This is a genomic window from Lentzea kristufekii (assembly GCF_033949925.1).
In the GTDB taxonomy this organism is placed as follows: domain Bacteria; phylum Actinomycetota; class Actinomycetes; order Mycobacteriales; family Pseudonocardiaceae; genus Lentzea; species Lentzea kristufekii.
The window spans coordinates 391020-446828 of record NZ_JAXAVV010000005.1 but is presented as its reverse complement, the minus strand read 5'-3'; the positions used below and the strand labels follow the sequence as shown (position 1 = coordinate 446828).

The following is a 55809-nucleotide window of genomic DNA, read 5'->3' as shown; positions in this document are numbered from 1 at the left end:
TTGCCGAGCGCGACACCGGTCCAGTGCAGGTTGGGTGCCTCGTGGACGTGCCCGTCGGCGCGTCGCACGACACCGGGCACCGAGACGCCCACCCCGACCGCGGTGGCGTCGAGGTCGTCGGCCATGAGGCGCGCCGACTCGACGATGTGCGTGATGACCTCCCCCGGATCACGCGTCCGGTGCAGGTTCCAGCTGTCCCGCCCGAGGATCTCCCCGCCGAGGCCGACGAACCCCATCGCCACGTGCTCGACGCGCACGTCGATCGCGATGACGACGGCGGCGTTCGGCTGGGGCAGCACGAGCAGCGACGGGCGGCCCGCTCCGCTGCGCAGAGCGGGCACGCGTTCGGCGACGACACCGGCTTCGGCGAGGCCGTCCACCAGGGCCTTGATCGTGCTGCGGTTGAGGCCGAGCTCAGCCGCGAGCGACGCCCTGGTGGACGGTCCGTCGATGTGCAGGCGGCGCAGCAGCGCCGTCCTGTTGTGCCTGCGGATCTCGTCGGGACGGGTGCCGGACGTGGGACCGGTCACCGCGTCATCGAGCCGCGGTGGCCGCCCGGCGGCGGGACAACGCGTCGACGCTCGCGGCGAGCAGCAGGACCAGACCGGTCACGATGAACACGACAGCGGCGGGCTGCTTGAGCAGGCCCATGCCGTTCTGGATGATCGCGAGCACCGCGCCACCGATGACCGCGTCGCGCAGCCGGCCCTTGCCGCCGAACAGCGACGTGCCACCGATGACGGCCGCACCGACCGACAGCAGCAGCGTGTTGCCGCCACCGGCGTTCGGGTCGACGGAGCCGACCTTCGACGAGTACACGATCGCGCCGATCGCGGCCGCCGACGAAGCGATCACGAACACGCTCATCCGGATGCGCTCGACGTTGATACCGGCGCGGCGGGCGGCTTCCTTGTTGCCACCGACGGCGTACACGTGGCGTCCGTAGCTGGTGCGGTCGAGCACGAACGTGCCGATCACGAGCAGCACCAGGACCAGCGGCACCACGTACGGCACGCCCTCGATGATCACGAGGTTGCTCGGCGCCCGGTTCAGCGAGAGCGCGTAGGTGATGACGGCGGCCAGCACCGCGAGGGCCCCGATCTTGGCCAGCACCAGCGACGTCGGCTGGGCCACGAGTCCCTTGCGCAGCCGCGAGAAGTGCCGCGTCAGCACGACCGCCGCGTAGCCGCCGACGGCGACGACGAACAGCACCCAGGAACCGACGAAGTTCAGGTTGCCGTTGGCGACGTTGAAGATCGTGTCGTCGCGCAGGCCGAGCGTGCCGCCGTCACCGATGAACTGCAGCACGACACCGCCCCAGACGAGGAACAGCGCCAGGGTCACGACGAACGACGGGATGCCGACCTTCGCGACCAGGAAGCCCGTGATGGAACCGATGGCCGCGCCGACGCAGACCGCGAGCAGCATCTCCAGCCAGGCGTTCGCGGGGATGCCGACGGCGGCGATGACCAGGGCGATGGCCGACAGCACGGCACCCGCCCAAATTTTCATGATCACCGCGAGCACGATCGCGAGCACCAGCAGGCCGCAGAACACGTAGAACACCGTGTCGCCCATGCCGCCGAGCAGGTTGCCGTTGTTGATGAGGTGCAGTGCCATCACCGCTGCCGTCACACCGGACGCGGTACCGGCGGACAGGTCGATCTCGCCGAGCAGCAGCACGAACACCAGGCCCATCGCGATGATGGTGATGCTGGCGCCCTGCTGGAGCAGGTTGGCGAGGTTGCCGAGGGTGAAGAACGTGGGGGACAACGCGCTGAACACGATGAGCAGCACGACGAGCCCGAGCAGCGCGGGCAGCGAGCCGAGCTCGCCACCGCGGACCCTGGCCCAGTAGTCGCGCACCGCTTCGCCCGTGGACTGGGACGTCGTGTCGATGCCGAAGTCCGAGATGGCGCCCTGCGGGGGCGTCTCGTGGTCGTGCTCGTGCGTTTCGGTGGTGTCGGTCATGCTCGCCTCTTCGGAACTCATCAGATCGTCGCCGCCTCGGGGCGGGCGATGCCCAGGTCACCGGAACGACCGGCGGTGATCAGCTCGACGACCTGGCCGTGCGTGACGTCCTTCGACCCCACGACGGCGGCCATGCGGCCGAGGTAGAGGCACGCGATCTTGTCGGCGACCTCGAACACGTCGTTCATGTTGTGGCTGATCAGGACGACGCCCAGACCCTGCTCCGCCAGCCGGCGGACCAGGTCGAGGACCTGCCGCGTCTGGGCGACGCCGAGCGCGGCGGTGGGCTCGTCGAGCAGCACGACCTTGCTGTTCCACAGCACGGCCTTGGCGATCGCCACGGTCTGGCGCTGACCACCGGACAGCGACGAGACCTGCGTGCGCACCGACTTGACCGTGCGCACCGACAGCGACGCCAGCGTCTTGCGTGCCGCCTGTTCCATGTCGGTCTCGTCGAGCAGACCATTCTTGGTGCGCTCGCGGCCGAGGAACATGTTCTGGACGATGTCGAGGTTGTCGGCCAGCGCGAGGTCCTGGTAGACGACCTCGATCCCGAGATCCGCGGCGTCGCGCGGGCCCTTGATGTGCACCGGCTCGCCGTTGAACAGGACCTCACCCGAGTCGGTGGGGTGGATGCCCGCGATGCACTTGACCAGCGTCGACTTGCCCGCGCCGTTGTCGCCGACGAGGGCGGTGACCTCGCCGGGGTTGACGTCGAGGTCGATGTCGTGCAGGACGTGCACGGGACCGAAGCTCTTGTTGATGCCGCGCAGCTCGAGAATCGGCTCGCTCACTGGGTTTTCCTCCGGGGTTACACGTGACGAGAGGCGGGGTGCGGCAAAGCGCACCCCGCCCTCGTCGCGAGCGGTCTTACTTGATGCCGAGCTCGGTGCAGGCGGCCTGGGTGTCGGCCACGCAGATCTCCGACGCCTTGACGAAGCCGGCGTCCACGACGGACTTGACCTTGTCCTTCGTGATCAGCTGGGCGGACAGCAGGACGGACTTGACCTTGCGGTTGCCCTTGCTGTCGTCCGTCGAGGCGGACGCGAGCGCGTCGGCGGCGGCGGTGTCGCCCTTGGCGAGAGCACCGGCCAGCTTGGCGGCGGCCTCGGCCTCGTCCTTGATGGGCTTGAAGACGGTCATGTACTGGTCACCGCGGAGCACGGCCTGCAGGCCGTCCGGGGTGGCGTCCTGACCGGTGACCGGGACCTTGCCGTTGAGGCCGACCTTCTTGAGGATCGTGATCACGGCGCCGGCGAGGCCGTCGTTCGCGGCGACGACGCCGTCGACCTTGCCGCCGTTGCCGGTCAGGATCTGCTCGAAGACCTGACCACCCTTCTGGTTGTCCCAGTTGTCGATCGGCTGGGACTGGACCAGCTTGAGCTTGCCCGAGTCGTAGAGCGGCTTGAGGACCTTCTGCTGGCCCTGGTGGAACAGGGTCGCGTTGTTGTCCGTCGGCGCGCCCTCGATCTCGATGACGTTCGCACCCTGCGGGGCGGCCTTCATCGCGTCCGCGAGACCCTGGCCCTGCAGCTCGCCGACCTTCACGTTGTCGAACGACACGTAGTAGGACGAGGAGCCGCCGGTGTTCAGGCGGTCGTAGTCGATGACCTGGATGCCCTGGGCCTGCGCCTTCTTGGCGACGGAGGCACCGACCTCGCTGTTGGGCGTGGCGATGATCAGGACCTTGACGCCGGCGTTGATCATGCCGTCGGCCAGGGTGCTGAACTTCTGCACGTCGCCCTGAGCGTTCTGGATGTCGGGGTCGAGGCCTTCCTTCTTCAGAGCCGCCTCGAGAAGCGGCTTGTCGAAGCCCTCCCAGCGGGCGGAGGAGGCGGTCTCGGGCAGGATCACGCCGACCTTCGCGCCCGTGCCGCTGCCAGAGTTCGTTTCAGAGGTTCCACCGTTGCCGGAGGACGTGTTGGCGCCGCACGCCGAGACCGCCAGGGCGAGGCCCGCGGTCACGGCGATGGAAGCGAGAGTCTTGCTGCGCATCCGCCATCCCTTTCACTGCGCTGTGTCACAGAGAATGTTGTGGCGCACAACGTATGCCCGACATATGCGTGACCGGAACCACACTGGATCGATTAAGTCGCAACGATGCGGTAACCGTGGCGAAATCTGGTCACCGAGAGTTGTGAGAGCGTTACCACCGCGCTACAGATTTCAGCGGCGATATATCGGATATCGCTCGCGGTGCACGCTCGCCTGTCACCTCCCGGACATCCCTAGGTTGGGTGCATGACCGTCGACAAGGAAGCCGCCGAAAGACTGGCGAACTCGTTCGGTGCCGAGGCGGCTCGCTACGACCGCACCCGGCCCGCCTATCCCGGCGCACTGATCGCGAAGCTCGTCGCCGCCAGTCCTGGGCCACGGGTCGCCGAGGTCGGCTGTGGCACCGGCGTCCTGTCGCGGCAGCTCCAGGAAGCCGGGCTGGACGTGCTGGGGGTGGAGCACGACGAGCGGATGGCCGAGTTCGCCCGCGGCACGGGCGTCACCGTCGAGGTGGCGAAGTTCGAGACCTGGGATCCGGCCGGACGCGAGTTCGACGCCGTCGTCGCCGGGCAGTCCTGGCACTGGGTCGACGCCGAGGCAGGCACGGCGCAGGCCGCGCGGGTGCTGCGGCCCGGCGGGGTGTTCGTGGCGCTCTGGCACGTGTTCGGGACGCCGGAACCGATCTCCGAAGCCTTCGTCGCCGCCTACGACAAAGTGGCACCGCAGGTCCCGTACCGCGTCGGACACTCCTACGACGAGGCGTCCGAGTCCTACCGGCAGGGCTGTGTGCGCACGGCCGACGCGTTCGCCGGCACGGGCGAGTTCTCCGGCGCCGAGCAGTGGTCAGCCGACTGGGAACGGACCTTCACGACAGCCGAGTTCCTCGACCTCACGCTCACCATGAGCCCGATGGCCCTGCTCAGCGCGGAGCAGATCACCGAGCTCATGTCCGGCATCGGCAGTGCGATCGACGCGATCGGCGGCCGGTTCACCATGCGCTACAGCACGCTCGCCGTCGCCGTCGCGCGCAACTGACACATCGGCTCTACCAGGAGCGCAGCGTCGCGATCCGTTCTTCGAGCTGCTCGATGGTGGCCATCGCGGTCGGCGGCCCGCCGCAGTACTCGCGCAGCTGGTTGTGGATCTTGCCGTGCGGCTTCTTCGTGCGGTGGTGGTGCATCGCGACGAGGGTGTTGAGCTCCTTGCGCAGCGACGTGAGGCGTTCCTGCACACCCACGGGCCGTGCCTCGCGCACCGCGACCTCGGACTTGGGGCGTTTGGCGGCGATCGCCATCTGCTCCTCCTGCCGCTGCAGCAGCAGGGTGCGCACCTGGTCCGGTTCGAGCAGCCCCGGCAGGCCGAGGTACTCCTGCTCCTCCTCGGAGCCCGCGAGGGACGGGGCGCCGAACGACGAGCCGTCGTAGATCACCTGGTCGAGCTCGGCGGTGGTGCCCAGCGCCGTGAAGGCGCGTTCGTCCTCGCCGGGTTCGTCCTTGACCGCGTTGGCCGCGGCCATCAGCTCGTCGTCCCAGCCGTCCTTCTCGCGGTGCGGCTTGCCCAGGACGTGGTCGCGCTCGGCCTCCAGCTCGGACGCGAGCTGCAGCAGCACCGGCACCGAGGGCAGGAACACCGAGGCGGTCTCGCCGGGCTTCCGGTTGCGCACGAAGCGGCCGATGGCCTGGGCGAAGAACAGCGGGGTCGACGACGACGTCGCGTACACGCCGACGGCGAGCCGCGGCACGTCGACACCCTCGGACACCATGCGGACGGCGATCATCCAGCGTTCGTTCGTCGCGGCGAACTCGGCGATCTTGCCGGACGCCTTCGGGTCGTCCGAGAGGACGAGCGTGGGGATGTGGCCCGTGACGCGCTGGAGCACCTGCGCGTAGGCCTTCGCGACGGTCTGGTCGGTGGCGATCACCAGGCCGCCCGCGTCGGGCAGGCCGTTCTCGCGCTTCTGCGTGAGTCTTTGATCGGCGGCGCGCAGCACGGACGCCACCCAGTCGCCGGCCGGGTCCAGGGCGGTGCGCCACGCCCGCGCGGTCTGCTCCTGCGTCAGCGGCTCGCCCAGGCGCGCCGTGAACTCCTCGCCCGCACTGGTCCGCCACGACGCCTCGCCCGAGTAGGCCAGGAAGAGCACGGGCCGGACCACGCCGTCGCGCAGCGCGTCGGCGTACCCGTAGGTGTGATCGGCCTTGGACGTCTTGAAGCCGCCGGAACCCTCTTCGTAGGTGACGAACGGGATCGGCGAGTCGTCCGAGCGGAACGGCGTGCCGGTGAGGCACAGACGACGGACCGCGGGCGTGAACGCCTCGCGGATCGCATCACCCCACGACTTGGCATCACCGCCGTGGTGCACCTCGTCGAGCAGCACGAGCGTCTTGCGGTTCTCGGTGCGCACCCGGTGCAACGTCGGATGGGCGGCGACCTGTGCGTACGTGACGGCCACACCGTGGTAGTCGCGGGAGGTCATCGCGTTGGTGTTGCGGAAGTTCGAGTCGATGTGGATGCCCTGCTCGGCTGCCGCCTTCGCCCACTGGTGCTTGAGGTGCTCGGTGGGCGTGACGATCGTGACGGCCTCGATCGTCCTGTCGGCCAGCAACTCGGCGGCAACGCGGAGCCCGAAGGTCGTCTTGCCCGCGCCCGGCGTCGCGACGGCGAGGAAGTCCTTGGGTTTGACGGCGAGGTACTTGGTCAGCGCGCGCCGCTGCCATGCCCGCAGCGGTCGCATTGCTGCTGTCGCTGTCACAGACGTGTTTCTCCTCATTTATGCAGGTCAAACATGGCAGTACCCTCAGGCAGACCGTGGCCGAGGGCACTGCGACTCTACCTGTTCCGGGCGTCGATGCCGCGAAACGTGGCGGTATGCACCATGCTTGTCACTGCGATGGGTTCGCCTTCCGAGAACGACGCGCGCAGGTCCGGCCGCAAGGGGCCGCTGCGTCTACTCGCGCGCACCCTGTCGAAGGCGTGGCAAGGCAACATCTTCTCAGAAGCGGCCGAAGCCGCGTTCTGGCAGACCCTGTCGTTCCCTCCGCTGCTGCTCGGCGTGCTGGGCTCGATGGGCTGGATCGGCACCTGGTTCGGCCCCGAGATCGTCCTCTCGGTCCAGGAGAAGATCATCGGGTTCACCCGGACGATCTTCAGCGCGGACGTCGTCAACGGCGTGATCCAGCCGACCGTCGCGGAGATCCTGTCGACAGGCAAGGGCGAGATCGTCTCCATCGGTTTCCTGATCTCGCTGTGGGCGGGGTCGTCGGCCATGTCGTCGTTCGTCGACGCGATCACAGTCGCCCACGGCCAGTACGGCGTGCGCAACGAGGTGTGGCAACGGTTCTTCGCGCTGCTGCTCTACTTGGTGTCACTGGTGGCACTGGTGATCGGCCTGCCGGTGCTGGCGCTGGGCCCGGACATCCTGCCGCAGTTCTTCCCGGCGTCCTGGCAGCCGTACATCACGACGTGGGTCGGCCGGTTCTACTACCCCGGCGTGGCGCTGCTGCTGGTGCTCTCGCTGTCGCTGCTCTACAAGGTCGCGCTGCCGCGAAGGCTGCCGTACCACCGCGTGCTGCCCGGCGCGATCCTCGCGATGGCGTTCTTCATCCTGTCGTCCATCGGCCTGCGCCTGTACATCCAGTGGATCACCACCACGGGCTACACCTACGGCGCGCTGGCGACGCCGATCGCGTTCCTGCTGTTCGTGTTCTTCATCGGCCTGGCGATCACGATCGGCGCGTACTTCAACAGCGCCGTCCAGGACATGTGGCCGGCCCGCATGACCCGCCGCCAGCGCCGCCGCTGGCGCAGGCTCGAGATGGAGCGCGCGGCGTCCCGCATCCGTTCCGAGGCCGCCGCGCCCCAGCAGGAGAACAACAACGCGGAGTACTCGGCACCCTCCCCCGCGGACACGCAGCTGACGACGCCGCTGAAGATCCAGGAGCAGCGGTCGCACTCGGAGGAAGAGAAGCAGCGGGGCTAGACAGCCGTCACCTCGTAGTCCTCGCTCGGAAAGTCCTCCGTGAGGACCGGGCACACGATCTCCCTGCGCAGGATCCCGGTGAAGAAGCTCAGCATCGTTCCCTCGTACGTCCACCACTCGTGGACGGTCGTGACCACCACCGGCCACTCGTCCGGCTCGCCCTTCGTGAGCCAGCAGAGGAAGTCGTTGTTGTCGGTGACTCCCCAGGGGAGCAGGCCGCCGGGCTCGGGGTACAGCGGATGCGGCACCGCGCCGGGCAGGTCCACCCGCAGCTTCCGCCAGTGGCCGAGCGTCTGTTCCGCGAACTCCCGCAGGTCGAACTCGTCGTCCTTCTCACTGACGACGTGGAAGACCCCCATGAAGTCGTCGATGGACAGGCCGGGGTAGTTCTCGGCCAGCACCCTGTAGTCGGCCGGCAGCGCCGTGCCGAGCCGGGACTCGACCGCGGGCCAGTCCACCGCGGGCGCCGGCGTCCCGACGTCCCCCAGCACCGCTCGCCACGAGGCAAGAAGATCCACGTCGCTCCCCCACGTCGATTCGAGACAGCAACGCCCGCCGCCTCGAGCCATCTCGAGGCGGCGGGCGCCGGAAAGCTACTGGGTGCGACTAGTCGCCGTCGCCGCCGGGCGGGAGGTTCTCGTAGATCTTCTTGCAGTCCGGGCACACCGGCGAACCGGGCTTCGGCGACCGCGTGACCGGGAAGACCTCTCCGCAGAGCGCGACCACATGCGTACCCATCACGGCGCTCTCGGCGATCTTCGCCTTGCGCACGTAGTGGAACATCTTCGGCGTGTCGTCCGAGGACTGGTCGGTCTCATCCGGCCGTACGTCGACCTCGGGAAGAGTCTGGGTGCTCACCCGCCCAGGGTACCTGGGATGATATCCCCTCGTGACCACGCTGCACATCGCCGATGAAGTTGCCACCGCACTGGCCGAGAACCGGCCCGTCGTCGCTCTCGAGAGCACGATCCTGTCCCACGGCCTGCCCGCGCCGCGCAATCTGACGGTCGCCGCACGCCTGGAGAAGGTGGTGCGGGAAGCCGGCGCGGTCCCCGCCACGATCGCCGTGCTCGACGGCGTGCCGCGCATCGGTCTCTCCTCGTCCGAGCTGGACCGCGTCTGCAACGCGGGCGACCTCGTCAAGCTCTCGCTGCGCGACCTCGGCCCCGCCTACGCCCTGGGCCGCAGCGGCGCGACGACCGTGGCCTCCACGACGGCCCTCGCCCACCAGGCGGGCATCCGCGTCTTCGGGACCGGCGGCCTCGGCGGCGTGCACCGCGGCGCGCGCGAGACGTGGGACGTGTCCGCCGACCTCGACGTGGTGGCGACGACGCCGGTGCTGATCGTCTGCTCGGGCGTGAAGTCGATCCTGGACATGGGCGCGACCCTGGAGGTCTTCGAGACCCGCTCGGTGCCGGTCATCGGCTACCGGACCTCGCGCTTCCCCGCCTTCTACCGCCGTGAGTCGGAGTTCGACCTGTCGTGGCGGGTCGAGACCCCCGCCGAGGCCGCGGCCGTGTTCGCGGCCGGTGGCCGCGGCATGGTCCTGGCCAACCCGATCCCGGCCGCCTTCGAGATGGACTCCGCCCTGCACGACCGCCTGCTCGCCGAGGGCCTGCAGAAGCTCGTCGACCAGGACGTACGGGGCAAGGACGTCACCCCCGTCCTGCTGGAGCACTTCCACACCGCCAGCGCCGGCGTCAGCCTCGACGCCAACGAGGAACTCGTCGTCAGCAACGTCTCCGTGGCCGCCGCCGTCGCCGTCGAGCTGTTCCAGTGAGGCCGGTGGTCGTGGTCGGCGACGCGGGCCTCGACGTGGTGGCCCGCCACGCCGGCCCCATCGCCCACGGCGGCGACGTCCGCGCCAAGGTCACCATTGAACCGGGCGGCGCCGGTGCCAACACGGCGGTGTGGCTCGCGGCCTGCGGCGCCTCGCCGGTCCTGGTGGCCCGTGTGGGCGCCGACTCGGCCGGCCGCCAGGTCCACGCCGAACTGACCTCGGCAGGCGTCCAGTGCGCCTTCGCGGTCGACCAGGACCTCGCAACCTGCTGCGTGGTCGTCCTGGTCGACGAGGACGGCCAGCGCTCGATGCTGCCCGACCGCGGCGCGAACGCCCGCTTCTCCCCCGCCGACCTCGCCCCTGGCCTGCTCACCGAGCCCCACGGCCACCTGCACCTGTCCGGCTACGTGCTGCTCGACGCCACCTCACGCCCCGCAGGCCTGGCCGTGCTCGACGCCGCCCGCGCCGCGGGGTGGACGACCTCCGTGGACCCCCAGGCGGCCGTCCTGATCCACTCGCCCGAGGCGTTCCTGGCGGACGTGCGCGGTGTCGACTTCCTGCTCCCCAACGCCGACGAACTCCTCGCCCTCACCGGCTCCTCGGAGCCGTCGTCGGCGAAGTCGTTGCTCTCCCATGTCGGCGCTGTGGTGGTGACCTCAGGCCCCGACGGCGCGACCTGGGTCGACGCCGACGAGCTGATCTCGGTCCCCGCTGAAGTTACCGAGTGCATCGACTCGACGGGTGCCGGTGACGCGTTCGATGCGGGCTTCCTCGCGGCCTGGCTGTCCGGTGCGTCGAAGCGCGACGCTCTCCTCGGCGGCGTCCGTGCGGGTTCTCGCGCGGTCAGCGTCGTGGGCGCCCAACCCCCTCGCTAGCCCTCCGGCTCAACCGATATATCAGTTCTCAACTGATATATCGGTTGCCCGTACGCCTGACACCCCGCTTTTCAGCCCACCGGGATGCAAAAAACGTTTGCGGACGACGGCAAAAGACTCATTGCAAAGGCACGGGTGGCGTCGGGCCGGTGTGCGATTTCGAGCGGGTTCGGACGGTCAGCCGTCGATGACGGTGGTGCTCTTCGGGGCGATGGCGCGGCGCTCGACCTCGTAGCGGTTGGCCTTCTCGGTCTTGCGAGGCGGCCGGTCGTTCGCGATCAGCACGGCCATCCACGGCAACGGCACGGACAGCACGATGAAGAACAGGGCCAGCCACCAGGTGTGAGCGAACAGCGCCGCGAGGATGAGGCACGGGAAGCGCAGGCTCATCATGATCGCGTATTTCCGGCGCCGGGCGGCGTGCTGTTCTTCGTAGGAAGGAGCCGCCTCGGTGATCAACACCGGGGTGTCGGTCCGGTCGGGACTGCTCACGACACCACCTCGTCCAACTTGCATCGGCTACGCCCTCCATAGTCCCACGTCCGAGTGACGCCGGGGACGCCCGGTTGGCGGTTAACATCCGCGGGTGGTCGCCCTTGATCGCCTCGTGGACGTGCTCGGCAGTCTGGGCACCCATCTGGCCTGCGCACCGAGGGGACGCGACGCCGAACTCCGCGGGGTCGCCCTGCACGATCCGGCGGAGAACACACCGGCGACCGCGGGTGACGTGCTTCTCGGGCTGGGTACGCCGTCGGTGGCAGCGGCGGCGCGTCTCGTGTCCTCCACGGTGGCGTCCGCGGTGGTGCTGCACGGCAAGCCGCCACTCGACGAACGGGTGATCGCCGCGGCCAAGAAGTCCGGTGCGGCCGTGCTGCTCGTGGACCCGTCCGTGCCGTGGAGTCAGCTCGCGAACGTCACGCAGACGCTGGTCAACGGCGGTACGCGGACCGGGGACCTGTTCGGGCTGGCCGACGTGATCGCGGGCGTGGTGGGCGGTCCGGTGACGATCGAGGACCAGCAGTCCCGCGTGCTCGCGTACTCCTATCGGCAGGAGGACGTCGACCCCGTGCGCGTGCAGACGATCCTCGGGCGGCGGGTGCCGGAAGAGGCCCGGCGGGCGCTCGACGAGTTCGGGGTGTTCACACATCTCGCGTCTTCGGACGAGCCGATCTTCGTGCCCAAGCTGACCCCGCAACTGGGCAACCGACTGGTCGCCGCGGTGCGGGCGGGCCGTGAGCTGCTCGGGTCCGTGTGGGTCGAGGTGACGGGGCCGGTGGACGCTGCTCGCAGTGCCGCACTGGTCGACGGCGCGCGCACGGCGGCGTTGCACCTGTTGCGGTCGCGCGCGTCGACGGACCTCGAACGCCAGGCCGAGGCCGATCTGGTGATCCGGCTGCTCGAACAGCCCGAGTCCGCCGACGTCGCGCGCCTCGGGTTGCCGTCCGCGGATCTGCGGGTGATCGCGGTGCAGGCCCACGCGGGCGAGGGTGAGCATGGCGCGGCGGTGCTCGCGTTCCAGCGGGCGACCGCCGGCTTCGGCTGGTCGCGGCCTGGGCGTAGCGCGTTGTTCGGCAACGTCCTCTACACCGTCATCCCTGCAGCCGACGACGCCGTCGCGTGGGTGCGCTCGCTGGTGCGCGAGCTGCCCGCGGAGGCGACGGTGCTGGCGGGCATCGGAGGGCCCGCCGAGGCGACGCAGCTGCCGACGTCGCGGCAGGAGGCGGACGAATGCCTCGCGCTCTCGACCGGTGTACCAGTTGTGTACGACGACGCGTGGGCTCAGGTCCTGCTGCACCGGCTCGCCGCCGTCGCCGAGGCAGGACGACTGCCGACCCGCGGGCCGATCTCCAACATATTGCGGCACGACGCCGAGTACGGGACGCAGTACGCGACGACGTTGAGGGCGTGGCTGACGGCTCAGGGTGACGTGCGGGCTGCGGCCAGGGAGCTCAACGTGCACCCGAACACGTTGCGGTACCGGATGCAGAAGATGGCCGAGGTGACGCCGCTGCCCCTCGACGATCCCGACCAGCGGCTCGCGATGGCGATCGCTCTCCAGATCACGCGGTGAACCACGGGGCGTGAAAGCATATCCACCCGTGCACCCCGATCTTTCCGCTGAACTGTGCGCCCGTTTGCGCGAGGCCTTCCTGAACACCGGCTACACCGCGGACGGCGTTGTCGACGCGCTCGGCCCGCAGGCCCACGCCGCACTCGGCCGCGGCGAGCCCGAGCCCGCCCGCCGCGCGAGCAAGGACGCCGGGTCGCTCGGCACGCTGATCCGCATGTTCCTGCTCGGCGACCACGAGCCCGAGCAGGACGTCCGCAAGGCGCTGGACGGTGTCGACATCGACGACGCCGTCAAGAACGAGGTCCTGGCCCCCGTTCCCGGCGCGGCCAGCCTGAAGGCCGGACTGGACGTCCGGCCGTACGAGGACAACTGGTGGGTCATCGCCGACCTCGACTCCGACCTGCGCGGCGGCGCCGTCCCCGAGGACCACGTACTCGGTGTCGGTCACGCGTCCATCAGCCTCGCCCGCGCGACCAAGCGCACGCCCGTCGGCACGTTGCTGGACCTCGGCACCGGCTGCGGCGTCCAGGCGCTGCACGCCGGCACGCACGCTCAGAGGATCACCGCGACCGACCTGTCCGAGCGCGCGCTGAGGCTCGCGCAGGGCACGTTCCGCATGAACGAGCTCAACGTGGAGACGCTGCAGGGCGAGTGGTTCGGTCCGGTCCGCAACCGGCGGTTCGACCAGGTCGTGTGCAACCCGCCGTTCGTCGTCGGCCCGCCGCGGGTGGACTTCGTCTACCGCGACTCCGGCCTCGGTGGCGACGACGCGTCGGCGCTGGTCATCCGGCAGCTGCCCGCCTTCCTCAACGAGGGCGGCGTCGGCCAGCTGCTCGCGTCCTGGGTGCACCGCAAGGGTGAGGACTGGGAGGAGCGCGTCTCCGGCTGGCTCCCGCGCGGCGGCATCGACGCGTGGTTCGTGCAGCGCGACATCGCCGAGCCCGCCCTGTACGTCGGCACGTGGCTCAAGGACGCGGGCGTCGACCCGCGCAGCCCCGAGGGCCGGCAGAAGGCCGCGGCGTGGCTGGACTGGTTCGAGGAGAACGACGTCCAGGGCGTCGGCTTCGGGTACGTGACGCTGCGGCGCACCGACGAGATGCACTCCCAGGTCATCTGCGAAGACCTGCGCCACGCCTACGACGACCCGCTGGGCCCCGAGGCGGCGCGCTGGCTCGACAACATCGCGTGGCTGCGCGCCAACCCCGATCTGCTGGGCCAGCGGTTCCGGGTCGCCGACACCGTGCTGCTCGAGGAGGTGTCCGAGCCTGGCGACGAGGGCTGGCGCAAGGTCGTCGCCCGGCTGCACCGCACCGACGGGCCCGGCTGGCAGCACGAGGTCGACGAGGCGACCGCCAAGCTCGTCGCCGGTTGCAACGGCGCGTTGCCGCTGGAGGACCTGCTCGCACTGCTCGAGTTCGCGTACGGAGAAATCGATGCGGAAGCGGCCTTGCCGATCGTTCGTGATCTCATCCGGCACGGAATGTTGATTCCCGCGTGAAAGCAGTTGTGGCGCGCGTCACAGAAGCGAGTGTCGAAGTCGAAGGGGCGATCGTCGGCGCGATCGACGAGCCCGGATTGCTGGTGCTGCTCGGCGTCCACCACGACGACACGGCCGACCACGCCCGCAAAATGGCGCAGAAGCTGCACGGTCTGCGCATCCTCGACGACGAGCAGTCGTGCGAGTCGACCGGCGCTCCGCTGCTGGTCGTCAGCCAGTTCACCCTCTACGGAGATACGCGCAAGGGCCGCCGTCCGTCCTGGACGGCGGCCGCCCGGCCCGAGCACGCGGAACCGTTGGTGAACGCCGTCGTGCAGGAACTACGCCAAAAGGGCGCGCGTGTCGAAACGGGACGATTCAGAGCCGAGATGAAGGTACGGAGCGTGAACGACGGACCGTTCACGGTGATCGTCGACCTCTGACTAAACGGTTCTCAGGTAATCCTCAGATTAGTCGCGCAACCGCTGTGACAGTGGTGACGTCTTCAGGTCATGGAAGTCGGGAACGAATTCGGAATCGGGTTCGTTACCCAGGTATCAGCCAGCTAGCGATGGGATCCCGAGCGGGCCCGCCGCAACCGGCAACCAGGGCGCAGCGCCGCGCCGCCTTGACCGCCACGCGCGACTGTCCTGACCGACAGCAGCGTCGCCCGCACCAGGGGGAGGGAGATCCATGACCGTCACGAGGATCTCCGACCGTGAAGTCGGAGAGAACACGCCCGCCGTCGTCGAGCACGAACTCGACGCGCAAGGACCAGCAGCCGACCTCGTTCGAGTCTACCTGAACGGAATCGGCAAGACCGCGCTCCTCACCGCCGAAGAGGAGGTGGAGCTCGCCAAGCGCATCGAGGCCGGTGTGTTCGCGCAGCACGTCCTGGAGACGGCCAAGCGCCTCACCCCCACCCGCCGCGACGAGATGGGGGCGCTCGTCCGCGACGGCCGCCGCGCCAAGGACCACCTGCTCAAGGCCAACCTGCGTCTCGTCGTGTCGCTGGCCAAGCGCTACACGGGCCGCGGCATGCCGCTGCTGGACCTGATCCAGGAAGGCAACCTGGGCCTGATCCGCGCGGTCGAGAAGTTCGACTACACCAAGGGCTTCAAGTTCTCGACGTACGCGACGTGGTGGATCCGCCAGGCGATCACCCGCGGCATGGCCGACCAGGGCCGCACCATCCGCCTCCCCGTCCACCTCGTCGAGCAGGTGAACAAGCTCGCGCGGATCAAGCGCGACCTGCACCAGACGCTCGGCCGCGAGGCGACGAACGAGGAGCTCGCGAAGGAAGCCGGCCTCAATCCCGACAAGGTCGCCGACCTGCTCGACCACGCTCGCGACCCGGTATCGCTCGACATGCCGGTCGGCACGGAGGAGGACGCTCCCCTCGGTGACTTCATCGAGGACTCGGACGCGACCGACGCCGAGAGCGCCGTGATCTCCGGGCTGCTGCAGGACGACCTGCGCCGCGTTCTCGCGACGCTGGAGCCGCGCGAGCAGGCCGTGATCCGGCTGCGCTACGGCCTGGAGGACGGCCAGCCGCGCACCCTCGACCAGATCGGCAAGCGCTTCGGGTTGTCGCGCGAGCGGGTCCGCCAGATCGAGCGCGAGGTCATGTCGAAGCTCCGCCAGGGCGAACGCGCCGCGAAGCTGCGGGCGTACGCCTCCTAGTACCGGAGGCGTCACGGTCGGGTCTCACCTGCCCGGCAGTATTGACTTGTGACTCAACTCACGGCACGGTCGGGCGTTACCAGAGCCACGCGACGCCCGTCGTGAGTCGGGTTAGCACGCGAAGGAAGGTCGGGACGGCCGGGGGCCGCCCCGGCCTTCCGCGTTCGCGGCCCCTGCGAAGAACGTCGTTGCGAAGAACACGGTGGACGGGGACCGGCAGGTCCCTTTGATGGCGGTACGGTTTTCTGATCCGAACTGCACACCGTTGGAGTTGTGTACCCCGTGCCCACCACATTCGAGTACACCGACGTCCTCCCGCTCGCGAAGGACACCGAGACCGAGTACCGCCTCGTCACCTCCGACGGGGTCAAGCTCATCGAGGCCGGTGACCGCAAGTTCCTGGAGATCGCCCCCGAGACGCTGACGCTGCTCGCGAAGGAGGCGATCCGGGACATCCAGCACCTGCTGCGCCCGTCGCACCTCGCTCAGCTGCGCAAGATCGTCGACGACCCCGAGGCCTCCGGCAACGACCGCTTCGTCGCCATGGACCTGCTGCGCAACGCCGCCATCTCGTCCGGTGGTGTGCTGCCGATGTGCCAGGACACCGGCACGGCGATCATCATGGGTAAGCGTTCGGAGACCGTCCTGACCGGCGGCGACGACGAGAAGGCCCTGGCCCGCGGCGTCTACGAGGCCTACCAGGAGCTCAACCTGCGCTACTCGCAGATGGCTCCGGTGACGTTCTGGGACGAGAAGAACACCGGCACGAACCTGCCCGCGCAGATCGAGGTGTTCCACAAGCCCGGCCAGGAGCCCGTGTACGAGTTCCTGTTCATGGCCAAGGGCGGCGGCAGCGCGAACAAGACGTTCCTCTACCAGGAGACGAAGGCGGTGCTGAACCCGAAGCGCCTCGCGTCGTTCCTGGACGAGAAGCTGCGTTCGCTCGGCACCGCGGCGTGCCCGCCGTACCACCTCGCGGTCGTCGTCGGTGGCCTGTCCGCCGAGCAGAACCTCAAGGTCGCGAAGCTCGCCTCCGCCCGCTACCTCGACACCCTGCCGACCGAGGGTTCACCGGCGGGCCACGCGTTCCGCGACACGGACCTCGAGCAGCAGGTCCTCGAACTCACCCGCAACTTCGGCATCGGCGCCCAGTTCGGCGGCAAGTACTTCTGCCACGACGTGCGCGTCATCCGCCTCCCCCGCCACGGCGCGTCCCTCCCGGTCGGCATCGCGGTCTCGTGCTCGGCCGACCGCCAGACCAAGGCCCGCATCACGGCCGAGGGCGTGTTCCTGGAGCAGATGGAGCGCGACCCTGCCCGGTTCCTGCCCGAGATCGAGGGCGAGGACCTGTCCGACGAGGTCGTCCAGATCGACCTCACCCGCCCGATGCCGGAGATCCGCGACATCCTCACCAAGCTCCCGGTGAAGACCCGCGTGTCCCTGACCGGCCCGCTGGTCGTGGCGCGCGACATCGCGCACGCCAAGATCAAGGAACGTCTCGACGCCGGCGAGGAGATGCCGCAGTACCTCAAGGACCACCCGGTCTACTACGCCGGCCCGGCCAAGACGCCCGAGGGCTACGCCTCCGGTTCGTTCGGCCCGACCACGGCCGGCCGCATGGACTCCTACGTGGAGCAGTTCCAGGCCGCGGGCGGCTCGCTGGTGATGCTCGCCAAGGGCAACCGCTCCAAGCAGGTGACCGACGCGTGCTCGTCGCACGGCGGCTTCTATCTGGGCTCGATCGGCGGCCCGGCGGCGCGGCTGGCGCAGGACTGCATCCGCAAGGTCGAGGTGCTCGAGTACCCCGAACTGGGCATGGAAGCCGTCTGGAAGATCGAGGTCGAGGACTTCCCCGCCTTCGTCGTGGTCGATGACAAGGGCAACGACTTCTTCGCGGAGACGTCCACGCCGACCCTGCAGATCAGTTTCCGCCGTTAGACCCCTTCACCGAGCCGTCCGGGTCCCGCCGAGTCATCGGCGGGGCGTGGGCGGCTTCGTGGCATCCGGGTGAACCGCACGACGGGCCGCTAGCGGGCCGGCAGCCAGTCGAGGGCGGCCGGGGCGCGGGCGAGGACCGAGATGTGGCCGTCGTCCGGCGTCAGGCGGAGTTCGGCGCCGGGGATCCGTGCCGCGAGCCAGCGGCTGTGTGAGGCCGGGACCATGCCGTCGCGTTCGCCGTGCAGCAGCAGGGCCGGTACGCGGATCGACGCCGGGTCGAAGCCCCAGGGCGTGACGTAGGCGAGGTCGTCGTCGATCAACGGGCCAGGCCCGCCTGCCAGCGCGGGACCGACCACCTTGCCGAACCACGACCACGGGCCGTCGAGCGCCTCGAGGTCGGCGGGAGTGAACTCCGGGTCGTAGGGAGCGCCGGACGCCTCGTAGGCCTCCTTGGCCGCTCGACCGGCCGCTGCGGCACGCAGTGAGGCCTCGCCGGAGGCGATCATGCCGGCGAACCAGTCGAGGCCGGTCGCGTCGAAGGGGGCCAACGACGCGCCGGCGACGACGGCGGTGACGTGGTCGGGCAACAGGGCGGCGCACGCGAGGGCGTGTGGTGCGCCGCCGGAGTGTCCGACGACCGCGAACTTCGAGATGCCGAGCGAATCGGCGATGTGCGACACATCAGCGGCGGCGGAGGCCACCGACCGGTTCGGGACGGCGGTGGAGCCGCCGTAGCCGGGTCTGTCGTAGGACACCCAGCGGATGCCGGGCCTGAACAGCGGTTCCGGCGGGAGGCCGAGGTTGGGTGTGCCGTGGTGCCAGAACACCGGGAAGCCTGTACCCACGTCGTATACACGCAGTATGCGATCGCCATACGGCAGGTCTACGGGCCGTACGTCGTCGCCAGGCTGGAGATCCACGTGTCAGCCAGTTTCCTCGCGGGCCTCGAGGACGAGGCGGCGGTTGCCGAGAGGCGCGTCCAGGCGGACCGTCAGTGGCACCTGACGGACCTCCTGGCTGCACATGGTGCCGGGAGGCTGCTTGGTGATCGTGACCAGCGTGATCTGGACCAGGTCGGCGGACTGGCCGCTGACCTCGGCGCGGGCTTCCTTGCAGCCACCGCCCACGCCGAAGACCTCGACGTCGCGGCCGTCGCCGAAGACGTAGGCCTCGTCGCGGTAGGTGTCTGACAACGATGTCGTGTCGACCTTGTCCTTCGGCACGGGCGTGACGTTGGGCGGGACGACGGGCTTCTCCTCCGAGATCGAGACCGGAGGCTGGGCGGGAGCGGTGGGGTTCGCGCCGGACGAGCCGGGGGTGCCGCTCGAACCGGGTGCGGTGGTGCCCGTGGGCGTGGCGCCCGACGAACTGGAGCCGGGCGCGCCGGACTGCGTGCCGGAGGAGCAACCGACGAGCACGACGGCGAGAGCAACGGCAGCGACGGCGTTTCTCATGCGCACCATCCTCGCAAACCGGGACAAGAAGTCCCTGTCAAATGTCTCGCGATGTGTCCGGTGGAATCTTCCCGGACGAGTCCCCAGAAGCGGGCCCAGAAGCGGGCCCAGAAGCGGGCCCGGAGATGGGCCCGGAGATGGGCCCGGAGATGGGCCCGGGAGTGGAGATGCCCGGCCGGCGGGGCAGTTGCCGACCGGGCACCGTGGGGGAGGGAGGTCTACTTCTGTTCCTGCCGCGACGTCAGCACGACCGTGCGCTCACCAAGGGGCTCGGACAGCTGCACCGTCAGCGGTGGGAAGCGGATGTCCATAGTGCACATCTGCTTGGTCAACGGCAGCGTCTCGAGCAGCTCGATCTTCACCGTGGAAGCGTTCTGCTCCAGCACGGACGCGCTCGCCTTGCCGCATCCGCCCTCCTGGGCCACGACGCCGACGGTCTTCCCGTCACCCTGTGTCCACACGGTGCGCGGCTGATCCGGTGCGAGCGCGTTGGTGTCGAGCTTCGTCACGGGTTTGCCGTCCGGCGGCACTTCTCCGGGTGCGCTGTTCGGGGGCACCTCGGAGGAGGAGGTGGCGGTCGGCAACTCCTGACCGCCACCTGCCCCTGTGCCCGCGTTCTGCGCGCCGCCACAGGCCGAGATGACCAGCAGCAGAACGCCAGTGCCAACTACGGTTCCTATGTGCCTCATGTGAAGAGGACGGAACCGCGCTCACAGCGGGTTGCAGTGACTTGTCTCAGGAACTTCTCTTCACAGTTAGCGGCTAACGGCGGTTACAGCCTCTCGCAGAGCTTCCAGCCGTGCCGCGGACGCGAGACCACCGTGGTAGAGGTGGAACTCCTCCACGCCGGCATCGAGGTACGCGAGCCACTCCTTCGACAACGCCGCACCGTCGGCCGGCTTCGGCGGCAGCCCCAGCACGTACGCCGCGATCCGCGTGTCCGGCGCGACGGAGCGAAGAGCCTCGATGCCGGGGACGGCGACCTCCGGGCCAGGCCAGCACATCGTCGTCAGGACGTCGACGTCGGCGTCGACACCACCGGCCACGGTCGCGAACGGCCCAGTGCCCCAGGGGTCCGCCGTCACGTGCATGCCGATCCGGATCGAAGGCGCGGCAGCGCGAATCTCCGCCACCAGCCTCTGCCGCAACGACCGCACCACGCCGGTGCGCACCGCTTGAACGTCGTCCGCGAGCGCGCCCAGCGCTTCCTCGACGCTGGACGCGCCGCGATCGACCCCGGCCCGGACCGCTTCGCGCAGGGCATCCGGGTCGGCGTACAGGGCGGTGCAGGAAGAGCAGAAGCACAGCGACAACAGCTTCTGCTGCACCGCGTTCCAGTCCGTGCCGTCGGTCTTCTCGTGGTGCCCGCCGTGGAAGAACCCCAGCGGCCCGCAGGCCTCCAGGATGATCCCGTCCGGCGCGCCGAGCTCCAGCACCTCGGACACCAGCACCGACGTGTACTCCACGACGTCGGGCTGCGCGGTGCACAGCGCGTACGGGTAGCGGTCCCCGAACGCGTTCACCACGGTCACGTCCGGGTGCAGGTCACCGAGGCGCGAGTTGTGCGTCAGCACGGTCCACGCGTACACCGGCAGACCGGCGGCACGAACCAGGGCCGCCGCGACACCGAACGAGTCCGAACCGTCCATCCAGGACGGTTCAGCGGGCACCAGGCGCCCGTAGTTCGACTCGCGCACCGGCAGGTAGAACGCCGCGTGCCTCGCATCGACCATCCGATGCGAGGGATGAAGCGGCGTCGCGGCCCGCACGGTGTGATACGACGCCGCGAGGGCGATCGCGTCGACCCCGAGGTCCTGATACCGCGCAACGGCGTCAGGGTCTCCGATCAGGTCCCACGGATAGGCGTGGACAACCGACTTCACCACCGGGGGCGCTTCCTCTCGTAACTCGGGTCGAACTTCTGCATGTAGCCCGTGTCGTCACGAGCCGTGATGCCGCAACGAACGTAGTTCTCGGCCAGGCGCGCCAACGCGTCACGGTCCAGCGTCACACCGAGACCCGGCGTGACGGGCACCGACACCGCGCCGTCCACAAAGGACAGGACGCCGGGCTCCACGACCTCGTCCTGAGCGTTCCAGGGGTAGTGCGTGTCGCACGCGTAGTTCAGGTTCGGCGTCGCCGCCGCCAGGTGCGTCATCGCCGCCAGCGAGATGCCGAGGTGCGAGTTCGAGTGCATCGACAGGCCGATGCCGAACGTCTGGCAGATCATCCCCAGCTGACGCGACCGCTGCAGTCCGCCCCAGTAGTGGTGGTCGGACAGCAGCACCTGCACGGCGTCCTGTTCCACGGACTGCTTGAGGTGCTCGAACGCGACCACGCACATGTTGGTGGCCAACGGCATCGGCGCCTTCGCGGCCACCTCCGCCATCCCGGAGATCTCCGGCGTCGGGTCCTCCAGGTACTCCAGCACCCCGTCGAGCTCGGCCGCGACCTTCAGCGACGTCGCCGTCGACCAGGCCGCGTTCGGGTCCAGCCGCAACGGGTGGTCCGGGAACGCCTCGCGCAGCGCGCGGATCGCCTCGATCTCCTGCTCCGGAGGGAAGACACCGCCCTTGAGCTTGATCGACCCGAAGCCGTACTGCGCGATCATCTTGGAGGCCTGGGCCACGATGCCGGCGGGGTCGATCGCCTCGCCCCACTCGTCCGGCTCGGCACCGGGGTGCCCGTCCCACTTGTAGAACAGGTACGCCGAATACGGCACGGCGGAACGGACCGCGCCGCCGAGCAGGTCGTGCACCGGACGTCCCAGCGCCTTGCCCTGGATGTCCAGGCACGCGACCTCGAACGGTGAGTAAACGCGGTCGACGGTGCTCTCCGCCGTGATCTTGCCGGTCAGACCGTGCTTGTCCAGCCCGGCCTCGCCGCCGAGCGCCGCGGCGACCCGCGCGTGCATCTCGTTCAACGCGAAGACGTCGAGGCCGATCAAGGAGTCCACAACGGACCGTGAGCGCTCCAGGTGCCCGAGGTCGCCGTAGGTCTCCCCCAGCCCTGAAATGCCTTCGTCGGTGTGCACCTCGACGATCGTGCGCAGCGCCCACGGCTCGTGCACGCCCGCGGAGTTGAGCAGCGGCGGGTCCCGGAACGCGATCGGTGTCAGGACAATCTCGGTGATCTTCATGCCGAACGCCCTCTCAGCTCAGCAGGGCCTTGCCCGCGGCGATGATCTTGTCGAGCGCGGCCAGGTGCTCGTCCAGCGGGTCGATCAACGGCGGCCGCACGCCGCCGACCTCGAGACCGTTCGCGCGCACCGCGGCCTTCACCAGGGCGACCGCGTAGCCGGGGACCTTGTCCCGCAGCTCGACCAGGGGCTTGTAGAACTCGTGGAGGAACCGGTTCACGAGCTCGGTGTCGCCGGACTGCACGGCGTTGTAGAAGCCGATCGAGATCTCCGGAGCGAAGCAGAACACCGCCGACGAGTAGAGCTCGACGCCGATGGCCCGGTACGCGAGCTGCGTCATCTCCGCGGTCGGCAGGCCGTTGAAGAACTGGAACGGCTTGTCAACGTTGGCACGGACGGACAGCACGATCCGCTGCATCTGGTCGAGGTCGCCGAGACCGTCCTTGAGGCCCACGACGTTAGGGATCCGCGCGACCTCGACGGCGGTCTCCGGCGTGAACCGCGCGTTGTTGCGCTGGTAGACGATGATCGGCAGCTCGGTGGCACCGGCGACCTCGGCCACGTACCGCACGAGGCCGGCGGCCGGGTTGGTCACGAGGTAGGGCGGTAGCAGCAGGATGCCGTTGGCGCCGGCTCGTTCCGCCGCCTGCACGAACTGCTTGGTCGCCGCGACCGAACCTCCCGCTCCGGCGAACACCGGTACCTTGCCCGCGGTCGCCTCGACCGCGACCGCCACCGCGCGCTCGAACTCGCCCAGTTCCAACGCGTGGAACTCGCCGGTGCCGCAGGCGGCGAACACCGCGCCCGGCCCGGCGGAGACACCGTGCTTGACGTGCTCGGCGAGCACGTCGTACGCGATGTTCCCCTCGCTGTCGAACGGGGTCACCGGAAAGAACAGCACACCATCGAGTTGCATAACCAGACTCATCCCTTGATCGCTCCGGTGGTGATCCCACGCAGGAAGGACTTCTGCAGCGACAGGTACACGACCAAGCTCGGTACCAGCGCCAGCAACGCACCGGCCAGCACGATGCCCGTTCCGACCATGTCGTCGGACCGAAGCGCGAGGAGTGCGACCGTGAGCGTGTAATCGGAGGGGTCAGCGGCGACGATCAGGGGGAGCAGGTACTGCTCCCAAATCATGTTGAATCCGAACACGGCGATGACGCCGAGCGCGGGCTTGCACAGCGGGAGAATGATCTGCGCGAAGAGGCGCAGCTCCCCGGCACCGTCCACTTTGGCCGCCTCCTCCAGCTCGTTGGGGATCTCCTTCATGAACTCCGTCATGACGAAGATGGAGAAACCCCAAGCCCCCAGTGGGAGGATGACGCCGAGCAGGGTGCCCTTGAGACTCACGTGCACCAGAGGCAGGTCTCCGATCACCAGCGACAGCGGGATCGCGATGACCTCCTCAGGCAACATCATCGTGGCGAGAATGACCAACAGGGCGATGGCCTGACCGCGGAACTTCTTGCGCGCCAACGCGTATGCGGCGAAGACGCTCACCGACAGCTGCAGCAGCAGCGCACCACCGGCGATGATCAACGAGTTCATCAGGTAGTGCCAGATCTTGTTCTCCGCCGCGACCTGGAAGTTGATCAGCGACGGGTTGTCCGGGATCACCGACAGCTTGGTCGGATCCGGGTTGTGGTCGAACGCGCCGGAGAAGATGACCAGCAGCGGTCCGCAGAAAAGGATTACAGCGAGGGCGCTGAAAAGGAACCGGACGCTCCTGCCGACCCACGCGTCCGGGCGGGCGGACCAGCCGATGGCGCTGTCGAAGCGACTTGAGTTGACGCTCATCGCGCCTCCTTCCACCGGCGGTACCACTGCACGCTGACCGTCAAGATCAAGGTAACCAGGAACAAGAGCACAGAACCAGCCGATGCGAGTCCGGCTTCGGACTGTTCGAACGCCGTGGTGTAGACGCGGGTCATCCACACGTCGGTCGACCCGGCGGGCCCACCGCCGGTGAGCACGTACACCTCGGTGAAGACGCGCAGGCCGCGGATCGCCGCCAGCGTCAGCAGGATCGTGATGACGGGCCGCAACGCCGGGAGCGTGACGTTCCAGATCCGTTGCGGCGTCGTCGCGCCGTCGATCGCGGCGGCCTCGTACTGCTGGCGGTCGATGCCGGCGAGCCCGGCGAGGATCAGCACCATGTCGTACGGCGCGTGCTTCCAGATGCCGACGAACATGACCGACACCAGCGAGGTGTCGGTGCTGTGGATGTACTCCCAGGGCCCGAGGCCGACCCACGAGATGAGCTCGTTGAGGAAGCCTTCGGGTGCCGGGTAGAAGAACAGCCGCCAGATCTCACCGATGACCGCGGTGGCCGCCACGACGGGCAGGAACACCGCGGACCGCACGAACCACAGCGACTTGGTGTGGCCTTCCAGCAGCAACGCCAGGAAGAAGCCGATCACCATGGCGCCGACGGTCTGACCGCCGGCCAGCACGAGGGTGTGCCAGCTGGCGGTCAGGAACTTCTCGTCCTGCAGGATCGTCGCGTAGTTCTTGAAGCCGACGAAGATGTCGCCGAGGAACGGCCGGACCTCGAACAGCGAGAGCCGGATGCCCTCGGCCATCGGGATGAACTTGAAGACCAGGAAGATCAGCGCGGCGGGGAACAGGAACAGCCACGGGATGAAAGTGGCTCCCGTGAGGCGGCGCCGGCGGCGCCGCCTCACGGGGTGGGTTTCGACGGCACCGCCGCCACTAGCCGTCGAGCCCACGTCTCGGGTGTCGCCGAGTGACTGAACAGCGGTCACTTCGACGCCTTCTGGTTCTCGAGTTCCTTCTTGAGCGCTTCCGCGAGCGTCTTCAGCTCGGCCGAGGAGTCAGCGGGGCACTTCGCGAAGATGGAGTTCAGGGTCTCCGAGGTCTTCTGCCGGAACGGCGCGAAGTTCGGAACGCTGGGGAACGGCCGCGCCTCGCTGGAGTACACGCCCGCCACGGTCGCCCAGCGCGGGTCCTTGTACGTCGCGTTGACGTCGACGCTCTTGTTGACGGGGAGGCGGACGACCGGCTGCGGGTCGCCCTTCATGCCGGCCTGCTGCGCCTCGGGCGTGATCAGGTACTCGGCGAGCTTCTTCTGGTCGGCGGTCTTGGCGGAGCCGGCCATCTGGTAGATGTTCTCGCCCTCACCGAGCACCGTGGCGCCGGCCGGGCCCTTCGGGGACGCGACGACCTCGTACTTGTCCTTGCCGACCGACTTGTCGAAGCGGCCGATCATGTACGGGCCGGTGAGGTAGATGCCGCTCTTGCCCGACTCGAACAGCGGGTGCGCGTCGTTCGTACCCAGGGTCAGCGAGCCGGGCTGCATGACCTTGTCGTCGCAGAAGAGCTTGCGCAGCCGTTCGACCGCCTTGGTCGACTCCGGCGAGTCGATGCCGACGCGGAACTTGCCGTCGCCCTCGTCCTCGAGGATGTCGCCGCCGCCCTGCCAGATGTAGCTGGCCGCCCACCACGCGAGGTAGCCGCGGTCGGTCGTGCCCGGCACGAGCATGCCGTAGGTGTCGTTCTGCCCGTTGCCGTCGGGGTCGTTGCGGGTGAAGGCCCTCGCGAGGTCGTCGAGCTCCTCCCACGTGGTGGGGATCGGCTTGCCGAGCTTCTCGCGCCAGTCCTTGCGGATCAGCGTGACCATCGCCTGGGTGGAGTAGGGGATGGCGTAGAACTTGCCGTCGGCGCCTTTCCCGTTGTTCCACGCGCGATCGACGATGTCGCCGCCGCCCGCGATGTCGTCCTTGTTGACCTCGGTCGTCCAGCCCTGCTTGACGAAGTTGCCGAGCGAGCCGGTGTCGGTGATGACGACGTCGGGGAGGTCCTTCGACGCGGCGCGCTGCTGCACCTGCTTGTCGAAGTCGTTGAAGATCGGCTTGTAGTCGACCTGCACACCGGTCTTCTCGGTGAACGATTTGAAGATCTTCTCGTAGACCTTCGCGGTCGCCTCGGTGGAGCGGGTCCACACCTCCAGAGGCTTGTTCGGGTCCTTGCTCGACGCGGCCGTGGTGCCACCGCTGCCGCACCCCGCGAGCAGCGCGGCCACGCCGAGCGTGGCAAGTGTTGTGGCAGTTCTACGGCGCATCGTCGGAGCCCTTCGCGTTCAGATATATGAACCTGGGTCGTACTTGTGAACCTGGTGCAGGACTGTAAGAATCGGCACAGCAACGTGTCAAGGGCAAGTTGCTTTCCTGTTACGAGGAGGCCAGGTGGCGTCGCCGATCGACAAGGGCACAGCTCGTCCGGGCGCGGTCAAGTCCGCCGACCGCACGGTGGAGCTGCTCGAAGTGCTGTCCGCGTCAGACCGCAGGCTGACGCTCACCGAGCTGCACCGCGAGCTCAGCTATCCCAAATCCAGCCTCTACATGCTGTTGCAGACGCTCGTGGCGCGCGGCTGGGTGGAGGTCGACTCGGACAGGGGCACGTACGGCATCGGCGTGCGCGCGCTGCTCGTCGGTACGTCCTATCTGGACCACGACCCGGTGGTGCGCGCGGCGATCCGCGTGATGGAGCAGGTCCGCCAGGAGATCAACGAGACCGTGCACCTTGCCCGTTTGGACGGCGCGGACGTCGTCTACCTGGCGAGCCGCGAGTCGGAGCACCACCTGCGCGTCGTCTCGCGCGTCGGCCGGCGGCTGCCCGCGCACTCGACGTCGCTCGGCAAGGCCGTGCTCTCGACGCGCACGCCGGAGGAGGTCGATCTGATCCTCCCCGGCGAGCTGGCGCCGCTGACGCCCAACACCCTGGTCGACCGGGCGGCGTTGCACGAGCAGCTCGCCGGGTTCCGCAACGTCGGGTACGCCCACGAACGCGAGGAGAACACGCCCGGCCTGGGCTGTTTCGCGGTGGCGCTGCCCTACCGCAATCCCGTGCTGGACGCCATGAGTTGCTCGGTCCCGCTGGGCAGGCTGACTCCGGAGCACGAGCGGCAGGTCATCTCCGCCCTGCTCGACGCCGCCCGGACGATCACCGAGCTCCTCCGCCAGTTCGGTCGCTGAGATTTGCCGGAACACCTGAACAAGACGGAGGGGTCCAACCCGTGACCGCACGCATCCTGATCACCGGCGCCGGCGGTGGGGTGGGAACGCTCATGCGCACCCGCCTCGCCGCGGAGGGCCGCGTCCTGAGGCTGCTGGACATCGCGGAACTGCCCGCGGCCACCGAGGGCGAGAACGTCGAGCTCGTCGAGGCGTCGGTGACCGACATGGCCGCGATGGAAGCCGCGATGAAGGACGTCGACGCGGTGATCCACCTCGGTGGCCACAGCCTCGAGGAGTCGTGGGACAAGATCCTGCGCGTCAACATCGACGGCACGCACACGGTGCTGGAGGCCGCGCGGCGTTCCGGCGTCCGCCGGGTCGTCCTGGCCAGCTCGAACCACGCCGTCGGCTACCTCGAGCGCGCCGACGGCGAGGCGGGCGACTACGCGTTCCCGCGCCCGGACACCTACTACGGCGTGTCCAAGGTGGCGCTGGAGGCGTTGGGGTCGTTGTACGCCGACCGCTACGGCATGGACGTGATCGCGATCCGCATCGGCTCGTGCTTCGAGAAGCCGCGTGACGTCCGGATGCTGTCGACGTGGATGTCGCCGGACGATGGCGCGCGCCTGTTCGAGGCGTGCCTCTCCGCCCCGTCACCCGGTTTCCGGATCGTGTGGGGCGTTTCGAACAACAAGCGCGGCTGGTTCTCGCTGGATGAGGCCCGTGCGCTGGGTTACGAGCCGCAGGACGACTCCGAGGAGTACGCGGCCGCCGTGCTGGAGCAGCACGGCGAACTCGACCCCTCGTCGCCCGCGGCGAGGTACGTGGGTGGAGCCTGGTGCGGCCCCGATTTCGACACGGCAGTCAAGGAGGCAGGGCGTTGAGCCACGTCGTGCAGGGATACAACCCGCGCACCGGTGAGCCGTACGGCGAACCGGTTGCGAAGACCCACGACAGCGAGGTCGACCGCATCGCGTCCGCCGCGGCCGTCGCGTTCTCGGCGTGGTCGGTCGTTCCGGCGGCGGATCGTGCCGTGGTGCTGGAGAAGGTCGCGGACGCGCTGGACGCCGAGTCGGCGTTGCTCGTGGAGACGGCGGACAGCGAGACGGCACTGGGCGTGCCGCGGCTGACGACCGAGCTCAAGCGCACGACGAACCAGCTGCGGCTGTTCAGCGAGGTGCTGCGCGAGGGCAGCTACGTCGAGGCCACCTTGGACACGGCGAACCCGGACATCATTCCGCCGCGGCCGGTGCTGCGACGCGTGCTCCGTCCTTTGGGGACGGTCGCGGTGTTCTCCGCGTCGAACTTCCCGTTCGCGTTCTCGGTCGCCGGTGGTGACACGGCTTCCGCGCTGGCGTCCGGTTGTTCCGTTGTGGTGAAGGCACATTCGGCGCACCCGTCGACGTCGCGCGAGACCGCCCGGGTGGTGATCGACGCGCTGCGGGAAGCCGGTGCCCCCGAAGGCGTGTTCGGCATCGTGTACGGCACCGAGTCCGGTGTCGCGCTGGTGAAGCACTCCGCGGTGCGCGCCGTCGGTTTCACCGGCTCGACCGGTGGCGGCCGGGCGTTGTTCGACCTGGCGCAGGGCCGGCCGGACCCGATCCCGTTCTACGGCGAGCTCGGCAGCGTCAACCCGACGGTGATCCTGCCCGGTGCGGCCACCCCGGAGATCGCCGCCGGTTTCGCACAGTCGCTGGTGATGGGTGTCGGCCAGTTCTGCACGAACCCCGGCCTGGTGTTCGCGCCGGAGTCGATCGTGGTGGCGCTGGGCGAGGCGGTCGCGGCCTCGTCGGGTGGCGCGATGCTGAACGAGCGGATGTGCGACTCCTACAAGGCGGGCACGGACGCGCTGGCCGCGTCGGACCTCGTCTCCGTGGTGTCGACGGGTGTCCGCCCGGACGAGGCGTGGGCCGTGGCACCGCTGCTGTTCAGCACGTCGGTGAAGGTGTTCGAGGAGAACCTCGAGAAGCTGACCGAGGAGCACTTCGGCCCGGCCGCGCTGGTCGTGACGTACTCGTCGCCGGAGGAGCTGCACTCGGTGCTGGCGAAGCTGCCGGGCACGCTGACCGGCACGGTGCACGCCGCCGAGTCGGACCACGCGGAGGCAGGTCAGATCGCCGAGATCCTGCGGCGCGTGGCGGGCCGGATCATCTTCAACGCCTGGCCGACCGGCGTCGCGGTGGCGTGGGGCCAGCACCACGGTGGCCCGTGGCCGTCGACGACGAACCCGCTGCACACGTCGGTGGGTGCCACGTCGATCCGCCGCTGGATCGCGCCGGTGACGTACCAGTCGTGGCCGGACGCGTTGCTCCCGGCGGAGCTGCAGGACGCGAACCCGCTCGGCATCCCCCGCCGGGTGGACGGTGTGCTCGGCGTGCACTGAGGGATCTTCGAATGAGCGGGGCCGCTGACACCACGTCGGCGGCCCCGTTCTCGTTGGGAGGACGTGGGATGGTCGGTCGTCGGGCTTACAACTTCATGTACCGCACCTGGGCGCCGTGGGAGAGCGGGGCCCGTTCCGAGCTCGTGCACCTCGTGACGTCGGGACGGATCCCACCCGGCCGCGCGATCGATCTCGGGTGCGGCAGCGGGGCGAACTCGATCTTCATCGCGGAGCACGGTTTCGACGTGACGGGCGTGGACTTCTCCCTCGTCGGCCTGGAGAAGGCCCGGCGCACGACGCCGCCGTCGTTGTCGGTCGAGTGGCTGCCCGGAGACCTGACCGCGACCTCGATCCCCGGCGTCTCCGGAACGTTCGACCTGCTCGTCGACTACAGCGTGCTCGACGACATGCGCGGGCCCGCCCAGGAGGCGATGGCGGCGACCGTCCACCGGCTGTCGCACCCCGGCTCGTTGTTCCTGATGTGGTGCTTCTACGACGAGATCCCGTGGTGGAAGCGCCGTGGCGGCCGGTTCCCCGGCCTCGCAGAGGGTGACGAGCAGCGGCTGTTCGGGGCGTCGTTCGAGATCGAGCGGCTGGCCGAGCCCGCCCGCGGAAGCGGTTTCGCGTGCTTCCTCATGAGGCGTTGCTGATCGTTCAGACCGATACCTAGGCGTTCCCGACCGTCGCGGCGATCAATTTGGCGCACTCGACCGCCTCGGACTTCGCGCTGTCGACCTCGACGTCGTACCTCATCCCGCGATGCACCAACTCGGCCTGAGCCTCGGCCATGCCGGCGATCCGATCACCACGAGCAAGCTCCCGCCCGGCGGCGACGGCGGCATCACACCGCACCCCGACCCACACCACGTCCAGCCCGTCGAGCGCCTTCTCCCACCGCCGCCGGGACTCGACACCACCGAGGAACACGTCGTCCACGATCACCCGCGCCCCCGAGCGCGCCATCGAGGCGACGCCCGCCATCCATGCATCCTCCAGCACCCGGAACTCGGCCCCGACGCTGACCTCGCCGTCACCCGTGAACCCGATCCCCTCCGAGCCGAGCCGCAAACGCGCGGGCATCACGTCGATCAACGTGTCGACCCCGATCGCCAGCCACGCCTCCGGCAACACCGCCTGCAGACACCGCGCGATCCCCGACTTGCCCGAACTGGAACCACCGTTGAGAACGATCACCTGAGCACTCGACGACACGCCCCGACGGTACCCAGACGGCCCCGCCCTCACCCCTCACTTTCCCACCCGTCACCGCCTTAGCAATGGATCTTTTGACGACGAAGTCAAAAGACCCATTGCTAAGGCCCAGCTCACAGCCTTTTCGCCAACTGATATATCGCTTTCAGCGCGCCCCAGATGCAAAAAACGTTTGCGGACGAAGTCAAAAGACTTGTTGCAAAGATCAACAGAACGGGCGGCAGGGACCCTGCGGCAGGCCATGGCCGGAGCGGACGATGGGAGCAGTCAACGGCGGGCGGCGCCGGCTCGCCGTTCCTGCTGCAGCTCCCGCTGATACCCCAGGAAGTCGACCTCCAGCGTGTGCCGCTTCGACTTCACATACCGGCGCCGGAGCCTCTCCTGATAGGAGGTGATCTCAGCCTTCATCTCCGGCACCGGAGGCAGCGCCGCACGCCCGGAGATCAAATCGGCGATCCACTCCGCCTGGGCCTCGGCCAGCGGCATGATCGCCCCCAGCGGCTGGATCAGCCCGAGGAAGTACAGGCCGGGATGCGTCGGATCCACGACCCGGCGATACAGCGACACGTTGTTGTCGGCCGATGACACCGCGGGGAACTCCGCCGCGGAGAGGAACGGGAACTCCACCTTGTACCCAGTGCAGTAGACGATCACGTCGACGTCCTCGCGCGACCCGTCGGCGAACACGACACCGGACCCGTCGAGCCGCGACAGGTTCGGCTTCACGGTGATGTCGCCGTGCCCGAGCCTGGTGAGCAGGTCGTCGGACACCGTCGGATGCGCGGCGAGGATGCCGTGCGACGGCTCGGGCAGGCCGTAGTCGGAGAGCTTGCCGCGCGCCAGCCGGAGCATCACGCGCACGGACAGCGCCTGCAGCCACGCGGGTGCGAAGCGGGCAAGCGGCGAGGTCGTCAGGTGATCGGTCGGCATGCCGAAGAGGTACTTGGGCATGATGTGCGCTCCGCGGCGCATCGCCAGGAACGTCCGCGCCGAGACCCGTGACGACTCGACCGCGATGTCGCAGGCGGAGTTGCCGATGCCGAGAACCAGCACTTTCTTGTCCGCGAATCGTTCGGGCGTCTTGTAGAAGTGCGCGTGCATCTGTTCGCCGTCGAACGAGCCGGGAAACGCGGGCTCGGGCATCCGCGGCGACCAGTGGTGTCCGTTCGCGACGATCACTGATCCGTAGATTCCCGAGGTCTCCTCGCCCGTGTCGCGATCGCGCGTCGTGACGGAGTAGCCACCCGGCGCGACGGAGACGGAGGTGACCTCGGTCCGGAACCGGATGCGGTCGCGGAAGCCGTGGTGCTTCACGAAGTCGTCGAAGTACTCGGCGATCTGGAAGTGAGAGGGATACGCGGGCAGCCTCGCGGGCATCGGGAAGGACTTGAACTCCATCATCTGCCGCGAGGTGTTGATGTGGAGGGACCGGTAGGCCGACGACATGCCGTTGTCGTTGAGGTAGCGCCAGTTGCCGCCGATCTCCGACCCGGTCTCGAAGCAGTCGAACTCGATGCCGCGGGCGCCGAGGACCTGACAAGCGGCGATGCCCGACGAGCCCGCTCCGATGACGCACACACGCTCCATGCGACTGAAGTATTTTCACGTTAGGAGCGGCTGTCAATCATCGTGGCCGAATGCCTGGTCAGACGCCGCGGGTCGGTCGTTGCGCTCACCAGGTTCGAGAACCTCGTGTGGTAGCCCGCTGAGTGGAACGGGGTGTGCCGGACCGGGTCCGCCCAATACTTTGTGCCCCATGCGAAATCTTGTCGTGGCAGTCACGTCGGTACTGGCGTTCGCGGTCTCCACCGGCACGGCGGCGGGCGCGCCGCTGCCGTGCCCGGAGATCTTCGCGACGAACAACACCGCGATCATCACCGACCCCGCCGACCCGCGGTTGCGGGACGGACTGGTGCGGTTCGACCGCGAGGTGCGCGGCATCGTGCACGCCAACGGCGGCGTCACCATCCGTTCAACACTGCTCGACGGCGTGTTCTGGTCGAGCGACCTGCAGCAGACGACGTTCGAACGGTCCCGCAAGTTCGACGTCACCCTCGACGAGGAAAGCCTGCGCCACACCGCGTCCACGATCAGCAAGCAGTTCCGGCAGGAGTCGGTGCTCACGTTCCGCTTCCTGCCCGCGAACTCGCCGAAGGTCGACGCCGTCCAGGTCGAGGTCGACGGCATCACCGCGACGCAGGTCCGCGAAGGCCTGCTCAAGGACGCGGTCGCGCGCGAGAAGCTCGGCGGCGGCAGCGTCACGTTGCAGAACAAGGCGATCCTCATCGCGGACGTCGACGACCTGCCGACTGTGCGCGCGTTCGTCACCGACATCGGCGGCGACATCAGCAAGGCGAAGGTGCGCAAGGGCGCCTGGGAGTTCGTCAGCGCCGAGCAAGCCAACCAGGAAACTCCTTTGTGGAACAAGCAAAACGCGGCCTAACCTCGTAGGCATGGCAGCAACTGTGGTCCGCGGCCAGAACGTGGACATCCGAATGTGGACTCGACCGGACGAGGTCGAGGAGTTCGCCATGCGACAGCTCCAGAACATCTCCGCGCTGCCGTGGGCCGTGAAGCACATCGCGGTCATGCCCGACGTGCATTACGGAAAGGGCGCCACGGTGGGCTCGGTGATCGCGCTGCGCGACGCCGTCTCCCCCGCGGCCGTCGGCGTGGACATCGGCTGCGGCATGGCCGCCGTGCGCACCTCGCTCACGGCCAGCGACCTGCCGGAGACACTGCGCGGGTTGCGGTCCCGCATGGAGGCCGTGGTCCCCGTCGGTTTCGGCCAGCACAAGGCGACCGCGTTCACCGAGAGGGACGCGTCCGACTGGGGCACGTTCTGGAGGAAGTTCGACGACCTCACGCCGGCCGTGAAGGCGCGCGCCGACAAGGCGATGCACCAGATGGGCACGCTCGGCGGTGGCAACCACTTCCTCGAGGTCTGTCTGGACACCGACCAGCGGGTGTGGGTCATGCTGCACTCCGGGTCGCGCGGCATCGGCAACGAGCTCGCGCAGCACCACATCGCGGTGGCGCGCACGCTCGCGCACAACTCCGAGCTGCCGGACCCGGACCTCGCCGTGTTCCTCGCGGGCACGCCCGAGATGGCGGCGTACCGTCACGACCTGTACTGGGCTCAGGACTATGCGCGACGCAACCGCGCGGTCATGCTGCGCCTGGTCTGCGACGTGCTGCGCGCCGAGTTCCCCCAGATCGCGTTCGAGGACCCGATCAGCTGCCACCACAACTACGTGACCGAGGCGGCTTGACCTGCGGTTTCCGGTTTGGGAACCGATGGGAACCGATGGGCACGAAAGCGGCAGTGGCGTGGTGAACGCCGCAGGTCAGCTAGCGTCCTCTTCGGATTTTTTGGGAGCGGATGGGAATCGATGGGAACTACGCGCTATCCCACGTCCTGTCCCACGTCCCTTGATCACTTTCAGCCGCGCGCGCCGGGGCGTGCTTTCCCCTGCAGGCTGAGCAAGGGCGGCGCGCATGCGGTCGCCGGTCCGCCGCGTCCGCTGCACGTACTCCTGCGTGATCTTGATGTCGGAGTGCCCCATGACGTCGGCGAGTTCGAACGCGTTCATCCCGCCTTCGGCGCCTCGTGTGGCGAAACCACGGCGCACGCTGTACGGCGACTTCGTTGCGGTACCTAGCTTTTGCGCCTTGGTCCGGAGTTGGTAGCCCAGAGTGTCCTGGTTCATCGGGCGGTTCCTCACGGTCAGGAACACGAGGGCGCTGCGGCACTTCGCGCCGTCGCTGTGTGGGATGCCGCAACCGGTGGTGAGGTCGCGGCCGGCGGTTCGCCGCTCGTATATCTCCCACGCCTTGTCTGTGGCTGGGATGAACCTCGCGTCCTTGTCCTTCGGGTAGCCGCGGATCACCTTCTTGCGCCTCACGTAGACGTCGGTGACCCAGAACCCCCTTGCTTCCTCGTCGGCTTGGCTTGCATGCATGCCGGTGAGTTCGTTCGGCCGCAGACCTGTCTCAAGGCCGAAGTCGACGGCGTCCTTGTAGTCCGATCGCAATGTCGAGCCGAGCAGCTCGGCGTCTTTCGTTGTCATGTAAGGCTTCGGTCGCTTCGGTCGCTTCGGTAGCTCGATGCCAACGCACGGCGAGGCGTCGAGCACCTCTGCCTTGACCGCCGCCTTGATCGACACGTTGAACACGCTGTAGATCCGGTGGATGTAGCCCGGTGACGGTGGCGCCGAGACGGTCTTGGATCGCCGGAGCTTGCCGTCCTTGAGGTCGTCGACCCAGTCCTGCACGGCGCCCTGCGCGATCTCGTTCAACGGTGTCTCGCCCCACTGCGGGCGCAAGTAGCTTTCGACGATGTAGCCCTCAGTCGTCGGGGTGTCACTGTCGAAGTTTCGCTTGTCCCGCAACAGGTCCCACCATGCGCTCCACGTTGTAGTGGGTGGGAGCGTCCCTCGACGCATCGCGGCTTTGCGACGCGCCTTTACCTCAGCTTCCTGCGCAGCGAACTTGGCGTCTTCTTTCAGGTCGAACGTGCCTGGGACGCGACGCTTCTTTTTGTTTGCATCCGTATATATTCCTCTCCATCTTCCCGACGGAAGCCGCTCAGCGGATGGCATTCGCGCCACCTTTCTCAATCAACCGAGGATAGGTTTCCCTTACTCCTGCTCGCCGTTCTCAAAGCAAGCGCCTCACGTTGGACTGCTCTTTGCTCGGCGAGAGACTCTTCAAGCTGCTCGATCCGTGCCTGAGTGCGCAGGTGCGCCCACGTCCCCCACGTTCCACCGGCAGCCGACAGGGTTAGAACGAAAATGGCGAACTCTCGACGCTCCTCATCAAGCACGACTATGCGCAGCGCGAAATACACGAGTACAGCCGAGGCAGTTAGGCAGAGGAAGAACAGCCAGTGCCTTGGCGTCATCGTGATCATTGATAAGCCTCCCCAGGATCGATTGGGCGCGATCACGCGACCCATAACTGACCAATCGATACGTGAGGCTTACGCGGTTACATGGAATGAGTTTGAAGCGTCAAAGACCCCCCAGATGGAGCACAATTTTCACGTAACAGTCATGACGCGCTACGCGCAGTGCCGTCGCCCGTAGCCCCCTGCTCACGCATGGCGATCGCGCGGGCCATGAACTCGTCCGCCTCCTCCTTGCCAAGGACGTCTGCGACGACGCTGCGCATATCGACCAGCTGCTGCGGGGTCGCGGACAGGATGCGCTCGCGCCCTTCGGCGATCTCGCCGGTCATGAGAGCCCGCCCCTCAGGCACAGGCTGTCGGCCGGCCAGCACCTCGGTCACGGAACCAGGCGACCACCGCAGGCCCCTCTCGATGGCGCGCCGTGTCTTCGTCGGGATGTTGCTGGTCCCTCTGCGCGCGGCTCTCAAGGTCTCGTAGCTGATACCGCCTTGCTCGGCGACCTCCCGCCACTCCAGCCCGAGATCGAGCCGTCGAGCGTCCATCGCATCGTCCAAACGTTGACGTGCGCTCTCGTCGATCGCCATGTCGTCCCCTCCACAGGCATGGTCGTACAACGCAGATTAACGCAGACCCATCACTGATCGCCACAGCGCGCACGCAACCCGTGATCGTTTGGGTCTTCTCTTTGCTGTTCTGCGTTCACCTGTTGCACTCTGCGTTACTCTGTGTCTAGTCTTCGTCGCATGGCACACGGTCAACCCTCCTACCCCCTCAAGGACGGCGAGGTCCGCAAGCAGCGCGAGCTGGGCGGCATGACGCTTCGGGTCCTGGCCGATCGATGCGCCGCAGCTGGTGAACCGATCAGCAACTCGCAGCTCTCGAAGATCGAACGCGGCCTGAACCGGCCACGGCCCGCACTGCTCGTGACGCTCGCCTCTGTATTCGGCGTCGACGTCAAGCAGCTCGTGGAAACGAGCGGCTCGTGACCGCCCCAGAACCACAGTGGCTGACGGTGCAGCAGGTCGCGGCATACGCGCAGCGCCACCCGAAGACCGTTGAACGCGCTCTCCGCCTCTACAAGCGCAGCAATGGGCGCAAGGGACTTCGCGGCGCGCAACCCAACGGCCCCAACAGCTGCTGGCGAATCCGCCCCGCGGACGCCGACCGGTGGTGCGGCGCAGAGCCGCCGAAGAGCACACGCCGGCTGCAGTCCGTCTGACCCCACCGAATAGAGGGCCGCCCGCGCGCCAGGCCCGGCGCGATCGGACGGCCCGTGACCACAGAGAGAAGGACCCTCTCGTGACCTCCACGATGATCTCAGATGACGGTCGGCAGGGCAGCCCTTTGCTGGTTCGCCCGTGGCTGACGCCCGGTGCGGTGGTTCCGTCGATGTTCGGCGCGGTCGTCGCCGAGTCGACCGGTAAGCACCGCAAGCCCGACCCGGCCGACGAGCCCTCCCCCGAGCCCGTCGACGAGCCCGTCGCCGTGCCCGTGGTCGTGGCCCTGCCGGTCGATGTGACCCCGGACCCGCTGGCCGGTATCCGGCCTGGTGACTCGTTCCTGCCCGTCCCCATCACCGACCCGGTGTGCGGCAGCCTGGCCACGTCGGCCACCGGCCAGGTCTACGCCTGCACCCGCCGCCCGCATCCCGACCACTGGTGGCACATCCGCGTGCTGGACAGCCGTGCGCGGCAGCTGTGGGCCGGTGACGGCCCCGTCGCCGAGCCGCACGGCTGGCCCACGACGGACCCGGACACCGCAGCCAGCGCCACGCCGGCCACGTCGACGCCCGCGGACCGGGGCGACGCGATCATCGACGCGATCCAGGCCCTGCTCGGCTCGGTGTCGCGTGCCAGCCAGCAGTACGCCGCCGACACCGACGGCCCGGCCACGTCGACCACTGCCGGCGGTGCCCAGTGAGCCGGGTCGCGCGCAGCGCCGCGCTCGCCGAGGTTGTGACCTGCCAGCTGATGATCCGCGGCCTGGAACGCCAGGCGATCGAGTCCCCGCCTCGCACGCTCGACGCCCAGCGTGCCGCGCACGAGGTCCGGCTGCGCGCCTACCGGGCCTACGCCCGTGCGGCTGCATCCGCCGCGCCGTGCTACCGCGAGGGCAGCGCCGCCCGGCTGCTCGCCGAGGCCACGGCCACCGCGTTGAACATGGTGGTCGCGACGATGCAGCGCGAGCTCGACCGCACCACGGCAGGTGCCTGATGGTGACCGTGCCGAAGTGGCAGGAGCCGCTCGTCGCCCAGGCCGCCGCCGCCGAGCAGACGCTGCGCGCGGTGATGCACGCGCCTGGTGGCGGTGCCGGCGCAATGGCGGCCGCGGCCGCCGCCGATCAGGACCTGGCCGAGCTGTGCCGCGCGGTCGCCGCGCGGTCCGGCTCGCCACTGCTGCGGCAGCTGCTCGTGCACGGCGCCCGTGCGCTCGACTCGCACGCCGGCGTGCTGCTGGCCGCGACCATCGACCCCGACGAGCTCGTCGTCCCCGCCCCGCCCGCCGTGGCCGAAGAGCAGCAGACCGCACCGGTGGAAGAGCAGCGCACGTCCGACTGGGACGGCTCCGTCTGGCCCCCTCAGCGACCGTTCGAAGACGAGCAGGCCGAGGACCAGGCCCTCGTCGAACAGGGATCGGAACCGGCCGAGACCAGCGTTGATACTCCGGCGAACGAGGTCGTCACCGGTGGCTCCGAGGCCTCCGTCTCGCCGTCGTGCAGCTACTCGCCCTCGTGCGTCAACCCGCCTGAGGACGGCTACACGGCGTGCGAGGAGCACGTCAGCCTCGCCGCACTCGAAGAGCAGGAGCGCGAACACGTCGCGGCAGCCGCCGCGACCCCAGCCGTGCAGTTGCGGTCGCTGAACGAGGCCTACAACGAGGCGCGGAGCCGCTACAGCAACGCGACGAACGCACGAACGCTGGCCTTGTCGACGCCGCCTCAGGCCGCGAGGGCCGCAGCCGACCTTGTGGCGATTCTGCGCCGGGCCCGTGACTCCGGGCTGTTCACCGGCGTGGCGCTGTGGGCCATCGAGGACGCCACCACGCTCTACGAGCTCGCCGTTGCAGGTGCCTCGTGATCGCGGTGGCCCGGCCTGGTGCCGGGACCGTGTCGGCGGCCGCGGTGCTGCGAGCTGTTCGGGCGGTGCTGCTGTTCGCGCTCGACGTGCTGGAGTGCCTGGGCCGCATGCTGCAGCCGGCGTTCTGGTCCGTGCTCGCGCTCGCGGTCGCGTGGCTGGTCGGTATGGAGCTCGGCGCACGCGAGGCCGACCCGGTCTTCGGCGGGTTCGTCTCCGGCGCGCTGGCGATGTGCATCGTGCTGTGCCTGCTCATCTGGGCCGATCGCCGCCACCGGTGGTGGACCCCGTGACCCCGCCGCTCGAGCACGACCCGGACCTGGCGCAGCTCGTCGACGACGTCGAGCAGATCGCGCCCCTGGTCGTGCTGCTCGCGGCCGCACTGACCGGCGTCGCCGCGACCGGCGGTTTCCACTTCCTGATCTTCCGCGGCGCGTTCCTCGACCTCGCGCTGTTCCTGTCCAACCTCTTGCTCGGGATCGGGTGACCTCATGATCAACGACAACCGTGTCGGGTCCCGCTGGCCGGACGTGAACCGATGAGCGCCGGCGACGAGTGGGCGAACGACGGCCCTGGTGACCGCGGCTGCTTCGGCCGCGCTCTGTCCGTCGTGCTGTTCGCCGTGGCGCTGGTGGCGGTCGGTGTGCTTGCACTCGTCGGCGGTCGCAGCGAGGCCTCGACGACGGAGCAGCCGCTGCCGGTCACCGGCTGCTCGCCGGTGACGGGCACGGGTGTGCAGCCGCAGCCGCCCGTCACCGCGGTGGTGCCCTCGGCGTTTCGGGTGGCGCCATGAGCCCGCTACGCAGAGACCTGGCCGGCGACGTGCTCGCCGACATCATGCGGGTGACCTCGGCCGCGACTCCGGGCCCGTGGCGGATGGCCGGATCGGGCTACGGCTACTCGCTCGGCGGCAAGGTGCACGAGTCCGTGTTCGCGCCGCGCGAGGGCGGTGACCCGGTGTTCATCGCCCTGACGGGGTTGTGTGGGGAAGCCCAGAGCCAGGCGGACGCGGCGTTCATCGCCTCGGCCCGCGAGGCGATGCCGTGGCTCGTCGACGAGGTGAACCGGTTGCGCGCCGCGAGGATGCGCGGCTGGGACACCGCGCTCGACAGCGCCCAGCATGCCGAGCACCTCGACGCCGAGGTCGAGCGGCTGCGGGCCCGCGTCGACGAGCTCGCAGCCGAGAACGAGCAGCTGCGCGGCGAGGCCGGCAACCGTGGCCGGGTGGTCAACCTCGGCATTGGGCACCGCGGGGTGTCGCGATGAACGCCGTCACGGCACGGGTGCCGGGCTCGTCGACGCCGACCGTGCGGGAGATGGAGGTGCTGCAGCACATCTCCGACGGCTTCACGACCGAGGAGATCGGCGCGGCGCTGTACCTGACCGAGAACAGCGTGCGCACTCTCACGAAGAACCTGTTCCGGCGCCTCGGTGTCCGCGAACGGGCGCACGCGGTGAACGTCGGTTTCCAGCGTGGCTGGTTGGTGCTCAACTTCCCGCTGCCGGAGCCGATTACGTGGCTGAGCATCGAGCCGCAGCTGCTGAGGCTGATCGCGCGGGGCTGGACCTACAGCCGCATCGGCACGCACCTGCAGGTCGGTGACGAGGAACAGGTCAAGCACCGCACCCGCTCGCTGTTCGGTGAGCTGCGCGCACGCAACCGGGCGCACGCGGTCCGCAAGGGCTACGAGCACGGCATGCTCGCGGCCCCCGGCGGCACGGCACCGCAGCCGTCACCGGTCAAGCCGACGCGTCCCGGCGCGTCCGGCCCGCGCAAGCGTGAGCTGCAGGTGCTCGACCTGACCTCACGCGGTCACAGCTACGAGCGGGCGGCCGAGATCCTCGGGATCAGCCCGAGCACCGCGTCCAGTCACGGACGCAGGCTGTTCAAGCGCATCGGCGCCCGTGACGGGTCGCACGCGGTGCGGCTCGGGTTCGAACGTGGCTGGCTGATCCCCGAACCGGTGGAGGAGTTCCCGGCCGACCTGGTCGAGAAGGACGCGCTGCTGCTGGGGTACATGTCCGCTGGTCTGACCAACGTGCAGATCGCCCGGCGCCTCGGCCTCACCCCGTCCAGCGTGGTGCGCCGCGCCTCCATCCTCTACATGAAGCTCGGCGTGGAGGACCGGCGTCACGCGGTCCGCCGCGGCTTCGAGCTCAAGGTGCTGCGCCCCGGCGGTGATCGTGGCTAGCCGGCCGGTCGCGGCCATCCGCCGTGGCGTGCGGCACCTGCTCGGCCGCCACACGCTGCGGGTGCAGCTCGGCGGGACGGTCTCGGGACTGTGGCTGTGGCGGGTCGACTGCACTTGCGGGTTGCTCAAGCGCGACGCCGAGCCCACCCGCGATCAGGCCCGCACCGCCGCGCTCGCCGTCGCCGGTGCGCGTGATCACGTCGACGTCCCGCGCGTGGTGTTCGGCCCGGTCGCGTCGCAGGCCTGGCCGGAGGAAGCGATGCTGCGCCAACCGGCCAAGCAGCTCGTGCTGCCCGACCACCTGCGTGGTGTCGGCGCGGTGGTGGCCGCGGACGCCTCGCGCCGCGACTCCGACGCGCACGCCGGGTGGGGCTTCGTCACCGACGGCGGATGGGCTCGGCGCGGCACGGTCGACTACGCGTCCTCGAACGTGGCCGGGCTGGAGCTGCTCGCGATCGCCCAGGCGCTGCAGGTGTACCCCGACGGCCACTACGTCGACGTCCTGTCCGACAACCTGCACGCCCGCCTGCTCGCCCAGCGCATCTTCGCCAAGCGCGCACGGCACTGGGCCGACATGCCCGCATGGGTACCGGCCGAGGCGCACCCCCTGCTGCTCAAGGCCACGCACCCGCAGCGGCGCCTGCAGGTGCGCGTGCTGCCCGTCAAGTCCAAGACGCACCCGCTGCACAACATCGCCGATCGGCTGGCCCGCGACCTGCCCGTGACCGACCTGCTGACCTCGGGAGGTTCCCCGTGACGACCAGCCGCACCTCGACCGCGATCGTCCGGCGGGAACTGAGCGAGGCCAAGCACCTGCGCACCGGCCGCGTCTCACCGGACCGGCTGCGCATCCACGGCAGCAACCTGCACCGCGACGTCGGCGACCTCCGCGAGCTCGCCGACAGCCTCAAGGTCGACGGCGTGCTCGAACCGATCGTCGTCCAGCAACGCGGCGACATGATCGAGGTCGTCGACGGCCGCCGGCGCACGCTGGCCGCGCGCCTGGCCCGGCTGCGATCGGTACCGGTCATCTGGCAGGACCCGCGCACCGACGACGAGATCGTCGCCTTGACCGTCACCACCGACGTCCACAAGAAACGGATGTCTCCGCAAGAGCGGCAGCACTGCGTGCAGCAGCTGCGTGCCGCGGGCTGGTCCATTCAGGACATCGCCGAGCGGTTCGGCAAGGCCACGTCGACGATCTACGGCTGGCTCGCCGGCGCCGGTCTCGCGGCCGCCGACGCCGCAGCTGATGAGCCGGTGACGGCAACGCCCGCGTCGAGCTCGCCAGTGCCGTCGAGCTCGGCGCCGCGGCCACGTCGCGAGGGCAAGCGGCCGCCGGCGTGGGCCCAGTCGCTGCACACGCTCGTCGGGCGCTGGGAGACCCGGTGCGGCCCGGACGGGCTCGGCCTGGACGAGACCGCCCTGCTGCTGCAGGAGCTGCGCGCACTGACCAGCGGGGTGACCTCATGACCTGGCTGCTCGTCGGCGCACTCGCTGCGGTGGTGTTCGGCGCCCTGGTGGTGATGGGCGTGCTCGCCGAGCGGTGTCCCGACCCCGCGCCGGAGCGAGACATCGGCGCCGTCGAGCTGCCTGCGGTGCGCGACGAGCTCGCGCTGCGCGACCTCCAGCTCGAACGCCACCAGCGACGCGAACGCGTGTCGCGCTATCGAAACGACCGAGGAGACCAGTGATGCCCACCGACACCATGCCGGCCACCGACGTGGCCCAGCGGCTCGTTGACGCGGTCACCGCCCGCCTGGACACCGCCCACCACGAGTGGGAGCCCGCCAGCGTGCTCGCGGTCGCCATGCTCGACGAGCTCGACGTCCTGCTGGACCGTCACGACTTCCCACTCACCCGCGACTTTCTACAGCACGTCCGCCAGGCGGTCGTGGCCACGCTGCCGAAGCAGATCCCCGCGGACGTGGCCGAGCCGTTCAACGTCGTCCGACTGGGCCCGCGCTACGCCACGGTGCTGCTCGTCGACGCGCTCGCGCACGGCCCGGCCCTGATGGAAGGGCTCACCCTGCACGCCGACAGCACGCTCGTCGTCTCGCTGCCCAGCCACCTCGAGGACGTCGCGTTGCTCGACGACGTCGAGGTGATCGACCGCACGGTCGCCATGCCCGCCGTGTGCCGCGAGGACATCGACAAGGAGCTGGAGCGCTGCAAGCAGCGGGGTGAACGCCGTTGAGCTACTACGACGACGAGGACGACGACGACCCCGCGGACTGGGACGACGACGTCGACGACCGCTTTCACGACGACCCTGCGATCGGGGACGACGACGGCCGCGAGGACGCCGCCGACGACTACGTGTTCTGGGACGACGACCTGACCCCGCCCAAGGAAGAGCCGGACTGCTACTCGTGCAACGACGGCGGCTGTCGTGCGTGCGTGCCGCACACGAACGGCTGCGACTGCGCGGGCTGCGCTGACGCCCACGTCGCCGAGTACGAGCTGTTCGACTCGCCCGACCGCGACGAGGCCGCGCTGAACCTGGTGGCGTTCGCGTTCGTCGACGAGCCCCCGTTCTGACCTGACCCATCCCCGCTGCGGCGGCCGGTGCCCTCTTCCCCGAGGCACCGTCCGCCGCACACGCATACCCACCGGCAACCGTCCTGAAAGGACACACGCGTGCGCACAACCCCTGCTAGGCCGGTGACATGCCCTACTACCTGACCACCGACACGTTCGCGGACGACCCGGAGTGGACGGTTCTGGCAGAGGGCAAGCAGACACTGATCGACTCGCTGCAGGCCAGCTACCACCGGCTGATGGCCAAGGCCTCGCTCGTGCGCCACGACGGCTACGTCACCGGCGCCGCAGTGCGCCAGGCCGTGACGAGCAAGCGCGTCCTCGTGCTGCTCACCATGCCGGTGCTCGGCATGGCCCCGAAGCTGCACAAGGCCGGCGACAAGTGCGAGTGCCTCGGTGACACCTGGGTCGCCGGGTTCGAGTACCGGCTGCACGAGTTCCTCAAGCGCAACCCCAGCCGCAAGGAAAACGAGCGCAACAAGGGCCAGAAGGCCGACCTGCGCAACGCCGCACTCAAGGCACTGGTCTACGAGCGCGACGGCGGCTGCTGCCGCTACTGCCGCTCCGGGGTGCTGCTGCCCAAAGCCGGCCGTTCCCGCGACCGCCGCAAGGTCCTCACCTACGACCACGTCGACCCGGACCGTGTGGCTGGTGCCGACGGCGCAAACCTTGTCGTCGCGTGTGGACGGTGCAACGAGCACAAGGGACACCGCACCCCCACGGAAGCGGACATGGTCCTGCTGCCCGAGCCCACCGCCGACGAGAAGGCCGCGTGGCGTGCCCGCGGCCAGGCGCTGTTCGACCTTCCCGATCACCCGCCGATCAACGACGAAACAACAACCGATCACCAACCTGCTGGTGATCACGTCGCTGATGCGAACAGTGATCCACAACGTGATCCACAACCGGGGACAGACGACCACACCACGGTCAAGGCCGCCCCTGAACAGCAACAACACGAACAACAACAACCCGGAACAGGCCCTGCAGAGGGTCCGGGATGGGTCGGGCAGCCGCGCTCTTCCGGTCCTCGGGCCTCACCGCTCGACACCCAACCCGCACGCGACAGCAGCAGCCCGGACATCTACCACCGCCGCACCCGCTCCGCTCCCACCTCCGCCAGCCCGCCACCGGCAGCACCCAGACAGGAAGGCCCACCGTGATGACTCGCCGCAGACACCCACACGACCAGGGCACGTACGAACTGCTGGAAGAGCAGGACCACCTGCTGCGGGTGGCATGCCCGCCCCCACCGCTCGGCTGCGGCGCACCCATCAAGACGCGGTGCGTCACGCCGTACCGCCACCCCCCACGCACCGACATCCACCGCACCGCGTGCTCGGCACCGCCCGACGGCTGCGGCGCCGACATGGACCAGGACTGCGCCGTGCCGCACGGCAAGCCACGCCCCGGCCTCGGCTGCTGGCGACGCGTCGCGGCCGCCGACGCCGCCTTCCCCGACGGCGCCCACCCGGCACTGCCCGAGCCGACCGCACCGCCACCGCCAAGCCGGCGGCTGCTGCCCGTCGAGCACGTGCGCCGCGACCTCGCCGACCACCGCGTGCCGTGCGGCTGGTGCCACGCCCCGGTGGTGTGGGCGCTCACCCCGAAGGGGGCCGAGAGCCCGATCGATGCCGAGCCCAGCGACGCCGGACACCTCGTGCTCTCCGTCGACGGCCGCGGCCCCCGCTGCCACCCACTCGACGCCCTGCAGATCCCGGCCGCCCGCGCACACGGCCAGCGCCTGCACACCCCGCACCGCAAGACCTGCCCGCAAGGAACCCGCCCGACCTGGAGCCGTGGCGTACGCCACGGCCGCTGACGAACGGAGACGTCACCGCCATGACCTTCCAAGTCCACCAGCCTCATCCCGCCGGCCAGTGCTTCGGACCGAAGTGCTCGGCACCCGCGCGCGAGACCGACCGCGGCCTCATCCCGCGGTTCTGCTCCGACCCGTGCAAGCAGCGCTTCGTCGCCGAGCACAACGTGTTCATCAACCCGGCCACCACCGGCGTGCGCATCAACCCAGAGCTGGGCGACGCCGTCGTGCGGAGCGCGCTCGTGCCCACCGGGCAGGCGATCGTCGCGGCCAAGCCGGAGACGTTCATGTTCAAGGCCACGCCGCCGAAGTTCGAGCAACCGGATGCGGCCGAGTTGCAGCGGCACGTACGCGAGCTCGCCGCAGCCCTAGCACCAATGGTCCAGCAAATCGGCCTCGTGCTGCAGCGCGGGATCGAGGCCGTCCGGCCGGCGTTCGAGCAGCTGCACGACGCGATCAAGAACACCCCGCCCGCAGAAACGAAGGCGCGTGCGTTGTGGCTGCACCAGAACCGCGGCACCGGCCCGGCACGGCGGCCGCGGCGAGCGCCCCGCCACCTGGACACCACCGCGCGCAGGAGGACCCGGTGATCGACACCGACGAGACCCCCATCGACGTCACCCCTGAGGCCGACGAGGACGGAGGCGATGACAACTCAACGCACGTCCACGTCGGCATCGTCACCGCCGACGGTCACCACCTCGGCGGCTCGGCGACCGCGTACGACGAGACCACAGCCGACGACATCGCCGCCCTCATCGTGCGCGCCGCGCTAGGCGCTGCGGCTGCGCACGGCACCGACAGCTGGATCGCCCTGCAGCAGCTACTCGCTCCCACCGCACCGAGGTGACCGGTTGACTGACCTGTACGACGACGAGCTCGACGAGTGCATCACGCCAGCGTGTGCTCGCCGCTACCACGGCGCGAACCCGGTGCGGCGTGGCCTGCGGGTGTGCGGGCACTGCGCCGACGAGTTCCTCGACGCCCTGACCGAGATCCCCGACCGCTGGCAGGACATCGACCACCCGGAGATGATCCACCCGCAGAAGGGCGACCCCGGCCGCCGTGCCAAGGGCGGACCCGCCGCGGCGCCCATGAATCTGACCTACTTCGCGCTGATGGATCCGCGCACCACCTGGGAGGAGCCCGGCGACCTCATCCACCCAGTCGACGCGCTCGGCGGCTACCGCGACCGCGTGCTCGACGCACTCGCCGGCCGCGCGGTCGACCTGCGCTCGGCCGAGGAGCTGCTGCGCGAGGGACACCGCGGTGGATACATCGGCAACGTCTGCTCGGCCATCGCCCAGCACGGCAACCTCGCGCTGCGCCAGGACTGGGCGGGCTACCTGTGCTGGGCGGTGCGCCTGGTCCGCGACGAGGTGCGCAGCCTCACCGGTGCCGCTCGGCCGGCGCGCCCGATCGGGTTCTGCCCGGAGCTGCTCGACCACTGGCAGTGCGGCTACCCGCTGTGGCTCCCACCGCCCGGCGGCACCGTCGAGTGCGGCGGCTGCGGACACACCTGGACCAAGCGCGACTGGCTGCGCCTGGCCGACGAGATGGGGCTGGGCTGATGATCAAACAGCGCAAGCGGCTGGCCGACACCGAGGCCGTCGCCTCGTTCTACGACGTCGCGCCCGGCACGGTGCGATCGTGGGCGAGCCGCTACAACTGGACGCCCTACGGCGGGCGCCGTGCCCGGCAGTGGGACCTCATCGAGATCGAACAGAAGTTCAGGGAGCGCGAGATGGAGAACAGCTACAGCGGTGAAGCGACCCTGGTGTGGGCCGACGGGCAGGCCGAGGTGTTCGTGAACCTCGTGACGCACGGCGGCGGCAACGAGCTGCTCAGCTGGAGCGGGCACGCCGAGCCCACCGAGGACGGTCGTGCGTTCGGTGCGTTCGGCCAGGGCGTCGAGGTGCGGCTGCCGGACGGCCGCAGCGGAAAGGCGCTCGGTGAGTCCTACCTCGAGGACGGCACCCTCACGCTGGTGGGTACCGGGCCGGCGCCGTACGCGTCATCCGCCGCACGCGTGCAGCCTTGACGGCCATTCGAACACGTGTGCGATCCTCACGGGCGCCCAGACACGAGGAGCGTCCGCCATGACCTACGAGGTCCCCAAGCCACCGCCGTTGATGGTCACCGACGTCCTGCGCATCGCGCAGGACGTGCTCGGCGAACACATCGCCAGGATCGAGCGATCAGCCGGCGCGCCGGTCGTCGCGCCCGAACTGGTCGAGGCGATCGAGCACGCCAAGATGATCATCAAGACCCGCAACGGCACGCCCGGCTGAGCAGCCCGCTTGCCCGTTGATCAGCATGCAACGTATCGTCAGTCACGTTGGTGAAGTGTCTGGATAGGACACCTGCCCAGGAAAGCCCCGGCACGAGCCCCTTGGCGCCGGGGCTTCCTGCTGTCCGGGGGTGGCAACATGCCTCCGGCCATCATCCTGATCGCTGGCCCGCCGTGCTCGGGCAAGAGCACCTACGCCCTGAAGCACGCGCGCGGCGGCGACGTCGTGCTCGACCGCGACGTGATCGCCCAGCAGCTCGGCAGCGGCCTCGCGCACATGCACCTCGCCCGCATCGCGCGCCAGGCCGAGCAGCACCTGCAGGCCAGGCTCGACGAGCTGCGACGGTCCACTCGGGACGGCACGGTCTACGTGGTGCGCTCCCTGCCCGGCGCTCACGCCCGGCACGACTGGGTGGCCCGCTACAACGCCCGCCTGGTCCTGCTCGACCCCGGCCTAGACGAGTGCCTGCGGCGAGCTCACCGCGACGGCCGGCCTCGCGGCACCGTCTCGGCGATCCGCCAGTGGTACGAGCGCAACACGGCAGGCTCCCGGCACTGCATGGACTGCGGCGGCCCAGCCACCAGCGTGCGGTGCGGCAGCTGCTGCGACCGGCTGCGGTCCGGACGTCCATGGCGCCGAGTGCAAGAGCAGGTGTGGCGCGAAGAGACGCACTGCTGGATCTGCTCGGCCTGGGTCGACCAGCACCTGCCCGCCGGTCACGCCTGGTCCCGCACGGTCGATCACCGGCACGCACTGCGCGACGGCGGACCACCGCTCGACCGGGACAACTGCAGGCTGGCACACCGCCGCTGCAACACCAGCCGCACCAACCAGGCCAGAGCACAGGGCGCGGCCAAGCCCAAGCGAATGGTGATCGCGGTCGACCCCCGCACCATCTGACGACCATTCCGAATAGGACAGACGCACCCCCTCTGACCTGCGGAAACAGTGACCCACTCCGCAAGCCTCTGACCTGCGGAAATGCAACTCGGGGTCTTTTAGAAAACGGCACAGGGAGACCCCGCGCCCAACCCTCCCCGAATATCCCCCCGTCCAAATTTAGGGGGCTGAAATGGCCGACGAACCGGCGCTGAGGCAGCGCAGATATCGCCTGCATAAGCGGGGTGACCACAGTCTTTGCGTGGTCGACCGCTGCTCCGAGGTGACGCCGCCCGTCACGCGTAACACCGCCTCTGACCAGGGCGAACGCACGAGCGGATTGGCGGCCGCGGGCGCGAATCTGTGGTCGCTGATGACTGCCGGCGCGATGCTCGGGCCGATGCAGAAGGTGCTGCTGCTGGAGGCCTGCCGGATCGTCGACCGGCTGGAGAAGCTCGACGCGCAGCTGCGCGGTGTCGACCGCGAGTTCCTGCGACTGGAGCCGCTCGACGAGGACGACGTCGACCGCACCTACGTGCTGATCGTCGACAAGGCGCTGTCGGAGTCGCGGCAGCAGGCCGCGACGCTCAAGGGCCTGCTCGCCGAGATCCGCCAGGCCGGCCGAACCGGCGTCCGTCCGGCGTCCGGGACCGGTGCTCCCGTGAGGGAGGAGCTGCCGAAGGAGGGCAGCATTGCCTACCTCGCCGCCCACATCCGCGATCGCGCTACCTCGCCCTCGCATTGAGGTAGCACCGCCCTACGTCGGCACCTACGGCCCGCTGGCCGGTCAGCTGATGGCGCGGGCGGGCAAGCCGCTGGATCCGTGGCAGCAGGACGCCGTGGACCTGATGCTCGCCTACGACGAGGATCGCCAGTGGGTGTGCTTCGAGTACTGCGAGCTGTGTTCGCGGCAGAACGGCAAGGGTGCGCTGCTGGAAGCGCGCGTGTTGTTCGGGTTCCTGGTGCTGGGCGAAGAGCTGATCATGTGGTCGGCGCACCAGTACAAGACCGCCAAGGAAGCGTTCCGGCGGATGCGCAAGCTGTTGCGCAAGCTGGGCACCGTCATCAACGACAACCTGGTCGTGATCGACGGGATCTACGTCAAGATCCACAGCAGCCACGGGTTCGAAGGCTTCGAGCGCGTCGACACCGAGGCGCGGATCCAGTTCATCGCCCGCTCCAAGGACTCCGGCCGCGGTCTCACCGGTGACCTCAACATCATCGACGAGGCCTACGACTACGACATGTCCGAGCAGGAAGCGCTCGGGCCCACGATGCTCGCGGTGCAGAACCCGCAGTTCATCTACACCAGCTCACCGCCGCTGAGCTCCGACAGCGGCGAGATCCTCTACTCGCTGCGCGATCGCGCCATGGCGATGATCGAGGACGGCGAAGAGGACGCCCTGGGTTACCGCGACTGGGGCATGGAAGGCGACCTGGACCAGCTCGACGGCGTTGACTTCGACGACCCGGCTAACTACCGCGCCACCAATCCGGCGCTGCACTGCGGTCGCGTCACCATCCCGAAGATCAAGAAGCTGCGGAAGATGCTCGGCACCCGCGGGTTCGGGCGTGAGTGCTTCGGGTTGTGGCCACGCAAGCGCGAGGGCGGCGGGGCGTTCGACCTGAAGAAGTGGGCCGCCATGCTCGACGAGGCGTCGAGCCGGTGGGGCGACGTCGCGATCGCCGTCGACATCGAGCCTGAGCGGGACTACGCGGCGATCGGTCTGGCCGGCGTCCGCGTCGACGAGCTCGAGCACTGGCAGATGCTGGACTTTCAGGCCGGTGTGGACTGGGTCGTCGATCGGGTCGTCGAGCACAGAGATGTGCTTCGCCCGATCGCTATCGCGATGGGCAGCGGCACGTTCAAGTCGCTGGAGACGGCGCTCAAGGCGGTGGGCATCACCCCGCCCAAGGACCCGAAGAAGCCGCATCGCGGTGACCTGATGGTGCTCGACTACCTCGAGATGTCCGCGGCGACCGGCCTGGCGCTCGACGTGGTCAATGAGCGCAAGGCGCGGCACATCGGCCAAGAAGCACTCAACGACGCGGTGCGCGACACCAAGGTGCGGCGCACGACGGACTCGATCGTGTTCTCCCGCAAGGACAAAGAGTCCCGGACCAGTCCGATCGTGACGGTCGCTCAGGCCCGCTACGCGCTGGACACCTGGCTGCCGGTGGTCGTCGACGCGGACTACGACGTGCTCGATTCGGTCGGGTGAGAGAGGGGGCAAGCGTGACGTTGCGCGAGTGGATCACGACGCTGCTCGACCTGGCGGCGCTGCTGCTGGTGGCGTTCGGCGCGGGCGCGGCGGTGTTCCCGCTGATCGGATGGGCATCCGTCGCGGTCGCTGGTCTGGTGATCGGCGCCTGGTCGAGGGTGATCGTGTGGATCGCGACGCCGAGCTCGGCGCCGGCCTGGTGGAAGAAGCTGCAGGCGGGTGAGCGTCGATGAGCCTGTACACCCGTTCCCTGCCGATGCCCGATGCCGGGCAGCAGATCGGCGAGCGCACGCACGCCCGCGCGACCAACACGGTGGTCACCGACGAGACCGCGCGGCGGCACAGCGCGGTGTGGGCGTGCCGGCGGCTGCGCGCGGACCTGCTGTCCACGATGCCAGTGGACGTCTACCGCAAGATCGGCGACCTGCAGGTCGAGGTGCCCAAGCCTCCAGTGCTGCTCGCGCCCGGTGGCGCCAAGGTCGACATGCATGAGTGGCTGTGGATGAGCCAGGACGACCTGGACGGCAACGGCAACGCGGTCGGCATCATCACCGCGGTGGACGGGCTGGGCCTGCCCGCGCGCGTCGAGCTGCAGGACCTGTCCACGGTGTCGGTGCGGGGCAAGGGTTCCGACATCACCAAGTGGAAGATCGAGGGCAAGGACTACGAGCCGCACGAGGTGTGGCACGAACGCCAGTACCCGCGCTCGGGCAACCCGCTGGGCATGTCGCCGACGATGTACGCAGCCTGGTCGATCAACCAGTACCTGTCCGCGCAGCAGTTCAGCCTGGACTGGTTCAGCGGTGGCGCGATCCCCGCGGCGTCGCTGAAGAACACCGCCAAGACGATCAACCCGACGCAGGCCGGCGAGATCAAGAAGATGTACAAGGCCACGGTGTCCGCCGGTGACGTGTTCGTGCATGGCTCGGACTGGGAGCTCAAAGCGCTCTCGGCCACCAGCGCCGACGCGGCATTCCTGGACATGCAGAACGCCAGCATCGCCGACATCGCCCGCTACTACGGCTGCCCCGTGGACCTGATCGAGGCCGCCGTCCAAAGCGGATCGATCACCTACGCCACGATCAGCCAGCGCAACCTGCAGCTGATCATCATGAACCTGGGCCCGGTCGTGGTGCGCCGCGAAGCCGGCCTCTCCCGGATGGTCCCCAAGCCGCGGTTCGTGAAGCTCAACAGCGACGCGATCCTGCGAATGGACCCCGAGACCCGCGCGAAGGTCCTGGGCCAGAAGGTCAAGGACCGGTTGCTCTCCCCGTCGGAGGCGCGCGCGATCGACAACCTGCCGCCGTACACCGAAGAGCAGTACGCCGAGTTCGAGCGGTTGTTCGGCCGTCCCAACACCAAGCCCACCGCAGGAACAGGAGTGACGTCGTGACCGCACCGTCGTGGTTGACCGGCCGCGCTGGCCGTGAGCTGTACGCGGGCGCCGCGAAACGGCGCCCTGACCTGGCTGACGCCGGCTATCGGGCGCGGGCGGACCGGCCGAGCCGCCGCCGGTGTGCCGAGGACGAGCAGTCCCCGGCGCGCGTGAGCGTCCGTGTGCGCGACCTGCAGGTGCGCGAGGCCGGCACGACCGGTCTGCAGTTCCGCGGCTACGCGTCGGTCACCGAGGCGGGCTACGAGATGTGGGACTGGGCGGGCCCGTACACCGAGCTCGTCTCGGTCGGCGCGTTCGGGGCGACGCTGGCGCGCGGGGACCTGGACGTGCCGCTGGTGCTGCAGCACGAGGATCTGCGGCGCATTGCCCGCACCACGAACGGCAGCCTGCACCTGGCCGAGGACGACCACGGGCTGCTCGTCGAGGCCGACCTCGACGGCGACGACCTCGACGTGCAGTACATCGTGCCCAAGCTCCGCAGCGGCCTGATCGACGAGATGTCGTTCAAGTTCCGGATCAATTCCGGGCAGTGGTCGCCGGACTGGATGGAGTACCACATCAACGAGGTCGACATTCACCGCGGCGACGTGGCGATCGTCGGCTACGGCGCCAGCCCGCACACCGCCGGTTCCGGCCTGCGCTCCGGTGTGGACGTCGACGCCGTGCTGCGCGGCCTGGACGACGAGCAGGCTAAGGCCGCGCTCGCGGCCCTCACAGCCCGCCTGGGCGCCCCGGCGCCTCAGGTGAAGCGTGCCCTCATTACCGACGAGGACACGCGCCTGCGCGTGCTCTGACGCGCTCGTAACGCCCCTGCTGCTTCGCGCACCCCGACCACCCGCGCCGCGCCACGTGCCTGGCCTGGGTGTCGCTGCCTGCTGTCCGCAGGGCCATCACCCGTACCGATTCCCCGCCCAGCGTGGGAGAGAGGACGAGGATCACCATGAATCTCGTTCAGCTCATCGCGCAGCTCCGGGGCCAGATGGCCACCAAGCTGGAGCAGCGCAACGGCATCGCGACTCAGCTCACCGAGCTGCGCGCCGCCGACACCGTCGACGAGGCCAAGGTCGAGGAGCTCCGGGCCCAGAAGGCGGGCCTGGACGCCGAGCTCGACCAGATGCAGGCCCGCGTCAAGGAGCTCGACGAGGAGAAGGCCCGCGACGACGCCGCGGACCGGCTCTCCCGCGAGGTCAACCCCGGCGCCCAGAAGCCGGCCTACGACAAGGTCGCCCGCGTCGGCGCCGAAGAGCGGACCTACCGCAAGGACAAGGACCCCAAGGGCGTCAGCTTCGCGCGCGACGTCGCCTCGGCGTTCCTCGGCGACTACGGCGCGCAGGCCCGTCTCGCGCGCCACAGCGTCGAGGAGGAGGTCGAGCGGGGCCTTGCCGTGCAGGGCGCCCAGGAGCGCGCCGTCGGCACCGGTGCGTTCACCGGCCTGGTGGTGCCGCAGTACCTGGTCGACATGTTCGCGCCGATGGCGACCACCGGCCGGCCGTTCGCCGACGCGTGTGAGCACCACGACCTGCCGCCGACCGGCATGACGGTCAACCTCGGCCGCGGCACCACCGGCACCAGCGTGGACGACCAGGCCTCGGAGAACGCCGCGGTGTCCGAGACCGACTACGACGACACCCTGCTGCAGATCAACGTGCGCACGGCGGCCGGTCAGCAGACCGTGTCCCGGCAGGGTGTCGACCGTGGCCTGCAGGTCGAGGACACGATCATCCGTGACCTGGTCAAGCGCTACCACGCCAAGGTGGACAGCAACCTGCTGAACCTGGCCTCGACCGGTCTGACGAACGTGGCGACGGCCGTCACCTACACCGACGCCTCCCCGACCGTCGAGGAGCTCTACCCGAAGATCCCGGAGGGACTGTCCGGGGTCGAGGCTGCACTGCTGGACATGGCGTCCGGCGAGAACATCGCGGTCATGCACTCCCGTCGCTGGTACTGGATGCAGAACGCGATGACGACCAAGTGGCCGGTGATCAGCCAGCCCAACATCGTCGAGAAGACCCTGGGCGCCAACTACGCCGAGCGGTACGGCTCGGGTGTGCGCGGTGTGCTGCCCAACGGCACGCCGGTGATCGTGGACAACAACATCGCCACGAACCTCGGCGCGGGCACCAACGAGGACGAGATTTACCTCGGCGACAAGAACGAGTTCCACCTCTGGGAGGACCCGGACGCGCCGCTGCTGATCCGTGCCGAGCAGACCAAGGCCGCGAGCCTGGGTGTGCTGCTGGTGGTCTACGGCTACTACGCGTTCACCCACCAGCGGTACGCGCACGCCCGCAAGATCGCGGGCACCGGCCTGGTGACGCCGACGTTCACCGGCGTCTGATCAACCCTGGTCGAAGGGGAGCAGCTTGGCGGAGCTGCTCCCCTTTCCCTTCTCCCACAACGAAAGCGAGAGCAGGACATGGAAGAGCCGAAGGTCACCAAGGACGAGGCCAACGACGGCATGATCGACGCGCTGCTGCACGAGCGGCAGGGCTACGTCCAGCGCGAGGCCGGCAGCGAGGACGACAAGGCCAAGGCGGCGATGCGCCGACGTATCGCCCAGGTCGACGAGCAGCTCGCGCTGCGCGGCTACCAGCCGGGCAAGAGCGACGAGACCGAGCAGGAGGCGCCCGCCGAACCGCCGGTCGACCCGGCCGACCCGCCGAAGGGCACCACGCCGGCGGGCAAGCGCGGGCAGCAGACCCGGGCGTGACTTCGTGCTGACGCCCTACATCCAGCGTGCCGCGCTCAAGGAGTCGCTCGGCATCGACGACGACGAGGACGACGACGCGCTGGATCGGGCGATCCTGTCGTCCTCGCTGGGGATCGACCACAAGACCGGCCGTACCTTCGGCCGCGACCCCGCGGCCTCGGCGCGCACGTACCGCAGCTCCGGGCGGCTGCTGTGGACCGACGACGGGTGGCACGAGTTCCTCGTCGACGACGTCGCCACCGACGCGGGCCTGGTCGTCGAGATCGGCTCGGCCAGTGGCGGCTACAGCGCGGTGTCCGGGTTCATCACGGGCCCGGACAACGCGCTCGTGCGCGGCAAGCCGATCAACTCGCTGCTGCACCCGACCGGCTGGCCGTTCTACTGGGCGCAGCTGCTGCGGGTCACCGCTGTGTGGGGCTGGCCCTCGATCCCCGCCGACATCGAGATGGCCTGCCAGATCCAGGCCGGCCGGTTGTACCGGCGCAAGGACAGTCCCGAGGGCGTCACCGCCTCGACCGAGTGGGGCCCGATCCGAGTCGCCCGGCTCGATCCGGACGTGAAAGACCTCATCGACCCGTACGTGCTGCCGGGATTCGGCTGAGCACCTGCGCGGTGCGCGTCGCCGTGCGCACCCACCAGCCGTAGCCCTCACGTACACCCGATCCGCCAACGAAAGGAGGCGGATCCACAGTGGACGTGGAAGCCGTCTTTGAGGGCCTGGCCGCGGCCGCCGCCACGATCACCGGCCTGCGAACCCAGCCCTACGTACCGGACGCGGTCAGCCCTCCGGTGTTCTTCCCCGCCGAGCTCGACATCGGCTATGACAAGGCGTTCGGCG

General features: G+C 69.1%; 67 protein-coding genes and 1 pseudogene (2 of these 68 running past the window's edge). 47 read left to right on the top strand and 21 right to left on the bottom strand.

Annotation, left to right across the window (positions count from 1 at the left end):
• The 4 genes from SK571_RS13845 to SK571_RS13830 all read right to left on the bottom strand — a co-directional run.
• Window positions 1–530: the 5' portion of an ROK family protein gene (locus SK571_RS13845; protein WP_319984440.1), read on the bottom strand. It extends 625 nt beyond the left edge of the window; the window shows 530 of its 1155 coding nt (coding positions 1–530); it begins with the start codon at window positions 528–530; its stop codon lies beyond the left edge, outside the window.
• A 4-nt stretch (window positions 531–534) separates the two neighbouring features.
• The gene (locus SK571_RS13840; protein ID WP_319984439.1) at window positions 535–1971 is read right to left on the bottom strand and encodes a sugar ABC transporter permease; all 1437 of its coding nucleotides are present in this window, start codon (window positions 1969–1971) and stop codon (window positions 535–537) included.
• Window positions 1972–1991: 20 nt separating this feature from the next.
• A complete protein-coding gene (locus tag SK571_RS13835; protein WP_319984438.1) occupies window positions 1992–2765 on the bottom strand; it encodes an ATP-binding cassette domain-containing protein in 774 nt (257 codons plus the stop codon).
• Window positions 2766–2841: 76 nt separating this feature from the next.
• Window positions 2842–3966 (bottom strand): sugar ABC transporter substrate-binding protein, encoded by a 1125-nt coding sequence (locus tag SK571_RS13830; protein WP_319984437.1) that lies wholly within the window; start codon window positions 3964–3966, stop codon window positions 2842–2844.
• Window positions 3967–4212: 246 nt separating this feature from the next.
• On the opposite strand from SK571_RS13830, the gene SK571_RS13825 reads away from it, so the two are divergent.
• Window positions 4213–5001, top strand: a complete 789-nt coding sequence (locus SK571_RS13825; RefSeq protein ID WP_319984436.1) for a class I SAM-dependent methyltransferase — start codon at window positions 4213–4215, stop codon at window positions 4999–5001.
• A gap of 10 nt (window positions 5002–5011) precedes the next feature.
• On the opposite strand, the gene SK571_RS13820 is transcribed toward SK571_RS13825, so the two are convergent.
• Window positions 5012–6697 (bottom strand): DEAD/DEAH box helicase, encoded by a 1686-nt coding sequence (locus SK571_RS13820; RefSeq protein ID WP_319984473.1) that lies wholly within the window; start codon window positions 6695–6697, stop codon window positions 5012–5014.
• Window positions 6698–6838: 141 nt separating this feature from the next.
• Here SK571_RS13820 and SK571_RS13815 point away from each other — a divergent pair, with 141 nt between their 5' ends.
• The gene (locus SK571_RS13815; RefSeq protein WP_406601976.1) at window positions 6839–7942 is read left to right on the top strand and encodes a YihY/virulence factor BrkB family protein; all 1104 of its coding nucleotides are present in this window, start codon (window positions 6839–6841) and stop codon (window positions 7940–7942) included.
• On the opposite strand, the gene SK571_RS13810 is transcribed toward SK571_RS13815, so the two are convergent.
• A complete protein-coding gene (locus SK571_RS13810) occupies window positions 7939–8460 on the bottom strand; it encodes an SMI1/KNR4 family protein (protein ID WP_319984434.1) in 522 nt (173 codons plus the stop codon). The two genes, SK571_RS13815 and SK571_RS13810, sit on opposite strands and share 4 nt — an antisense overlap.
• A gap of 88 nt (window positions 8461–8548) precedes the next feature.
• The gene (locus tag SK571_RS13805) at window positions 8549–8800 is read right to left on the bottom strand and encodes a DUF3039 domain-containing protein (protein ID WP_090006425.1); all 252 of its coding nucleotides are present in this window, start codon (window positions 8798–8800) and stop codon (window positions 8549–8551) included.
• 31 nt (window positions 8801–8831) lie between these two features.
• Between SK571_RS13805 and SK571_RS13800 the strand changes: the two genes are divergently transcribed.
• Both SK571_RS13800 and SK571_RS13795 read left to right on the top strand, forming a co-directional pair.
• Window positions 8832–9722, top strand: a complete 891-nt coding sequence (locus SK571_RS13800) for a pseudouridine-5'-phosphate glycosidase (RefSeq protein WP_319984433.1) — start codon at window positions 8832–8834, stop codon at window positions 9720–9722.
• Window positions 9719–10597: a carbohydrate kinase family protein gene (locus SK571_RS13795; RefSeq protein ID WP_319984432.1), complete on the top strand. Its 879-nt coding sequence runs from the start codon at window positions 9719–9721 to the stop codon at window positions 10595–10597. The genes SK571_RS13800 and SK571_RS13795 overlap by 4 nt, the downstream gene beginning before the upstream one ends.
• Window positions 10598–10774: 177 nt before the next feature.
• Here SK571_RS13795 and SK571_RS13790 read toward each other — a convergent pair whose 3' ends face one another.
• A complete protein-coding gene (locus SK571_RS13790) occupies window positions 10775–11089 on the bottom strand; it encodes a DUF3099 domain-containing protein (protein WP_406601975.1) in 315 nt (104 codons plus the stop codon).
• 94 nt (window positions 11090–11183) lie between these two features.
• Between SK571_RS13790 and SK571_RS13785 the strand changes: the two genes are divergently transcribed.
• The 5 genes from SK571_RS13785 (at window position 11184) to SK571_RS13765 (ending at window position 17766) form a co-directional block, all read left to right on the top strand.
• On the top strand, window positions 11184–12668 hold the full coding sequence (locus SK571_RS13785; RefSeq protein ID WP_319984430.1) for a PucR family transcriptional regulator: 1485 nt from the start codon (window positions 11184–11186) through the stop codon (window positions 12666–12668).
• Between the two features lie 28 nt (window positions 12669–12696).
• Window positions 12697–14166, top strand: a complete 1470-nt coding sequence (locus SK571_RS13780) for a DUF7782 domain-containing protein (RefSeq protein WP_319984429.1) — start codon at window positions 12697–12699, stop codon at window positions 14164–14166.
• Complete coding sequence (gene dtd / locus SK571_RS13775) at window positions 14163–14588, top strand: D-aminoacyl-tRNA deacylase (protein WP_319984428.1); 426 nt, start codon at window positions 14163–14165, stop codon at window positions 14586–14588. The genes SK571_RS13780 and dtd overlap by 4 nt, the downstream gene beginning before the upstream one ends.
• Window positions 14589–14838: 250 nt before the next feature.
• Window positions 14839–15828 (top strand): sigma-70 family RNA polymerase sigma factor, encoded by a 990-nt coding sequence (locus tag SK571_RS13770; protein WP_258950595.1) that lies wholly within the window; start codon window positions 14839–14841, stop codon window positions 15826–15828.
• A gap of 273 nt (window positions 15829–16101) precedes the next feature.
• Window positions 16102–17766, top strand: a complete 1665-nt coding sequence (locus SK571_RS13765; protein WP_406601974.1) for a fumarate hydratase — start codon at window positions 16102–16104, stop codon at window positions 17764–17766.
• 89 nt (window positions 17767–17855) lie between these two features.
• Here the strand turns inward: SK571_RS13765 and SK571_RS13760 are convergent, their stop codons facing one another.
• The 9 genes from SK571_RS13760 to SK571_RS13720 all read right to left on the bottom strand — a co-directional run bounded on the left by SK571_RS13760 (window position 17856) and on the right by SK571_RS13720 (window position 26446).
• Window positions 17856–18611 (bottom strand): alpha/beta fold hydrolase, encoded by a 756-nt coding sequence (locus SK571_RS13760; RefSeq protein WP_319984426.1) that lies wholly within the window; start codon window positions 18609–18611, stop codon window positions 17856–17858.
• A gap of 78 nt (window positions 18612–18689) precedes the next feature.
• The gene (locus SK571_RS13755) at window positions 18690–19220 is read right to left on the bottom strand and encodes a hypothetical protein (protein ID WP_319984425.1); all 531 of its coding nucleotides are present in this window, start codon (window positions 19218–19220) and stop codon (window positions 18690–18692) included.
• Between the two features lie 218 nt (window positions 19221–19438).
• Window positions 19439–19909, bottom strand: coding sequence for a hypothetical protein (locus SK571_RS13750; protein WP_319984424.1), 471 nt, complete (start codon window positions 19907–19909; stop codon window positions 19439–19441).
• Between the two features lie 66 nt (window positions 19910–19975).
• A complete protein-coding gene (locus SK571_RS13745; RefSeq protein ID WP_319984423.1) occupies window positions 19976–21106 on the bottom strand; it encodes a hypothetical protein in 1131 nt (376 codons plus the stop codon).
• Complete coding sequence (locus tag SK571_RS13740; RefSeq protein WP_319984422.1) at window positions 21100–22359, bottom strand: glucarate dehydratase family protein; 1260 nt, start codon at window positions 22357–22359, stop codon at window positions 21100–21102. Before SK571_RS13740 ends, SK571_RS13745 begins: the two co-directional genes overlap by 7 nt.
• Window positions 22360–22372: 13 nt before the next feature.
• Entirely contained in the window at window positions 22373–23275 is a 903-nt protein-coding gene (locus SK571_RS13735) for a 5-dehydro-4-deoxyglucarate dehydratase (protein WP_319984421.1), read from the bottom strand.
• An 8-nt stretch (window positions 23276–23283) separates the two neighbouring features.
• Entirely contained in the window at window positions 23284–24162 is an 879-nt protein-coding gene (locus SK571_RS13730) for a carbohydrate ABC transporter permease (RefSeq protein WP_319984420.1), read from the bottom strand.
• The gene (locus SK571_RS13725) at window positions 24159–25130 is read right to left on the bottom strand and encodes a carbohydrate ABC transporter permease (RefSeq protein ID WP_319984419.1); all 972 of its coding nucleotides are present in this window, start codon (window positions 25128–25130) and stop codon (window positions 24159–24161) included. The genes SK571_RS13730 and SK571_RS13725 overlap by 4 nt, the downstream gene beginning before the upstream one ends.
• On the bottom strand, window positions 25127–26446 hold the full coding sequence (locus SK571_RS13720) for a sugar ABC transporter substrate-binding protein (protein ID WP_319984418.1): 1320 nt from the start codon (window positions 26444–26446) through the stop codon (window positions 25127–25129). Before SK571_RS13720 ends, SK571_RS13725 begins: the two co-directional genes overlap by 4 nt.
• Before the next feature lie 124 nt (window positions 26447–26570).
• On the opposite strand from SK571_RS13720, the gene SK571_RS13715 reads away from it, so the two are divergent.
• The 4 genes from SK571_RS13715 (at window position 26571) to SK571_RS13700 (ending at window position 30374) form a co-directional block, all read left to right on the top strand.
• Window positions 26571–27359: an IclR family transcriptional regulator gene (locus SK571_RS13715; protein ID WP_245983924.1), complete on the top strand. Its 789-nt coding sequence runs from the start codon at window positions 26571–26573 to the stop codon at window positions 27357–27359.
• A gap of 41 nt (window positions 27360–27400) precedes the next feature.
• Window positions 27401–28225 carry an NAD-dependent epimerase/dehydratase family protein gene (locus tag SK571_RS13710; protein ID WP_319984417.1) on the top strand — a complete coding sequence of 275 codons (825 nt, stop codon included), beginning with the start codon at window positions 27401–27403 and terminating at the stop codon, window positions 28223–28225.
• A complete protein-coding gene (locus SK571_RS13705; protein WP_319984416.1) occupies window positions 28222–29724 on the top strand; it encodes an aldehyde dehydrogenase (NADP(+)) in 1503 nt (500 codons plus the stop codon). The genes SK571_RS13710 and SK571_RS13705 overlap by 4 nt, the downstream gene beginning before the upstream one ends.
• 68 nt (window positions 29725–29792) lie before the next feature.
• On the top strand, window positions 29793–30374 hold the full coding sequence (locus SK571_RS13700) for a class I SAM-dependent methyltransferase (RefSeq protein WP_319984415.1): 582 nt from the start codon (window positions 29793–29795) through the stop codon (window positions 30372–30374).
• A gap of 16 nt (window positions 30375–30390) precedes the next feature.
• Here SK571_RS13700 and cpt read toward each other — a convergent pair whose 3' ends face one another.
• Entirely contained in the window at window positions 30391–30936 is a 546-nt protein-coding gene (cpt, locus tag SK571_RS13695) for a chloramphenicol phosphotransferase CPT (RefSeq protein ID WP_319984414.1), read from the bottom strand.
• Window positions 30937–31203: 267 nt separating this feature from the next.
• Window positions 31204–32523 carry an NAD(P)-binding domain-containing protein gene (locus tag SK571_RS13690; RefSeq protein WP_319984413.1) on the bottom strand — a complete coding sequence of 440 codons (1320 nt, stop codon included), beginning with the start codon at window positions 32521–32523 and terminating at the stop codon, window positions 31204–31206.
• Between the two features lie 169 nt (window positions 32524–32692).
• Between SK571_RS13690 and SK571_RS13685 the strand changes: the two genes are divergently transcribed.
• Together SK571_RS13685 and SK571_RS13680 are read left to right on the top strand one after the other, a co-directional pair.
• Complete coding sequence (locus tag SK571_RS13685; RefSeq protein WP_319984412.1) at window positions 32693–33379, top strand: hypothetical protein; 687 nt, start codon at window positions 32693–32695, stop codon at window positions 33377–33379.
• 10 nt (window positions 33380–33389) lie between these two features.
• Window positions 33390–34199 (top strand): annotated as a pseudogene (locus SK571_RS13680) (RtcB family protein); the annotation flags it as partial.
• A gap of 84 nt (window positions 34200–34283) precedes the next feature.
• On the opposite strand, the gene SK571_RS13675 reads toward SK571_RS13680, so the two are convergent.
• The gene (locus SK571_RS13675; protein WP_319984411.1) at window positions 34284–35327 is read right to left on the bottom strand and encodes a tyrosine-type recombinase/integrase; all 1044 of its coding nucleotides are present in this window, start codon (window positions 35325–35327) and stop codon (window positions 34284–34286) included.
• Window positions 35328–35988: 661 nt separating this feature from the next.
• Window positions 35989–36429, bottom strand: a complete 441-nt coding sequence (locus SK571_RS13670) for a hypothetical protein (RefSeq protein WP_319984410.1) — start codon at window positions 36427–36429, stop codon at window positions 35989–35991.
• A gap of 159 nt (window positions 36430–36588) precedes the next feature.
• Between SK571_RS13670 and SK571_RS13665 the strand changes: the two genes are divergently transcribed.
• The 32 genes from SK571_RS13665 to SK571_RS13510 form a co-directional block, all read left to right on the top strand.
• Entirely contained in the window at window positions 36589–36831 is a 243-nt protein-coding gene (locus tag SK571_RS13665) for a helix-turn-helix domain-containing protein (protein WP_319984409.1), read from the top strand.
• On the top strand, window positions 36828–37064 hold the full coding sequence (locus tag SK571_RS13660) for a hypothetical protein (protein WP_319984408.1): 237 nt from the start codon (window positions 36828–36830) through the stop codon (window positions 37062–37064). The genes SK571_RS13665 and SK571_RS13660 overlap by 4 nt, the downstream gene beginning before the upstream one ends.
• Before the next feature lie 80 nt (window positions 37065–37144).
• Window positions 37145–37765 carry a hypothetical protein gene (locus SK571_RS13655; protein ID WP_319984407.1) on the top strand — a complete coding sequence of 207 codons (621 nt, stop codon included), beginning with the start codon at window positions 37145–37147 and terminating at the stop codon, window positions 37763–37765.
• Window positions 37762–38058: a hypothetical protein gene (locus tag SK571_RS13650; RefSeq protein WP_319984406.1), complete on the top strand. Its 297-nt coding sequence runs from the start codon at window positions 37762–37764 to the stop codon at window positions 38056–38058. The genes SK571_RS13655 and SK571_RS13650 overlap by 4 nt, the downstream gene beginning before the upstream one ends.
• Window positions 38059–38060: 2 nt before the next feature.
• Window positions 38061–38921, top strand: coding sequence for a hypothetical protein (locus tag SK571_RS13645; protein WP_319984405.1), 861 nt, complete (start codon window positions 38061–38063; stop codon window positions 38919–38921).
• On the top strand, window positions 38918–39211 hold the full coding sequence (locus SK571_RS13640; protein WP_319984404.1) for a hypothetical protein: 294 nt from the start codon (window positions 38918–38920) through the stop codon (window positions 39209–39211). The genes SK571_RS13645 and SK571_RS13640 overlap by 4 nt, the downstream gene beginning before the upstream one ends.
• Window positions 39208–39405 (top strand): hypothetical protein, encoded by a 198-nt coding sequence (locus tag SK571_RS13635; protein ID WP_319984403.1) that lies wholly within the window; start codon window positions 39208–39210, stop codon window positions 39403–39405. The genes SK571_RS13640 and SK571_RS13635 overlap by 4 nt, the downstream gene beginning before the upstream one ends.
• Before the next feature lie 51 nt (window positions 39406–39456).
• On the top strand, window positions 39457–39711 hold the full coding sequence (locus SK571_RS13630; RefSeq protein ID WP_319984402.1) for a hypothetical protein: 255 nt from the start codon (window positions 39457–39459) through the stop codon (window positions 39709–39711).
• Entirely contained in the window at window positions 39708–40184 is a 477-nt protein-coding gene (locus SK571_RS13625) for a hypothetical protein (protein WP_319984401.1), read from the top strand. Before SK571_RS13630 ends, SK571_RS13625 begins: the two co-directional genes overlap by 4 nt.
• Complete coding sequence (locus SK571_RS13620) at window positions 40181–41110, top strand: LuxR C-terminal-related transcriptional regulator (RefSeq protein WP_319984400.1); 930 nt, start codon at window positions 40181–40183, stop codon at window positions 41108–41110. The genes SK571_RS13625 and SK571_RS13620 overlap by 4 nt, the downstream gene beginning before the upstream one ends.
• Entirely contained in the window at window positions 41097–41867 is a 771-nt protein-coding gene (locus tag SK571_RS13615; protein ID WP_319984399.1) for a ribonuclease H family protein, read from the top strand. Before SK571_RS13620 ends, SK571_RS13615 begins: the two co-directional genes overlap by 14 nt.
• On the top strand, window positions 41864–42583 hold the full coding sequence (locus tag SK571_RS13610; protein ID WP_319984398.1) for a ParB/RepB/Spo0J family partition protein: 720 nt from the start codon (window positions 41864–41866) through the stop codon (window positions 42581–42583). The genes SK571_RS13615 and SK571_RS13610 overlap by 4 nt, the downstream gene beginning before the upstream one ends.
• Complete coding sequence (locus tag SK571_RS13605; RefSeq protein ID WP_319984397.1) at window positions 42580–42804, top strand: hypothetical protein; 225 nt, start codon at window positions 42580–42582, stop codon at window positions 42802–42804. Before SK571_RS13610 ends, SK571_RS13605 begins: the two co-directional genes overlap by 4 nt.
• Window positions 42804–43307, top strand: a complete 504-nt coding sequence (locus SK571_RS13600; RefSeq protein ID WP_319984396.1) for a hypothetical protein — start codon at window positions 42804–42806, stop codon at window positions 43305–43307. Before SK571_RS13605 ends, SK571_RS13600 begins: the two co-directional genes overlap by 1 nt.
• Entirely contained in the window at window positions 43304–43651 is a 348-nt protein-coding gene (locus SK571_RS13595; protein ID WP_319984395.1) for a hypothetical protein, read from the top strand. Before SK571_RS13600 ends, SK571_RS13595 begins: the two co-directional genes overlap by 4 nt.
• A 128-nt stretch (window positions 43652–43779) precedes the next feature.
• Entirely contained in the window at window positions 43780–44814 is a 1035-nt protein-coding gene (locus tag SK571_RS13590; RefSeq protein WP_319984394.1) for an HNH endonuclease, read from the top strand.
• Window positions 44814–45473 carry a hypothetical protein gene (locus tag SK571_RS13585; RefSeq protein WP_319984393.1) on the top strand — a complete coding sequence of 220 codons (660 nt, stop codon included), beginning with the start codon at window positions 44814–44816 and terminating at the stop codon, window positions 45471–45473. Before SK571_RS13590 ends, SK571_RS13585 begins: the two co-directional genes overlap by 1 nt.
• A gap of 20 nt (window positions 45474–45493) precedes the next feature.
• Window positions 45494–46060: a hypothetical protein gene (locus tag SK571_RS13580; RefSeq protein ID WP_319984392.1), complete on the top strand. Its 567-nt coding sequence runs from the start codon at window positions 45494–45496 to the stop codon at window positions 46058–46060.
• Window positions 46057–46320 (top strand): hypothetical protein, encoded by a 264-nt coding sequence (locus SK571_RS13575; protein ID WP_319984391.1) that lies wholly within the window; start codon window positions 46057–46059, stop codon window positions 46318–46320. Before SK571_RS13580 ends, SK571_RS13575 begins: the two co-directional genes overlap by 4 nt.
• A 4-nt stretch (window positions 46321–46324) precedes the next feature.
• Window positions 46325–47041: a hypothetical protein gene (locus SK571_RS13570; RefSeq protein ID WP_319984390.1), complete on the top strand. Its 717-nt coding sequence runs from the start codon at window positions 46325–46327 to the stop codon at window positions 47039–47041.
• Window positions 47041–47511 (top strand): hypothetical protein, encoded by a 471-nt coding sequence (locus SK571_RS13565; RefSeq protein ID WP_319984389.1) that lies wholly within the window; start codon window positions 47041–47043, stop codon window positions 47509–47511. Before SK571_RS13570 ends, SK571_RS13565 begins: the two co-directional genes overlap by 1 nt.
• A gap of 58 nt (window positions 47512–47569) precedes the next feature.
• A complete protein-coding gene (locus tag SK571_RS13560) occupies window positions 47570–47761 on the top strand; it encodes a hypothetical protein (RefSeq protein ID WP_319984388.1) in 192 nt (63 codons plus the stop codon).
• Between the two features lie 138 nt (window positions 47762–47899).
• Window positions 47900–48661 carry an AAA family ATPase gene (locus SK571_RS13555; protein WP_319984387.1) on the top strand — a complete coding sequence of 254 codons (762 nt, stop codon included), beginning with the start codon at window positions 47900–47902 and terminating at the stop codon, window positions 48659–48661.
• Window positions 48662–48902: 241 nt separating this feature from the next.
• Window positions 48903–49385: a hypothetical protein gene (locus SK571_RS13550; protein ID WP_319984386.1), complete on the top strand. Its 483-nt coding sequence runs from the start codon at window positions 48903–48905 to the stop codon at window positions 49383–49385.
• The gene (locus tag SK571_RS13545; protein ID WP_319984385.1) at window positions 49333–50862 is read left to right on the top strand and encodes a hypothetical protein; all 1530 of its coding nucleotides are present in this window, start codon (window positions 49333–49335) and stop codon (window positions 50860–50862) included. Before SK571_RS13550 ends, SK571_RS13545 begins: the two co-directional genes overlap by 53 nt.
• Window positions 50863–50876: 14 nt before the next feature.
• Window positions 50877–51095 (top strand): hypothetical protein, encoded by a 219-nt coding sequence (locus SK571_RS13540; protein WP_319984384.1) that lies wholly within the window; start codon window positions 50877–50879, stop codon window positions 51093–51095.
• A complete protein-coding gene (locus SK571_RS13535) occupies window positions 51092–52255 on the top strand; it encodes a phage portal protein (RefSeq protein WP_319984383.1) in 1164 nt (387 codons plus the stop codon). The genes SK571_RS13540 and SK571_RS13535 overlap by 4 nt, the downstream gene beginning before the upstream one ends.
• Window positions 52252–53052 (top strand): HK97 family phage prohead protease, encoded by an 801-nt coding sequence (locus tag SK571_RS13530; protein ID WP_319984382.1) that lies wholly within the window; start codon window positions 52252–52254, stop codon window positions 53050–53052. The genes SK571_RS13535 and SK571_RS13530 overlap by 4 nt, the downstream gene beginning before the upstream one ends.
• Before the next feature lie 146 nt (window positions 53053–53198).
• On the top strand, window positions 53199–54599 hold the full coding sequence (locus tag SK571_RS13525) for a phage major capsid protein (protein ID WP_319984381.1): 1401 nt from the start codon (window positions 53199–53201) through the stop codon (window positions 54597–54599).
• Window positions 54600–54677: 78 nt separating this feature from the next.
• Entirely contained in the window at window positions 54678–54971 is a 294-nt protein-coding gene (locus SK571_RS13520) for a hypothetical protein (RefSeq protein WP_319984380.1), read from the top strand.
• 4 nt (window positions 54972–54975) lie between these two features.
• The gene (locus SK571_RS13515) at window positions 54976–55572 is read left to right on the top strand and encodes a phage gp6-like head-tail connector protein (protein WP_319984379.1); all 597 of its coding nucleotides are present in this window, start codon (window positions 54976–54978) and stop codon (window positions 55570–55572) included.
• A gap of 89 nt (window positions 55573–55661) precedes the next feature.
• On the top strand, window positions 55662–55809 hold the 5' end (the start) of the coding sequence (locus SK571_RS13510; protein ID WP_319984378.1) for a hypothetical protein. The gene runs 281 nt beyond the window's last position; the window shows 148 of its 429 coding nt (coding positions 1–148); its start codon is at window positions 55662–55664; the stop codon falls past the right edge of the window.

What these genes read in the sequence shown, in the direction of transcription:
- SK571_RS13840 (WP_319984439.1), bottom strand. Translation starts at nt 1,971, where the DNA reads ATGACCGACACCACCGAAACGCACGAGCACGACCACGAGACGCCCCCG.
- SK571_RS13830 (WP_319984437.1), bottom strand. Translation starts at nt 3,966, where the DNA reads ATGCGCAGCAAGACTCTCGCTTCCATCGCCGTGACCGCGGGCCTCGCC.
- SK571_RS13825 (WP_319984436.1), top strand. Translation starts at nt 4,213, where the DNA reads ATGACCGTCGACAAGGAAGCCGCCGAAAGACTGGCGAACTCGTTCGGT.
- SK571_RS13820 (WP_319984473.1), bottom strand. Translation starts at nt 6,697, where the DNA reads ATGCGACCGCTGCGGGCATGGCAGCGGCGCGCGCTGACCAAGTACCTC.
- SK571_RS13815 (WP_406601976.1), top strand. Translation starts at nt 6,839, where the DNA reads ATGCTTGTCACTGCGATGGGTTCGCCTTCCGAGAACGACGCGCGCAGG.
- SK571_RS13770 (WP_258950595.1), top strand. Translation starts at nt 14,839, where the DNA reads ATGACCGTCACGAGGATCTCCGACCGTGAAGTCGGAGAGAACACGCCC.
- SK571_RS13755 (WP_319984425.1), bottom strand. Translation starts at nt 19,220, where the DNA reads ATGAGAAACGCCGTCGCTGCCGTTGCTCTCGCCGTCGTGCTCGTCGGT.
- SK571_RS13750 (WP_319984424.1), bottom strand. Translation starts at nt 19,909, where the DNA reads ATGAGGCACATAGGAACCGTAGTTGGCACTGGCGTTCTGCTGCTGGTC.
- SK571_RS13740 (WP_319984422.1), bottom strand. Translation starts at nt 22,359, where the DNA reads ATGAAGATCACCGAGATTGTCCTGACACCGATCGCGTTCCGGGACCCG.
- SK571_RS13735 (WP_319984421.1), bottom strand. Translation starts at nt 23,275, where the DNA reads ATGCAACTCGATGGTGTGCTGTTCTTTCCGGTGACCCCGTTCGACAGC.
- SK571_RS13730 (WP_319984420.1), bottom strand. Translation starts at nt 24,162, where the DNA reads ATGAGCGTCAACTCAAGTCGCTTCGACAGCGCCATCGGCTGGTCCGCC.
- SK571_RS13720 (WP_319984418.1), bottom strand. Translation starts at nt 26,446, where the DNA reads ATGCGCCGTAGAACTGCCACAACACTTGCCACGCTCGGCGTGGCCGCG.
- SK571_RS13700 (WP_319984415.1), top strand. Translation starts at nt 29,793, where the DNA reads ATGGTCGGTCGTCGGGCTTACAACTTCATGTACCGCACCTGGGCGCCG.
- SK571_RS13690 (WP_319984413.1), bottom strand. Translation starts at nt 32,523, where the DNA reads ATGGAGCGTGTGTGCGTCATCGGAGCGGGCTCGTCGGGCATCGCCGCT.
- SK571_RS13685 (WP_319984412.1), top strand. Translation starts at nt 32,693, where the DNA reads ATGCGAAATCTTGTCGTGGCAGTCACGTCGGTACTGGCGTTCGCGGTC.
- SK571_RS13670 (WP_319984410.1), bottom strand. Translation starts at nt 36,429, where the DNA reads ATGGCGATCGACGAGAGCGCACGTCAACGTTTGGACGATGCGATGGAC.
- SK571_RS13665 (WP_319984409.1), top strand. Translation starts at nt 36,589, where the DNA reads ATGGCACACGGTCAACCCTCCTACCCCCTCAAGGACGGCGAGGTCCGC.
- SK571_RS13630 (WP_319984402.1), top strand. Translation starts at nt 39,457, where the DNA reads ATGAGCGCCGGCGACGAGTGGGCGAACGACGGCCCTGGTGACCGCGGC.
- SK571_RS13625 (WP_319984401.1), top strand. Translation starts at nt 39,708, where the DNA reads ATGAGCCCGCTACGCAGAGACCTGGCCGGCGACGTGCTCGCCGACATC.
- SK571_RS13620 (WP_319984400.1), top strand. Translation starts at nt 40,181, where the DNA reads ATGAACGCCGTCACGGCACGGGTGCCGGGCTCGTCGACGCCGACCGTG.
- SK571_RS13605 (WP_319984397.1), top strand. Translation starts at nt 42,580, where the DNA reads ATGACCTGGCTGCTCGTCGGCGCACTCGCTGCGGTGGTGTTCGGCGCC.
- SK571_RS13600 (WP_319984396.1), top strand. Translation starts at nt 42,804, where the DNA reads ATGCCCACCGACACCATGCCGGCCACCGACGTGGCCCAGCGGCTCGTT.
- SK571_RS13590 (WP_319984394.1), top strand. Translation starts at nt 43,780, where the DNA reads ATGCCCTACTACCTGACCACCGACACGTTCGCGGACGACCCGGAGTGG.
- SK571_RS13585 (WP_319984393.1), top strand. Translation starts at nt 44,814, where the DNA reads ATGACTCGCCGCAGACACCCACACGACCAGGGCACGTACGAACTGCTG.
- SK571_RS13580 (WP_319984392.1), top strand. Translation starts at nt 45,494, where the DNA reads ATGACCTTCCAAGTCCACCAGCCTCATCCCGCCGGCCAGTGCTTCGGA.
- SK571_RS13565 (WP_319984389.1), top strand. Translation starts at nt 47,041, where the DNA reads ATGATCAAACAGCGCAAGCGGCTGGCCGACACCGAGGCCGTCGCCTCG.
- SK571_RS13560 (WP_319984388.1), top strand. Translation starts at nt 47,570, where the DNA reads ATGACCTACGAGGTCCCCAAGCCACCGCCGTTGATGGTCACCGACGTC.
- SK571_RS13555 (WP_319984387.1), top strand. Translation starts at nt 47,900, where the DNA reads ATGCCTCCGGCCATCATCCTGATCGCTGGCCCGCCGTGCTCGGGCAAG.
- SK571_RS13535 (WP_319984383.1), top strand. Translation starts at nt 51,092, where the DNA reads ATGAGCCTGTACACCCGTTCCCTGCCGATGCCCGATGCCGGGCAGCAG.
- SK571_RS13525 (WP_319984381.1), top strand. Translation starts at nt 53,199, where the DNA reads ATGAATCTCGTTCAGCTCATCGCGCAGCTCCGGGGCCAGATGGCCACC.
- SK571_RS13520 (WP_319984380.1), top strand. Translation starts at nt 54,678, where the DNA reads ATGGAAGAGCCGAAGGTCACCAAGGACGAGGCCAACGACGGCATGATC.